Genomic DNA, 57,671 nt, shown 5'->3' with positions numbered 1-57,671 from the left:
CGTTCGTATGATCGGCCCGAACTGCCCGGGCGTTATCACCCCGGGCGAATGCAAAATCGGTATTCAGCCGGGTCACATTCACAAACCGGGTAAAGTGGGTATCGTTTCCCGTTCCGGTACACTGACCTATGAAGCGGTTAAACAGACCACGGATTACGGTTTCGGTCAGTCGACCTGTGTCGGTATCGGCGGCGACCCGATCCCTGGCTCTAACTTTATCGACATCCTCGAAATGTTCGAAAAAGATCCGCAGACCGAAGCGATCGTGATGATCGGTGAGATCGGCGGTAGCGCTGAAGAAGAAGCGGCTGCGTACATCAAAGAGCACGTTACCAAGCCAGTTGTGGGTTACATCGCTGGTGTGACTGCGCCGAAAGGCAAACGTATGGGCCACGCGGGTGCGATCATTGCCGGTGGTAAAGGGACTGCGGATGAGAAATTCGCTGCTCTGGAAGCCGCAGGCGTGAAAACCGTTCGCAGCCTGGCGGATATCGGTGAAGCACTGAAAACTGTTCTGAAATAAATATCTGTAATAAGAAATAGCCCTCGCCGCTTCCCTCTACAGGAATGGCGAAGGGCTGTCGGTTTCGACATGGTTGGCCATCGTATGATGGCCTTTTTTATTCAGGCGCTAATCTGAAAAGTTTGCCCACTGCTTTTTTTCCCCATCCTCTGCGCAATAATGCCCGGCGAAATATCTCCTCTCCGTTCTATAAAAGGATTTATACATGAAGAAAATTGTTCTGCCGGTTGCTCTGGCCCTGATGGGTATCAATGTGGGCGCTTATGCCGCCGATGTAAGCATCGATATTTTAAGTGCGACAGTGAAAGATAAACGCATTGAGGGGGCATCGGTGACGCTGCAACGCAATGGTGCGCAATCTGTTTCTGGTATCACAAATGCATCGGGCAGCGTTAGTCTGGGTTCTACATTTGCTGATTCTCAAGATGCTTTATTAATCGTCAAAAAAGAGGGTTATTCCAATCTGGTGGTCAAATGCCCGTGTGCTGGCATGACTTATGCACTCAGTCCCGTGATGACTAATCTTGATGGCATGCGTGTAGTATTGAGCTGGGGCGAAAAGCCTTTTGATCTTGATTCGCATTTGCTCTTCCCTGGCGGACATATCTATTTTGATAGTAAAGATGGGGCTGATGCCAATCTGGATGTTGATGATACTGACAGCTATGGACCAGAAACCATCACCATCAGCAAAAAGCATTTTGGCGAAAGTTACATCTATGCCGTGCAGGACTATAGCAATAAAGGATTACCCAACAGTAATTATCTCTCTGACAGTAAGGCAAAAGTGTTTGTCTATGTAGGGAGTTCCCTGGTTCGTAGTTATAGCGTTCCCGTTGGAGAACGAGGGAACATCTGGACCGTATTTAAACTCAATCCAAACGGCGAGTTTGAAGATATCAACTCTGTTACCAGCGCCAACTTTAACGATACCACATCAGGCGTCAGAGATTTAGCCACTGTGATAATGCCTGCGACGGGTTCTTCAACTCCGGCTTCGCCTGCGGTGCAAAACAGTGGAGATACTCAACTTGCAAGAAAATATAATCGTGAAGGAGAAGCTGTTTATAAAACCGGTCAACTTGAGCAAGCCATTCAACTCTTCCAGCAGGCCACAGAATTAGATGGCAATTACGGTCAGGCATTTAGTAACCTGGGGCTGGCTTATCAGAAAAATGGCAACATAGCGGAAGCGATTTGGGCAAATCGTAAAGCGATTTCGTTAGCGAGTGGGGCAAATGCGGCGACAACGCGCGCTAACTCCTACTATAACATTGCCAAAATATATGAAACGTCGGGCCAGAATGCCGATGCATTGCAGCATTATCAACTCGCTTATGCGGAAAAAAATAAGCCCTCTTATGAAGAGGCTATCGCACGGGTAAAAGCGAAAATGTAGCGGTTAGCAAACAGGAGGCTATGTGGTTTTAGCCTCCTTACCCCCAGGCCCGCCGGAATATAGTAATCTTCGTTTTTAACATTCAACGTCCAGATCCCGCTTGAGCGTAAAAACCAGCCTTTAGACATTTTATAAATGATGAAGGGCTGAAAAGTGGTTGATGCCACCTACTCACGATCGTTATCGCCAGCAAAGCTTTTATGCCATTGCACCAGACCCACCTTCAACCATTTTGGCGACCAATCAACCGCTACCGCCGCCAGGCCTGTTTGCCATTTTCCCGTGCCTAATTCCTCGTTTTCCGCACTGTTGGCTGTAATCAATGGCCCAATGCCCAATCAGATACCTCTATATCCGATTGGGTTTTGTTAATTGCGTTACCCCTTAAATGTTAACCACGGTCGAAATCTGACCGCTGACTGAATTAATCCGGCTTCTTGTTGGGCTTCGATAACCGGACCAATATCTTTATAAGCAGCAGGCGCTTCTTCAAGACGTCGTTCTTCACGCAATGTGACGCATTGCCACGGCAACGTTGACTCTTCAGTCGCGCGCGAGCGCATGGCCTGCCGACGCTGGCTGCGTCCAGCTCCGTGACTGCAAGACCACAGCCACTCCGGGTTGCCGCAACCTACCGCAAGCCACGAATAATCGCCCATTGAACCGGGGATTAATGCCAGATCGCCCGCGCGTGCCGGCGTTGAGGCCACCACTGCGCCAACGGGGACGCCATTGCCGGGGTGAAAATCTGGCGTCGCGCACGTCTGGCGTACATAACCTGGATGATCTGGTAGCTTCACTTCTGCAAAATCAAGCAGTTGTGTCACTGCTTTTTCTTCTAGCGGCAGTTCGTCCGGCAGCAGTACGCGGGCACTGGCACCTGATTGACGAGATAATGAAACAATATTGTTGGCGCGGGAAAGTTGGATCCCTTTGCGCAGAAAGGCTTTATCAAGCCTCGAAAGATGATGCATAACGCTGTCCTGAAATATAGACGTTAATCAACCCCCTGTATTGCGAGGGTAATTTTGTCTTTCCGGTCAGCAGCCAGCAAAAAGGAAAGAAAACGCGCGTAGTGTATTCAGCAATGACGATGAATACAAGATAAAAATGCCGAGTGCCAAAGAGGGTTGTTGTTATAAAGGAGGTGAATTATCGACACCGGATTGTAAAATATGAAAAATGATAATTCCCAGAATATATATTTTAAGAGTTGTTTTTACGCCTGTTCTTACGGCGGTAACTATCCATTGCTTGCCGTTTTTTAATTATCAAAGTGGGAGTAAAATAAATGAATTATTGATGATAATACAACATGTTTTTATGACAAATAATGAAGATCTTATTTTAAATATCATCGTGTTATGCGCACTGCGTGGTGTCGGGTTACCTGGTGTTATGCTAATGTCTGGTTGTTATTAACGCATTTCTCAGATAATTAAATTATAGACATCTTGCAATCTCATCATATTCATATGTTCAAATGAGAAAATATTTTGCCAACAATATCACTTTTTCCAAAAGTTAAATTAAGCATATTGAAATCGCATACAAAGCGTTGGCAGTTTTTTTTGAATTTACATTCAGGGTGAATATTCCAGAACAAATGAAATTCACCAAATGAATTGATAATGCGAAATTATAAACGGAGATTATATAAACCGTTTCTGTATTCCTTCGCTCATTTTTTTCTGGGCGATGACAGCATTTAATTTTATCCAGTAACAGGAGAAGATTCATGAGTAAGCCTTCAGACCCTCGTATTGATACCAGCCGCGTTATCCATGCGCCACAAGGAACTCAACTGCATTGTAAAAACTGGCAGATCGAAGCTGCCTATCGGATGTTGCAGAACAACCTTGATCCCGACGTAGCCGAAAATCCACAGCATCTGGTGGTATACGGTGGCATTGGCCGCGCGGCGCGTAACTGGGAATGTTTCGACCAGATCCTCGAATCACTAAAAAATCTCGAGCCTGATGAGTCGCTGTTGGTACAGTCCGGTAAACCCGTGGGCGTGTTTAAAACTCATACTGACGCGCCACGCGTGCTGATTGCCAACTCTAACCTGGTGCCGCAATGGGCCAACTGGGATCACTTCAATGAACTGGATCGCAAAGGTCTGTTCATGTACGGCCAGATGACCGCTGGCTCGTGGATCTACATTGGTAGTCAGGGCATTGTGCAGGGGACGTTCGAAACTTTTGTCGAAGCAGGTCGCCAGCACTACAACAATTCGCTAAGTGGAAAATGGATCCTGACCGCGGGGCTCGGTGGTATGGGCGGTGCACAACCGCTGGCGGCGACTCTGGCGGGGGCTTGTTCATTAAATATCGAGTGCCAGCAAAGTAGCATCGACTTCCGTCTGCGTACCCGTTATGTCGATAAACAAGCGAAAGATCTTGATGATGCACTGGCGCTGATTAAATACCACACCGAACGCAAAGAAGCCGTTTCTATCGCGCTGCTGGGCAATGCGGCGGAAATTGTTCCTGAATTGGTGAAACGTGCACGTCAGGGGGCGATCAAGCCGGATCTGGTGACCGACCAGACCTCCGCTCACGATCTGGTCTATGGTTACCTGCCAACGGGCTGGAGCGTAGAACAATGGCGTGCTGCACAGCAGGATCCACAACAGCACGCCAGACTGCAAAAAGAAGCGGCACAGAGTTGCGTGGCGCATGTTCAGGGGATGCTGGACTTCCAGGCGATGGGGATCCCGGTTGTCGATTATGGTAACAACATCCGCCAGGTGGCTTTCAACGAAGGTCTGCAAAATGCCTTCGATTTCCCGGGCTTCGTTCCTGCTTACATTCGTCCCATGTTTTGTGAAGGCAAAGGCCCGTTCCGTTGGGTGGCGCTGTCTGGTGACCCGGAAGATATCTATAAAACCGATGCCAAAATTAAAGAACTATTCCCCAATAACGTACTGACCCATCGCTGGCTGGATATGGCGCGTGAGCGTATCGCCTTCCAGGGGCTTCCATCACGTATTTGCTGGCTGGGGCTTGGTGAGCGTCACCTGGCGGGGCTGGCATTCAACGAAATGGTGCGCAACGGTGAACTAAAAGCACCGATTGTGATTGGTCGCGATCATCTTGATACCGGTTCTGTCGCCAGCCCGAACCGCGAAACTGAAAGCATGCTCGATGGCAGTGACGCGGTTTCTGACTGGCCGTTGCTCAATGGTCTGCTCAATACCGCAGGTGGAGCAACGTGGGTGTCTCTGCATCATGGCGGCGGCGTCGGGATGGGATATTCACAACACGCCGGGATGGTTATTGTTGCCGATGGTAGCGAAGAAGCCGAAAAACGTCTGGCGCGTGTGCTGGTGAATGACTGTGCTTCCGGGGTTATGCGTCACGCGGATGCGGGTTATGAAGCGGCAATTGAATGTGCCAAAAATTATGGTCTGAAATTGCCGATGATTCGCTAAATATTAACGCTGTTATTTAATATTTGCGCTAATACAGGCGGGAAGTCATCCGCCTGTATAACAATAATTATCAAAAATATTCATTACATCGTCGAAAGAAATATCTCTCGACCCTCTATTGCTGTTTCAAAAAATGACCTCTCATTTTGCAGGAGACTTTTTCATGGAATCAAGCAGCCCTATCCGCAGTAAAAAACCAGTATTAGAATCAAATACGATTAACGCCGTTCCTGAATCCGCTCGCCACGGCGCGCCCTCCAGCCAGTTTACTTTGTGGCTAAGTGCTAACTTACAAATTACCGCCGTGGTGGACGGCGCGTTAGCGATTATTTTTGGCTCTGAAGCCATGTCAGCAATTATTGGTTTATTAATCGGTAATATTATCGGCGGCGCGGTTATGGCATTGCACTCGTCACAGGGGGCAAAGCTGGGATTACCACAGATGATCTCCAGCCGTATCCGCTTTGGCGTCAAAGGAGCGGCGCTACCGTTACTGATGGTGATTATTATGTATCTCGGATTTGCCGCAACTGGAACGGTATTATCCGGTCAGGCGATTAACCGAATATTTGGTTTTGAGTCAGCATCGACCGGAATTATTATTTTCGGCATGCTTACCGCGATGATCGCATTGGTCGGTTATAAACTTATTCACGTCGTTGGCCGTGTTGCAGGGATATTAAGTATTCTGGGGTTTATTTACCTGGCCACTCAACTTAGCGGTCACTACGACGTGGCTGCGGCATTTGGTCAAAAGCCATTTAGCTTATCGGTGTTCTTATTAACGATTGCACTCTCAGCCGGATGGCAATTAACGTTTGCACCATACGCCTCTGATTATTCCCGCTATTTACCCTCTGATACACCAGCAAAATCAATCTTCTTTGCCACCTTTCTGGGAACCACGCTTGGCGCGCAATGTGCCATGACTTTTGGCGTTCTTGTTGCTGCTTGCGGTGCTAACTTCCTGAAAGATCAGGTTGGTTTTATGGGCGATTTAGCCGGACCAACGTTTGCCATTCTGATTTATACGGTAATTGTTTGCGGCAAACTGACGGTTAACTGTTTGAATGCCTACGGCGGCTTTATGTCGATTCTGGCGACCGTCAGCGCCTTTAACAATCGCAGCCAGGTTTCACAGCGTGTTCGTGCTGCCTACGTTGTAGGTTTCGTGCTGTTGTCGATGGTCGTCGCGCTGGCGGCAAGCGCAGACTTTTTGAATAATTTCAAAAACTTCGTTCTGCTGCTGTTGACGGTATTTGTGCCATGGAGCGCTATCAATCTCATCGACTACTACTTCATCTCACAAGGTAAAACCGATATTCCGGCACTTTATACCCCGGAGGGACGCTATGGCGCGTATAACAAAACTGCGTTGGTTTGCTACGGAATTGGTGTGCTGGTGCAGATCCCCTTCCTGAATCAAAAACTGTATCAGGGACCCATTTCTGTACTGATGGGCGGGGCGGATATTTCCTGGATTATCGGCTTGTTAATTACTGCCGTTATTTATTACCCGTGGGCAAAACGTACTACCAGCGTTCCTGCCCAGACTATTTATCCCGAGTCGTAATATGGAACCAATGCTGATATCTGCAATGGATAAGCCCTTGCAACCGTGGCGCAACGGCGGGGGTTTTACGCGACAACTGCATGCCTGGCCTGATGATGAAAACTGGCTGTTACGCATCAGTATGGCCAATGTCAGCCAGGACGGTCCTTTTTCGGCGTGGCCTGGCGTGGTACGTGGCCTCGCCATTCTCGATGGGGAAGGGGTGAGGCTGACGTTTGCCGATTCGATAATCAACCTGCAACGTCACGATCCCGCCTTAATTTTCCCTGGAGAAGCCAGGCCAGATTGCCAGCTGATGGGCGGTGCAGTTCGCGATCTCAATGTCATGGCGCGGGAAGGCGATACGGGGATGTTGCGGGTGCAAAGTGCCGTTGACTGGCTTCCGCCATCACTTGCGCAAGCGGGCCTGTTCACGCTGTGTGAAGGGGAGTGGGTAAGCGGCGAGAAAAGGGTGTTTGTCGCGGCAAATATGTTGTTATGGCTGGTTGCGACTGATGGCAAGCCCTGGCGTTTCGTACCACGGAAAAAAGTCTCCGTCGGTGAGCTGGCGGGCTGGTGGCTTTATTATCTACGAGGGGAAAAATCCTTATGAGTGCATTAACGCTCTGGCGAAATACCACGCTGGCGACGCTTTCCGCTAACGACTGGGGAGTGATTGAAAATGGTGCATTAATCAGCCGTGGCGACACTATTGTCTGGCTTGGCAAGGCCACGCAGATCCCTCGCGAACTGACGGCGGACATTACAGAGGAACACGACCTGCAGGGTAAGTTGCTGGCCCCCGGTCTGGTGGATTGCCATACGCATCTGGTCTATGGCGGCCAGCGGGCGAATGAGTTTGAGATGCGGCTGCAAGGCGTGGCTTATGAAGATATCGCCAGAGCGGGCGGCGGGATCTTATCTACCGTCAATGCCACGCGTGCGGCCAGCGAAACACAACTGTTTGAACTGGCGGCGCAGCGACTACAAAACTGGTTGCGTGAAGGCGTCAGTACGCTGGAAATAAAATCCGGTTATGGCTTGACGCTGGAAGATGAAGCGCGCTGTTTGCGCGTTATCCGTCGCTTACAGGAATCTACAGGATTACGTATTCAGTCTACGTTTCTTGGGGCGCACAGCTTGCCGCCAGAGTTTGCCGGGCGCAGTGATGATTACATTACGGCGCTTTGCGACTGGATGGGCGTGTTGCATGAACAGGGGCTGATTGATGCAGTTGACGCTTTTTGTGAAAACATCGCCTTTAGCCCAGACCAGGTACGGCGCGTCTTCAGTAAAGCGCAACAATATGGATTGCCTGTAAAACTGCATGCCGAACAGCTTTCTGACCAGCAAGGCGCTGCGCTGGCGGCGGCGTTTTCTGCACTCTCCTGCGATCATCTGGAATACCTGAGCGAGTCGGGGATCGCCGCCATGAAAATGGCTGGAACGGTGGCGGTACTGCTCCCCGGTGCTTATTACTTCCTGCGCGAAACCCATCTGCCGCCGATTGCCGCTTTGCGGGCAGCGGGCGTGCCGATTGCTATCTCCACGGACCATAACCCCGGAACGTCTCCCAATATGTCATTGCCATTGATGATCAATATGGCCTGTACGCTGTTTCGCATGACGCCGCTGGAAGCCGTTCAGGGCGTTACGTGTAATGCGGCAAAGGCACTTGGACTTATTGACCGGGGTGAACTTGCACCGGGATTACGGGCGGATATGGCGGTCTGGGATCTTAACCATCCACGTGAACTGGCTTACTGGTTTGGGCATCAGCCTTGCCAGGGGCTTATTGTCGGCGGAAAAAGGAGTTGGTAATGAAGCAAACATTATTGCCGTGGAGTGGGCGTGTTGACTCGCAGGAAATCGGCATCAGCACTCGCTGGCATCAGCATGTGCAACCGTTTAGTGAACAAAGCCACGGCGGTTGTACGCTGATTGGTTTTGCCGTTGATGACGGGGTGCAACGTAATGGTGGGCGAGCGGGTGCAGCAGGCGGACCGGGCGCGTTGCGCAGCATGTTGGGAAATATGCCGGTGCTCTGTGAAGGCGCTATTTTCGATATGGGCGATGTACAAAGCGAGGACCACGCGCTGGAGTCCGCACAAAATCGTCTGGCGGCCAACGTATCTACAGCCATTGCGCGCGGCAGTTTACCGGTGGTTCTGGGCGGTGGTCATGAAGTGGCGTGGGGAACGTTTCAGGGGATTATGCAGTCGCGTCCTGATATTCAGCGGTTACTGATTGTGAACCTTGACGCGCATTTTGATTTACGGATGGCGGAAAAAGCCAATTCAGGTACGCCGTTTCGTCAGATGCAAGAGTGGAATGCGCAGCATGGCAAACCGTTTAATTATCGCGTGCTGGGAATAAGTTGTTTTGCCAATACTCAGGCGTTATTTGATCGCGCTGATTGTCTCGGTGTGCGTTATTGGCTGGACGAATCTCTGCAATTTGAACGTGGTTTGCATGGGGTCGCTAATGCGCTCTCGGCAGATATTCAGGCGTGTGACGCCATTTATTTAACGATTTGTCTCGATGTTTTACCCGGTTATCAGGCGCCAGGTGTTTCTGCACCATCACCGTTAGGCGTGCCGTTAAATATTACTGAAGCCGTTGTGAATTTAATCGCCGGTAGCGAGAAGTTGATTGCGGCGGATATTGCCGAACTTAACCCGGACCTGGACCGCGATAATTTAACCGCGAAAGTTGCCGCTCGCCTGGTGACCAGTATTGTCCGGCGGGGGAAAACAGATAGAACAAATTAAAACGTTGTCGCAGTAACCCGTTGTTAAACTCATCATGATAAGGAAACACAATGAAAGGATTGATACGAAGAGTCACTGTCACCGTTGTGCTCTGGAGCGTTTGTTCCATCGCGATGGCGAAATCAACCATTACTCTGGATGGCGAACATCTTTCCATTGACCAGGCCTGGTCAATTGCGTTAGGTGATAACGACGTCAAAATCGCGCCGAAAGCGCTGGACAGAATGGAAAAAAGTTATGATCTGGTGATGACCGCCGCACATTCTGGAACACCCGTTTATGGTTTAACCGTAGGCGTGGGGCTAAATAAAGACCAGCCGATATTTGATGCCAAAGGAAATTTAACGCCTGAGGTGATTGACGCGTCGAAAAAATTTAATGCTGCCGCGCTGCGCGCACATTCTGCGGGCGTTGGTCCGATGTTACCGGATTATCTGGCACGCCTTTCAATGGTATTACGTTTAAATACCATGCTGCATGGGCAAACCGGCGCGCAGCCTTATATTGCCGAGTTGTATGCCGAATTTATTAATCGCGGCGTTACACCGTTAATTCCGGCGCGTGGAAGCATAGGCGCAGCGGATATTATGCTCGCTTCGCACGTTGGTCTGGTGATGATGGGGGAATGGAAAGCCCGAGTCAATGGCGTGCAAATGAGCGGTGGTGACGCGCTGGCGAAAGCGGGACTTAAGCCACTGGTGCCGCAGGGTAAAGATATGCTGGCGATTTTGTCGAACAACAGCGTCGGGACAGCCTACGCTATCGAAGCAGTTCGTTCGGCACGTCAGTTGCTGAATGTCAGCCCGGTGGTTTTCGCTATGAGTCTGGAAGCGTTGAATGGTAACGTCGCACCGGTACTGCCGCAGTCAATTGCCGTGCGTCCTTTCCCGCAGTTGGCTGACTCTGCAAAAGAGATTCGCGATGCGTTAAACGGTTCATATTTATGGCATAAAGATGACAAACGTGCATTGCAAGATCCGTTATCGTTCAGAACTACGGTATATACCATTGCTGAATCAGTACGCGCTTTGCATGATGCTGAAGAGGTCATAACCGTACAAATCAATAGTTCCGATGACAACCCAGCAACGGTGCTGAATGCTGACAAGGCGTATCAGGACTCCAGTCAGGTCGCGCAATATTTTGTTAAAGATGGCGCAGTCAGCGGTGGGATCTTCCCGACGGCGAATTTCGAATCGTTACCTGTTGCGCTTGCCACTCAGCGTCTGACCGTGGCGTTGGTACATGTTTCGCATAACAGTATGCGTCGCTCGCTGCACCTGGAAGATGAGCACTTTACCGGTTTAACGCGCTTCCTGTCGGCATCCGGTAATAAAGGTCACGGCTTCGGTTCGCTGCATATTCCGTTTGTCGCGCTGCATGCAGAAAACGTCGATCTCGCCAATCCTGTTTCTTTCGATATTCAACCGGTTGCCGGAGGTATAGAAGATACCGGCGCCAATAATGACCACGCGGCCAGAAGATTGAAACAGGTTGTCGATAATCTGAACGTGATTTATGGCATTGAACTGATGCATTCCGCACAGGCTCTCGATTTACGGTTGCAGGCCAATCCACAACTGGCATTAGGGAAATCCACCAAAGCAATGTTTACCGAATACAGAAAAGTCGTGCCGTTTGTCGACCAGGATCGGGTCTTTACCCCAGATATTGCAGCTTCGCAAAAATTCTTAGAAGGATATGCTATTAATCAAAAATAAAATTTTTGTTGATTGTTTATCATAATATCCATAGATATGATGATTGCTATCAATTTAATAATCTTCACTTAACTTGAATCATAATAATCCGAAGGGCGTTTTGCTTTTCGGATTATTATTATCTGATTGAGACAATTGTCACGCCGGGCTTGCTGGGTTATAAATATCGATCATGATTTTTATAAAATATCTATTGCTGCTTTGGTTGCCATTACTTAGTAATAAGTAATGGTTTTTTGATAGTTTAAACTATTTTTAAGGGACGGCATTATGAGAGGAAAAATACCCAAAACGGAACTGTTGGTAACTTTTGAGGTGGTCGCACGCCATGAAAGTTATACCAGAGCGGCAGAGGAGTTAGCGTTAACCCAAAGCGCAGTATTCAGGCAAGTTAGCGCACTGGAAGATTTTTTACATATATCATTATTTGCGCATTCTAAAAAAAGAATATTTCTTAATGATGCCGGAAAGCATTATCTGGGCATTGTTAAAGAAACATTGAATAAGCTTGAACGTGACACAAATACTATCATGACCTGGCAGCCTACGGTTCAGGTTATTGAGCTTGCTGTCAATCCTACTTTCAGCACGCACTGGTTGATCCCCAATTTACGTGAGTTCAATAAATTGTATCCCGATATTATTGTCAATATTCACTCATTAGCTAATAACGGGGATTTCCTTAATCGGGAATACGATGCCGTCATTATGCGCGAAAATTTTTGTGCGCCCTGGTCGGAGGTAGAATATCTCTTTGAGGAAGAGATCCTGCCGGTATGCAGCGGCAGTTTACTTTCACTTCCTGACCAAAAACTGTCTGTTGCAGAGCTATTAAGTGAGCTACCACTGCTGCATCAAAGCACCCGTATTACTGGTTGGGAAGAGTGGTTTGCATTGTCTGGCGTTAGTAGTCCGTTGGTGAATAACGGGCCACGTTTTGATTTACTTTCAATGCTGATTGCCGCCGTGCGATCTAATCTCGGTGTGGCGCTGTTGCCCCGGTTTGCAATTCAACACGATTTAGATAGCGGTGACATGGTGATCCCGTGTGATGTGCCTATTCGTACCGGCAATCGCTTTATTATGACGTGGCGGGAAGAGAAGGCTGATTATCCGCACTTGCAACTCTTTCGTGAGTGGTTGCTGGCAAAATCGGTCGTACCGGAGGAGATGTAAAACCTGCGCCTGGCGAGATGCCAGGCGCAGTCATTACCAGTCGATACCAGGCTGTGCCTGAATACCGTTATCAAAAGCATGCTTGACGGGGAGGATTTCGCTTACCGTATCCGCCATTTTTACTATCTCACTATGGCAGCCGCGCCCGGTGACAATGACGTTTTGCTGCGCCGGGCGATTTTGTAGCGAAGCGATCACTTCTTCGGTATCCAGATAATGGTAAGCCAGCATGTAGGTCAGCTCATCGAGCACCACTAAATCGTAACGGTCATCAGCCAGCATCCGCTTGCATTCAGACCAGACCTCTTTCGCCGCGTCGATATCCGCTTGCCGATTCTGTGTCTCCCAGGTAAAACCTGTTCCCATAATATGAAATTCAACGCCCAGTGGATGGAGAAGGTTATATTCGCCGTTGTCCCACTGTCCCTTGATGAACTGCGCAACGCCAACCGTTTTGCCATGACCTACGGCGCGCGTCACGGTACCAAAAGCGGCGGTGGATTTTCCTTTTCCGTTACCAGTGAAAACAATCAATATTCTTTTTTTCTCCGTCGCCGCCGCGATGCGTGTGTCGACATGTTCTTTCAGTTTCTGCTGGCGCTGAATATGCCGTTCAGTTGAAATCCGCGCTTCCATTCACTTTCCTTAATGCCCGGCGGGGCAATTGGCGCAACGGTGTTGCTGCTCAAACTGACTAAAGAAATTATTGCCTTTATCATCCACCAGAATGAACGCGGGCAAGTTTTCAACCTCCATCATCCACACTGCTTCCATGCCCAACTCCGGATACTCCAGGCAATGCAGGCTTTTGACATATTCTTGCGCCAGTAACGCCGCTGCACCGCCGATACTTCCCAGATTAAAGCCGCCATGTTTGTGACAGGCATCAGTAACCTGCTGGCTGCGGTTGCCTTTCGATAACATTACCAGACTGCCGCCAGCCGCCTGGAAGGCGTCGACATAACCGTCCATTCGACCGCCCGTGGTAGGTCCAAGAGAACCACAAGCCATATTTTCCGGTGTTTTCGCGGGGCCAGCGTAATAGACGATATGATTTTTCAGGTAATCCGGCATCGGTTCGCCGTTATCCAGTCGTTCTTTTATTTTGGCGTGGGCGATATCACGCGCCACTACGATGGGGCCGCTTAACGACACACGGGTGCCGATCGGTAATGTGGCGAGATCCTGCATTACCTCACGCAATGGACGATTTAGATCAATCTGTACGTTATGCGTGTGATTGTCTTCCCGCATTGATGCTGGAATATATTGCCCCGGATTATGTTCGAGTTTTTCCAGCCAGATGCCGTGCTTGTTAATTTTGGCTTTAATATTGCGGTCGGCGGAACAGGAGAGCGCCATAGCAATTGGGCAGGAACCGCCGTGACGCGGTAGACGAATAACACGAATATCATGAGCGAAATATTTACCACCAAACTGAGCACCAATGCCAAATTGTTGGCTGGCGTCGAGCAAGGTTTTTTCCAGTTCAATATCGCGGAAGGCTTGCCCCTGCTCGTTTCCGCTGGTGGGCAGATTATCGTAGTATTTTGTCGACGCTAGTTTGGCGACTTTTAACGCCTGATCGGCAGAAAGTCCCCCGACGACAAAGGCGATGTGGTAGGGCGGACAAGCGGCGGTGCCCAGCGATTTCATTTTTTCGATTAAAAACGTAGTCAGTTTTTCTGGTTGCAGGAGAGATTTAGTTTCCTGGTAAAGCGCAGCTTTATTGGCGGAGCCACCCCCTTTATTGACACACAGAAAATGGTACTCGTCGCCGGGGACGGCGCTGATATCAATCTGCGCCGGAAGATTGGTTTGTGTATTGACTTCGGTATACATATCCAGTGGCGCATTTTGTGAAAAGCGCAGATTATTTTCCTGGAAAGTGATGTAAATACCTTTGCTTAAGGCTTCGGCGTCATTACCTCCGGTCCAGATGTGTTGCCCTTTACTGGCGACAATGGTGGCGGTGCCGGTGTCCTGGCAGTTGGGTAATATCCCTTTTGCTGAGACTTCGGCATTGCGCAGTAGCTGCAAGGCCACATATCTGTCATTACTGCTGGCCTGCGGATCGTTCAGAATGCTGGCGACTTGTTGCAGGTGAACGGGACGTAAGAAAAAAGAGGCTTCATAAAATGCCTCCCGGGCAAGCAACGTTAATGCTTCCGGAGCGACTTTTATCACTTCTTCGCCGTCTATTTCCGTTACTGTAATATATTGATCGCTGATTAATTTATATTCCGTTGCGTCTTTATATTGTAAAAACGGTTCTTGCCAGATAAATGGTTTGGACATGATGTGTTCTCACATTGTGGTTATTTTTTACCGAATGATAAGGCAGGTCGTTTTTCCAGCAGAGATTCGGTATTGACTTAAGTATTTTTTGTTTAATTACGAGTGATGGTTGTATGGTTTTTAGGGGAACGTAGGCCACCAGTTATTCCAGCTGTGAAAATGCTGGCGTGCTTTGTAATCTATTTCATTGATACGTTTAGATAAATGTACCTGACATAATGGAATCTGTGCAGGTACATTTATGGGGTTGATAATCTAAACAGTATTAAATATCAAAATGAATGCTTAATAAAGGTGCGTGCTGCTGCGCACCATAAACATCATTATCGCCTACATTCCCAGAGATAATATCTCGTGGCATGACGATTTTTACTGCATTAGAAGGATCAAACCAGACAATACGATGAATAAAGTTAGGTTCAACATGATATAAGCGCGCAATCAGCTCTGGAGTTAATTGCCCTGATGATTTAACTCGCTCATAGTTTTCTTTCGTTTTAAATAAAATATCTAAAACCAGTTCGTAGGGTCCGGCATTTTTTGAACGAATGACTTGCGCCAGTGAGACAATTGACTGTTTCATGCCTGAACTCCTTCTGGTGTCACCTGTTCAATATGGAAATCAAACCGCAGTGCGTCGTTGGCTTCAATCAGGTGATAGATAGAAAACTCGTATACGGGTCCGCTCTGGATATCAGAAGGGGAGAACGGGAACGCCAGGTTGCCCGCAGTGGCGATGCGATTTTCATAACCGTAGTGCAGCATAGTGGAGCGCACCAGTGAACAAACACTGTTGGCGATTTCTTGCGTCGGCGCGACCACATCCAGGACGATCCCCAGTTCATGTCCGGCAGTTTCCATGGGCTCGTGGTCGCCCATGACACCATTTTTACCGTACAGGTGGAATGTCATTCGAATGCTGTCATCGGTCAGCGACAGGTTGCGCGTTACGCTGGCTTTGACATCTTCAATGATTTTGTCGATCCCGGCGATCATTATTGGGTCGCGAGTGCCTGCTATGGTCAGGCAGCGGAAGCCCACCTGCCGCGCACCTTCCAGTTTCAGGGCATATGGCGTTTCTTCATGCTTAGAACCGCTGACATAAACTTCACCGTCGTTCACGGCTTTGAAGGTGCAGCCTTTCAGATTCAGAACACCACCTGGTCCCGGCAGGAAGTACGGGTCCGATTTCTCATACAGCGTATGCGCGGCTGCGGATGTTTCGGTGAATTTACGCTGCGGATTGAACGTCTTCAGCGTGAAGCCATTATCGTCGATGATGCCCATCGCACAGTCAGAGCCGGAGCCTGGCGTCGCGGCAATTGCTGCACATTCGAGAATTTTCCCACAGTGCAGCGCCAGCCCTTCGTCAAAGCCTTGCATGATGGGTAGCGCTGCAAAGCAGGCCGGATCATAAGCCCGGCCGCCCAGCACCACCTGTGCGCCTTCTTTCAGCGCCCGCTGGAAGGGCTCGATGCCCATTTGCGCGACGATATAGGTACTTTCGTCAATCGCGTCGTGCGTTAACGGCGGGACAAAATCCAGCGCCATGATTTTGCCGTTATCCAGTGCCTGGTGAACGATGGCTTTGTCAACGTCCGCCGGGATCAGCGCCATCGAAAACGAAAGTTTTTCCTCTTGCGCAATCTCGTGAATAATTTGACGACACCACTCCAAATGCGGGGCTGCGCCAGAACCACCTGCCGTCCCGATCACCACTGGAATATTATTTTGCACGCCAGCGGTGATCATATAGCGCAGGTCGCGTTTAACTCCCGCGCGGTCGGTAAAAGGCTTACCCGCCCCCAGATAGTGCGGGCCAGGATCGGAAGAACCGGCATCAACGGCGATCAGATCGGGAGATTCCGCCATTGCTTTGCGGAAGCTCTCTTCAGGGAAGCCGTAACCGAGGATCGCAGTAGGTGATAAGACTTTAAAAGAACGAGCCATCTGTTAATCCTTAGCCAGCATCAGCGCGATAGTACGAGTCATTTCGTTGAACACGATGTCGAGGCCTTCGTCAAACCCCATCCCCGGTTTTACCAGCATCCGCATGGGACGCGCGGCAAGAGCTACGTGGACACAAGTTCGGGCGCTGACATCGGTTTCGTTACAGGTGCCACCCTGATAGGCTTCCATTCCGTGGCTGTTGCAGTACAGAACCGCATCGACGATGTTGTGAATACTGCCCAGATCAGGCGTTTTGATTTGCACCATGTGGCAACTGGCTGCATCAGTGAAATCAACGATATCCTGGTAGGTGTTACACCATTCGTCGGCGACAATTTTCACGCCGGAACCGAGGCGCGTCAGCTCTTTGGTGATGGCAGTCAACAGGCGAATTTGGTCAGGTTTGTTACCGGCATCGACCGGGCCTTCAATGTACAGCGGCAGACCTTGTGTTTCTTCTTCCAGGCTGGCGATGTATTGCGCGCAGCGAACGGGATCCATGTCGAAGATCAGACCGATGGTGCCGTATACATCGATGTGCAGCGTAGGGTGGTAGCGAGCGCTGGTACGTTTGCTCAGAATGCGATCTGACAGCCAGCGGATATATTCGCGCAGTTTTTCGCCCTTAAAGCCCAGCTTCTCTTCGACGTTATTAATCAGCGCATGGGGCAGTACGTCGATCCCTTTAAGGATCATCTTATCGACGGCGATATACCGATCGTCGCCGCTCTGACCAAATAAAGGAATGGATTTCGCCACGCGCGGTAACTGCCATTCATCGCAAACTACTTCAGTTTTCAGACGGCCCGTTGCCAGCGCGGTAGCGTCAAGTAGCGCCTGCGATAATCCATAGCGCACGGCGGTATGCAGCAAGTTGCCGTCAATACGCAGCTTGTCGAAAAAACGGGCGTTCGGCACAAACGCATCCACATCGCGGCCTTCCAGTAACGGTTTGATATGGTCATTAAGGAACGGAATAAAATGCTCGGCGAGGAACAGCGGATCGCGACCGCCTGCCCCGGAGTACTGTACCGCAGCACAGTCACCAACCGCGACCGCGCCATTTTCCAGAATCAACTGAACTGAAACGCATTCCCCAGCCTGACGTACTGCGCTAAAACCAGACGTAACCGGCTCCCCGGTATAAAAAAATCCGTCGTGGCCCGCTCCGTTTTTTATCGCCTGCTGGTCATCGAAATAGAATGAGGAGTAGCCAGCGGTGAACAGGGCCTGTTTTATTTTCATTATGGTCTTCCTATTAATTTACTGTGGGATACAGCATTGATGTCATCAACAACCATCTGGAATGTCGGTTGGCGTCCTTCAAAGCGTGCGCGTTCAGCAACGTAATCGTGGTGAAGGTCGAGAATGTCTTTTGGCAACGGAACGGCGCCGGCTTCCAGCACGCGTATCGCGCCAGTGTTGTCGCGAACCGGAAGAATTTTGCCCGCGTTGCAGGCGGCTGGCGCAAACGGCACATCCAGTACGCCCGCTTCAAATGCCAGCACCGTACCGCGCGCGATATCCCCATTCCCCAGTTCGAACACTTTATTCAGCACGGCGCGAACTTCACTCTTAATCAGCTCAACTTCCAGTTCCACCGCAGGACACGGTGGGAATTTCTGATCGCTAACCATATTGAGCATTTGGCGGGAGGCTTTCAGTCCCTGCACGTTGGCGGCAGCGGTAGGGATGCCCCAGGCTTCATGCGGACTCTTGGTGATGACTTTGGTCGCGCCCGACATTCCAGCAACCGCCGCGCCCCAGGAGATAATCGCGAACGCTTTTGACTCGTCTTCCGGAAAACCGCCCATCCACTGGTGGAACACCGTACTTAATTCGTACTCTGCATAGCCATGATTCTGGAAGTATTCGTGAGCGAGTTCCCGCAGAGACTGGATCGCCGCAATATCTTGCGTCAGGCTTCCGACCTGACCATAACCGACGGTGATAGATTTCACGCCCTGTTCCAGTGCCAGCAAGCCTTCGATTATCGCAATAGAGTGCGAGATAAACGGTGGAATCAAGGTACCTGTAAGCGGGCCAAACGGTTCACGGTTGATGCGAATTCCGTGCTCTTCATACAGCCCCATTAAACGGTCGCAGTACTGCCAGTCGCGGATCGATTTTTCCAGCGTTACGCGTTTGGCATACGGAATATTGTAGGAAATGCCGCCGCCTTCATAGCTGGTGAAGCCGCTGGCCATTGAGATTTCAGCCAGCAGCCGCGCATCTGGTGTGCCATGGCGGATCTGTAGCGGTTTTTGCAAGGTTTCGGTCAGACGACGGCATGCTGCGACGCCGTGGTTAACCACCGGTAAACCGTTCAGTTTAGAGGTTCCGGCTTCGATGGATTTTTTAATCCCTACCGCGGCTTCTTCGTAACGATTCAGACGGGTATAGGCATCGATGGTGCTCGGCAGCAAATCGCACTCATCTTGCAGTGTTTTCAGTAGTTCGATGTGCTCGTCCATCAACGCCACGCCTGCGCGCGGTTGGCTAAGCGTTTTACCTTCCAGGTCTGCTTTCAGTAGGGCAAGGGAGAAGCGTTTGTGATCAGGAATAGTTTGTTGATATTTAACGCCATCTTCGAAGTTTTCAACATCCTTGCCAGTTTCCCAGGTTTTCAGTACCTGTTGCCGCTCGGTCATGAATTCGTCATGGGTTAATTTCTTATTTCGAAGTTCCATTGATTGCTACCTTAATTGTTATAGGGTTAAGCATTGAATACTGGTACGCGCGGCGGCCTGAGGATCGACTCTGGCGACGTTTGCCAGCAGTGGAAATAGCCCCCGTGAATCGCGGTAATATTCAAATTCGGTCGGTAAGAGAATGCGTTTGCCGTCGTCGTTTAACTCGCGGTATTTCAACCAACGATGAATATCAAACTGGCTGGCGCGCGACAGCCATCCACCGGAACCAACGACTTTGCGCACGGTGGTCAGGTCGCGTCCCATCTGTAAATCGACATTGCCGACGCAGGTGCAGACCTCTTTTTTGGTGCCGGCATGGCGTTCAGTGGCGTAACCTACGCACAGTCCGGCCAGCACAGTATCGAAATATTTTTCTTCTGCGTTAGTGGGTAAATGGTCGGGATGTGCAACCAAATGACGGAGATAATGATAAAAAGCGTCCTGCTGCGTGGGGTGCTGAGAAAAGATCACATTAACTAAGTCTTTTGCGCTTTCACCAACCACCATTGCTGAGACGCGCATTCCCAGATCGCCTTCAACGGTCCGTTTTACGAAGGGTTCCGGTACGCCGTGTAAAACGGTGTCGGGTGAGAGATTATTGGCACAGGCAGAATACATATCGGTGGTTGCGCCGCCCATGTCGATCAGCATGAACTCTTTCCAACGGCTATCGACATTACTGATTGCCTTAACCAGTTCAAAAACTGTCCACGGCGTTGGCATTGGCTCTTCGCCCGTTTCATCAACAATGACATCCAGTCCTTTTCCTTTAACAATGCGTTTGAGGAAAATGTCGCAGATGGCCTGTCGCGCGGCGAAAGGGGAGGGATTTTCAAGGTCAGGCAGGACGTTATCGACGATGGTCAGATCTTTATGCCCGAGGATGTCCTGTATATTGTCCTGAATGTCCCTGTTTCCGGCATATATAATGGCGCAATCGAGTTTTGATTCCGCCAGCACACGGGCGTTATTTAGCCCGTAACTCTCTTCTCCGCCGTCGGTGCCGCCAGTGAATAAGAGGATATCGGGTGGTGACTCTTCCAGCGCCTGAATATCACGGCGGTTCAGCTTGTAGGAGTAATGCTGCGCTATTTTAGCGCCAGCAGAGTGAGCGGTTACTTTCGCGGATTCCAGGGTAATAGAAGGCACTAATCCCATTGCGGCAACCGCCAGTCCACCTTTGGCTGAAGAGGAGTACTTCAATGCGACTTCGCCGTTTTTTAACAGGGGGAGGGCGTTATCTACGTTTAACACCTGATTCAGGCTTGAGAAAAAACCATCGGCCAGATGATGCGTGGTGGTTGGGGTCAGAACGTGGTTAACCAGCGTTAACGCGTCCCCCTCCCGGGTAAAGAGGGCAGCTTTGGTCCACGTCGATCCAATATCGACAGAGACGATTTGCATCAGATGGCCTCTTCGAAAATACGTGTTTCAACACCATGACGCTGGTTGATATCGTTGGACATCAGCTGGCAGACATCTTCTAAGTCATGGCTGGGGGCGAAGACGCGGTCAAAACCCATCTCTTTGAATTTGATTTGCACGTTAGCGAAGTCATGTTTACCCACCACCAGGTTACCGCCTACATAGAGCAGAATGTCGCCCAGCCCACGTTCGATGCAGCGTTCACGCATACCCAGACAGTCGATATCACCATGCCCATAGATAGAGGAAACTACTATCGCGTCAGCGCCAGTTTCAATGGCAGCATCAATATATTCATCCTGGCTGACCATTACGCCCAGGTTTATGACTCTGAAGTCATGAGAAGTAAAAACGCGATCCAGAACTTTATTGCCAACTGCATGGCAGTCGGCACCAATAACGCCAAGCACTAGTGTTGCTTTCTTCATGGGTAATCCTTTGTAAGACAGAGAGTAAAATAAGTTACACACGTCGTATTTATGGCCGTTTCTGTGGCACATGATTAATAACACTGGAGTGTCTGTGTCCTGTCGTCTGGTTGCAATTGATCTATTTTCAAAATATCTTTCGAAAAATGCTTGTTTATGTGATTGCTTTAAATATGACGGTTATTTCAATGGGTTACGTATATGGTTGTTATTGATTTTAATTTTTCAAATTATATTGATTTAATGTATTGATATATTTGTGATCAACATCTGATTTGCATTTTTTAAGAGGGGACTGGTTATAAAAGTAGTTCATAAAGTTTGGTGCGCATTATTAATGCAATTTACTGCCGTCTTAACATGGAATTGTAACGGTAATGTTTAAAGTAACAAATGGTTAATAACTCATTTGGGGTTGTGCTATTCATTGGACCTAATTAATCACTTCTACTCAAATGATTATTCTTGAGCAGTGGAACGTATTACTTCGAGTGGGCTGGTGTTCAATAACGTCCAGATATAATACCGTTTCATTGTCTCGTCTTGCTGCTGGGTTAATAAAAATAATTTACATATACCAACACAGGATAAACTTAGTTATTGAATCTCATGTTGTTTGATGTTGGGGCACTGAGCCGTTCATTGAATATAAAAAGGGGAAAAATACTTATATCAGATGTAATTTAGCTTAAAAGCTCTCTTTCCCTTCTTCCTGAATTCTACAAATCCATCCTTCAATGTGATTATTAGCAAAGCAACAATAACATTCCGGGGTAAAGGTTGGTGCTCATAAAGACAACAATCAATTAACTTTGATAAAAATATGTTATGTAAAATGACAACAAATTGGCTAATCTAACCAATTAGTCTTATAAAAATTGGGTAAGGCGGTTCTGTTAAATAAAATACTGGTTTTTTATCTATGCATTTCCATGGTGGTAATTTTACTGTGCTATTTGGTTACAATAAATTAACAATAAAATTACCAATGATCTATAGATTATACATGGTTAACATATCTGGTTGATTTTGATATAAATCAATTTTTAATTCTTGAAAAAAATCTGCAAAACGCGATAAATTGTCGTAGATCAAATTGGTGGGATGGTGACAATTTCACTATAAATTGATCACTGTCGAAAAATGCAAATTTGCTCAATAAAAACCTGTTTATTGTAAGGATTTTGCGGCGTAATATAATTACGGGATCAATTTGGTTTATTCATTAACATATTTGTAACTTTTTTATCATTGTCTTTCCTCTTTTGATGAAATGGCAACGATAGGGGCGAGCAAATAATTTTGTATTGGGGCATGCGTGTGACCCTTTCTAACGGGGTTCACTCTCGGAGTCTTCATGCGATGAGCAAGGAGTCATGATGTTAGATATAGTCGAACTGTCGCGCTTACAGTTTGCCTTGACCGCGATGTACCACTTCCTTTTTGTGCCGCTGACGCTCGGTATGGCGTTCCTGCTGGCCATTATGGAAACGGTCTACGTCCTTTCCGGCAAACAGATTTATAAAGATATGACCAAGTTCTGGGGCAAGTTGTTTGGTATCAACTTTGCTCTGGGTGTGGCAACCGGTCTGACCATGGAGTTCCAGTTCGGGACTAACTGGTCCTACTATTCCCACTATGTAGGGGATATCTTCGGTGCGCCGCTGGCAATCGAAGGTCTGATGGCCTTCTTCCTCGAATCCACCTTTGTAGGTCTGTTCTTCTTCGGTTGGGATCGTCTGGGTAAAGTTCAGCATATGTGTGTCACCTGGCTGGTGGCGCTCGGTTCAAACCTGTCCGCACTGTGGATTCTGGTTGCGAACGGCTGGATGCAAAACCCAATCGCGTCCGATTTCAATTTCGAAACCATGCGTATGGAGATGGTGAGCTTCTCCGAACTGGTGCTTAACCCGGTTGCTCAGGTGAAATTCGTTCACACTGTAGCCTCTGGTTATGTGACTGGCGCGATGTTCATCCTCGGTATCAGCGCATGGTATATGCTGAAAGGCCGTGACTTCGCCTTCGCTAAACGCTCCTTTGCTATCGCTGCAAGCTTCGGTATGGCTGCCGTTCTGTCTGTTATTGTTCTGGGTGATGAATCCGGTTACGAAATGGGCGACGTGCAGAAAACCAAACTGGCTGCAATTGAAGCCGAGTGGGAAACTCAACCTGCGCCTGCTGCCTTTACTCTGTTCGGTATTCCTGATCAGGATGAGCAGACGAACAAATTTGCGATCCAGATCCCTTACGCGCTGGGCATCATTGCAACGCGTTCCGTGGATACGCCAGTGATCGGCCTGAAAGAGCTGATGGTTCAGCATGAAGAACGCATCCGTAACGGGATGAAAGCGTACTCTCTGCTCGAACAACTGCGTTCTGGTTCTACCGACCAGGCGGTTCGTGACCAGTTCAATAGCATGAAGAAAGACCTCGGTTACGGTCTGCTGCTGAAACGCTATACGCCGAACGTGGCTGATGCGACTGAAGCTCAGATTCAACAGGCAACCAAAGACTCCATTCCGCGTGTAGCGCCGCTGTACTTCGCGTTCCGTATTATGGTGGCGTGTGGCTTCCTGCTGCTGGCAATCATTGCGCTCTCCTTCTGGAGTGTCATCCGCAACCGCATTGGCGAGAAAAAATGGCTGCTGCGCGCCGCGCTGTACGGTATTCCGCTGCCGTGGATTGCTGTAGAAGCGGGCTGGTTCGTGGCTGAATATGGCCGCCAACCGTGGGCTATCGGTGAAGTGCTGCCGACAGCTGTGGCGAACTCGTCACTGACCGCAGGCGATCTCATCTTCTCGATGGTGCTGATTTGCGGCCTGTATACCCTGTTCCTGGTGGCAGAATTGTTCTTAATGTTCAAGTTTGCACGCCTCGGCCCAAGCAGCCTGAAAACCGGTCGCTATCACTTTGAGCAGTCCTCCACGACTACTCAGCCGGCACGCTAAGACAGGAGTCGTCAAATGATCGATTATGAAGTATTGCGTTTTATCTGGTGGCTGCTGGTTGGCATTCTGCTGATTGGTTTTGCAGTCACTGACGGTTTCGACATGGGGGTGGGCATGCTCACCCGTTTCCTCGGTCGTAACGACACCGAGCGTCGAATTATGATTAACTCCATCGCACCACACTGGGACGGTAACCAGGTTTGGCTTATCACCGCAGGCGGCGCACTGTTTGCTGCCTGGCCGATGGTCTATGCCGCTGCGTTCTCCGGCTTCTATGTGGCGATGATCCTTGTGCTGGCATCTCTGTTCTTCCGTCCGGTCGGTTTTGATTACCGCTCCAAGATTGAAGAAACCCGCTGGCGTAACATGTGGGACTGGGGCATCTTCATTGGTAGCTTCGTTCCGCCGCTAGTGATTGGTGTGGCGTTCGGTAACCTGTTGCAGGGCGTACCGTTTAACGTTGATGAATATCTGCGTCTGTACTACACCGGTAACTTCTTCCAGCTGCTTAACCCATTCGGCCTGCTGGCAGGTGTGGTAAGCGTAGGGATGATCATTACCCAGGGCGCAACCTATCTGCAGATGCGTACCGTGGGCGAACTGCACCTGCGTACCCGTGCAACGGCACAGGTAGCGGCACTGGTGACGCTGGTCTGCTTCGCACTGGCGGGTGTATGGGTGATGTACGGTATCGATGGTTATGTCGTGAAATCGACAATGGACCATTACGCTGCCTCTAACCCGCTGAATAAAGAAGTGGTTCGTGAAGCTGGCGCATGGTTGGTGAACTTCAACAACACGCCGATTCTGTGGGCTATTCCGGCGCTGGGTGTGGTTCTGCCGCTGCTGACCATCCTGACTGCACGTATGGATAAAGCCGCGTGGGCGTTTGTGTTCTCCTCCCTGACGCTGGCCTGCATCATCCTGACTGCCGGTATCGCGATGTTCCCGTTTGTGATGCCGTCCAGCACCATGATGAATGCAAGTCTGACAATGTGGGATGCAACTTCCAGCCAGCTGACGCTTAACGTCATGACCTGGGTTGCGGTGGTTCTGGTTCCGATCATTCTGCTCTACACCGCCTGGTGTTACTGGAAAATGTTCGGACGTATCACCAAAGAAGATATTGAACGTAACACCCACTCTCTGTACTAAGTAAGGAGCTAAAAATGTGGTATTTCGCATGGATTCTGGGAACGCTTCTTGCCTGTTCGTTTGGGGTAATCACCGCGCTGGCGCTTGAGCACGTCGAATCAGGTAAAGCCGGTCAAGAAGACAGCTGATGAGTAAGGTTATCGCAACTTTGTATGCGGTAATGGACAAGCGCCCCCTGCGGGCGCTTTCCTTCGTGATGGCGCTTCTGTTAGCAGGATGTATGTTTTGGGACCCATCACGTTTTGCCGCGAAGACCAGTGAACTGGAAATCTGGCATGGTTTATTGCTGATGTGGGCCGTCTGTGCTGGCGTAATTCACGGCGTGGGTTTTCGTCCGCAGAAGGTTCTCTGGCAAGGGATTTTTTGCCCACTGCTTGCCGATATCGTTCTCATTGTCGGGCTGATTTTCTTCTTCTTTTAAATCAGAATTCTCTTTAAAAATTTATGGACCTTCAACAGTCCATAAATTTTTACGCTCCCTTAACTTGCCCTCATTCCCAAACCTCAATCGCGCGCGTATAGTAGCAGCGTTTAAAAGTTCTAATTTTTGTTGCATTACTGGGATGTAAAGTGAATACAACGCTGTTTCGATGGCCGGTTCGCGTCTACTATGAAGATACCGATGCCGGTGGTGTGGTGTACCACGCCAGTTACATCGCTTTTTATGAAAGAGCACGCACAGAGATGCTGCGTCATCATCACTTCAGTCAACAGGCTCTGATGGCTGAACGCGTTGCCTTCGTGGTGCGTAAGATGACGGTGGAATATTACGCGCCTGCGCGGCTCGACGATATGCTCGAAATACAGACTGAAATAACATCAATGCGTGGCACCTCTTTGGTTTTCACGCAACGTATTGTCAACGCTGAGAATACTCTGCTGAATGAAGCCGAGGTTCTGATTGTTTGCGTTGACCCACTCAAAATGAAGCCTCGTGCGCTTCCCAAGTCTATTGTCGCGGAGTTTAAGCAGTGACTGACATGAATATCCTTGATTTGTTCCTGAAGGCGAGCCTTCTGGTTAAACTTATCATGTTGATTTTGATTGGTTTTTCAATCGCATCCTGGGCCATTATTATCCAGCGGACCCGTATTCTTAACGCCGCGGCTCGCGAAGCCGAAGCGTTTGAGGATAAATTCTGGTCTGGAATCGAACTTTCTCGCCTCTATCAGGAGAGCCAGGGAAAACGAGATAATCTCTCGGGGTCGGAACAAATCTTTTACAGTGGGTTCAAAGAGTTTGTGCGCCTGCATCGTGCTAACAGCCATGCACCGGAAGCCGTAGTGGAAGGCGCGTCGCGCGCGATGCGTATTTCCATGAACCGTGAGCTGGAAAATCTGGAAACGCACATTCCGTTTCTCGGTACGGTAGGTTCCATCAGCCCGTATATCGGTCTGTTCGGTACAGTCTGGGGGATCATGCACGCCTTTATCGCGCTCGGCGCGGTGAAACAGGCGACGCTGCAAATGGTTGCACCGGGTATCGCAGAAGCGTTGATCGCCACGGCTATCGGTCTGTTTGCCGCAATTCCTGCGGTTATGGCTTACAACCGTCTGAACCAGCGCGTCAACAAACTGGAGCTGAACTACGACAACTTTATGGAAGAGTTCACCGCCATTCTGCACCGCCAGGCGTTTACCGTTAGCGAGAGCAACAAGGGGTAAGCCATGGCCAGAGCGCGTGGACGAGGTCGTCGCGATCTCAAGTCCGAAATCAACATTGTACCGTTGCTGGACGTACTGCTGGTGCTGTTGCTGATCTTTATGGCGACAGCGCCCATCATCACCCAGAGCGTGGAGGTCGATCTGCCAGACGCTACTGAATCACAGGCGGTGAGCAGTAACGATAATCCGCCTGTGATTGTTGAAGTGTCTGGTATTGGTCAGTACACCGTGGTGGTTGAGAAAGATCGTCTGGAGCGTTTACCACCAGAGCAGGTGGTGGCGGAAGTTTCCAGCCGTTTCAAGGCCAACCCGAAAACGGTCTTTCTGATCGGTGGCGCAAAAGATGTGCCTTACGATGAAATAATTAAAGCGCTGAACTTGTTACACAGTGCGGGTGTGAAATCGGTTGGTTTAATGACGCAGCCTATTTAAGCATCTGCGTTTCCCTTGCTTTAAGAGAGCGGGTAACAGGCGAACAGTTTTTGGGAACCGAGAGTGTCAAAGGCAACCGAACAAAACGACAAGCTCAAACGGGCGATAATTATTTCAGCAGTGCTGCATGTCATCTTATTTGCAGCGCTGATCTGGGGTTCGTTCGATGAGAATATAGAAGCTTCAGCCGGAGGCGGCGGTGGTTCGTCCATCGATGCTGTAATGGTTGATTCAGGTGCGGTAGTTGAGCAGTACAAACGTATGCAAAGCCAGGAATCAAGCGCGAAGCGTTCTGAAGAGCAGCGCAAGATGAAGGAACAGCAGGCTGCTGAAGAACTGCGTGAGAAACAAGCGGCTGAACAGGAACGCCTGAAGCAGCTTGAGAAAGAACGGTTAGCTGCTCAGGAACAGAAGAAACAGGCTGAAGAAGCCGCTAAACAGGCCGAGTTAAAGCAGAAGCAAGCGGAAGAGGCAGCAGCGAAAGCGGCGGCAGATGCTAAAGCGAAGGCTGAAGCGGAAGCCAAAGCTGCCGAAGAAGCAGCGAAGAAAGCGGCTGCGGACGCGAAGAAAAAAGCAGAAGCAGAAGCCGCCAAAGCCGCAGCCGAAGCGCAGAAAAAAGCCGAGGCCGAAGCCGCCAAAGCTGCAGCGGCGCTGAAGAAGAAAGCGGAAGCGGCAGAAGCTGCTGCAGCTGAAGCAAGAAAGAAAGCGGCAACTGAAGCTGCTGAAAAAGCGAAGGCCGAAGCTGAGCAGAAAGCGGCTGCTGAAAAGGCGGCTGCAGATAAGAAAGCCGCCGCTGAAAAAGCTGCAGCCGACAAAAAAGCAGCAGAAAAAGCGGCTGCTGAAAAGGCAGCAGCTGATAAGAAAGCAGCGGCAGAAAAAGCCGCCGCAGACAAAAAAGCCGCAGCGGCAAAAGCAGCAGCAGAAAAAGCAGCAGCTGAAAAAGCGGCTGCAGCAAAAGCTGCCGCGGAGGCAGATGATATTTTCGGTGAGCTAAGCTCTGGTAAGAATGCACCGAAAACGGGGGGAGGGGCGAAAGGGAACAATGCTTCGCCTGCCGGGAGTGGTAATACTAAAAACAATGGCGCATCAGGCGCAGATATCAATAACTATGCTGGGCAGATTAAATCTGCTATCGAAAGTAAGTTCTATGATGCATCGTCCTATGCAGGTAAAACCTGTACGCTGCGCATAAAATTGGCACCGGATGGCATGTTACTGGATATCAAACCTGAAGGTGGCGATCCCGCTCTTTGTCAGGCTGCGTTGGCAGCAGCTAAACTTGCGAAGATCCCGAAACCACCAAGCCAGGCAGTATATGAAGTGTTCAAGAACGCACCATTGGACTTCAAACCGTAATCGCGATGTTGGTCGTCACGGCGGTCAACATCAGACATCGGTTGTCGCAGGGTTCTGGTAGTTTTGTGTATTTGAGTTTGTTAACATTCTGCTAAATTATCGTGGGCTATCTGTCCAGATAAGGGAGATATGATGAAGCAGGCATTACGAGTAGCATTTGGTTTTCTCATACTGTGGGCGTCAGTTCTGCATGCTGAAGTCCGCATTGTGATCGACAGTGGTGTAGATTCCGGTCGTCCTATTGGTGTCGTTCCATTCCAGTGGGCGGGTCCAGGTGCGGCACCTGAAGATATTGGCGGCATCGTTGCTGCTGACTTGCGTAACAGCGGTAAATTTAATCCGTTAGATCGCGCTCGTCTGCCTCAACAGCCAGGTAGCGCGCAGGAAGTTCAACCTGCTGCATGGTCTGCGCTGGGCATTGACGCTGTCGTTGTAGGTCAGGTCACTCCGAATCCGGACGGTTCTTACAATGTTGCTTATCAGCTGGTTGATACCGGCGGTGCACCGGGTACTGTGCTTGCTCAGAACTCATACAAAGTAAACAAACAATGGCTGCGTTACGCTGGCCATACCGCCAGTGATGAAGTGTTTGAAAAACTGACCGGCATTAAAGGTGCGTTCCGTACCCGTATTGCCTATGTTGTTCAGACCAATGGTGGCCAGTTCCCGTATGAGTTGCGCGTGTCTGACTATGATGGCTACAACCAGTTTGTGGTTCACCGTTCTCCGCAGCCGCTGATGTCTCCGGCGTGGTCACCGGACGGTTCTAAACTGGCATATGTTACCTTCGAAAGCGGTCGTTCTGCGCTGGTAATCCAGACGCTGGCTAACGGTGCAGTGCGTCAGGTTGCTTCCTTCCCGCGTCACAACGGTGCGCCTGCATTCTCGCCGGACGGCAGCAAACTGGCTTTTGCTCTGTCGAAAACTGGTAGCCTGAATCTGTACGTAATGGATTTAGCCTCTGGTCAAATCCGTCAGGTAACAGATGGTCGCAGCAACAACACCGAACCGACCTGGTTCCCGGACAGTCAAAACCTGGCCTTCACCTCTGACCAGGCCGGTCGTCCGCAGGTTTATAAAGTGAATATCAACGGCGGTGCGCCGCAACGTATTACCTGGGAAGGTTCGCAGAACCAGGATGCGGATGTCAGCAGCGACGGTAAATTTATGGTAATGGTTAGCTCCAATGGTGGGCAGCAGCACATTGCCAAACAAGATCTGGTAACGGGAGGCGTACAAGTTCTGTCCTCAACGTTCCTGGATGAAACGCCAAGTCTGGCACCTAACGGCACTATGGTAATCTACAGCTCTTCTCAGGGGATGGGATCCGTGCTGAATTTGGTTTCTACAGATGGGCGTTTCAAAGCGCGTCTTCCGGCAACTGATGGACAGGTCAAATTTCCTGCCTGGTCGCCGTATCTGTGATAATAATTAATTGAATAGTAAAGGAATCATTGAAATGCAACTGAACAAAGTGCTGAAAGGGCTGATGATTGCTCTGCCTGTTATGGCAATTGCGGCATGTTCTTCCAACAAGAACGCCAGCAATGACGGCAGCGAAGGCATGCTGGGTGCCGGCACTGGCATGGATGCGAACGGCGGAAATGGCAACATGTCTTCCGAAGAGCAGGCTCGTCTGCAAATGCAACAGCTGCAGCAGAACAACATCGTTTACTTCGACCTGGACAAATACGATATCCGTTCTGACTTCGCTCAAATGCTGGATGCGCACGCAAACTTCCTGCGTAGCAACCCGTCTTACAAAGTCACCGTAGAAGGTCACGCGGACGAACGTGGTACTCCGGAATACAACATCTCCCTGGGTGAACGTCGTGCGAACGCCGTTAAGATGTACCTGCAGGGTAAAGGCGTTTCTGCAGACCAGATCTCCATCGTTTCTTACGGTAAAGAAAAACCTGCAGTACTGGGTCATGACGAAGCGGCATACTCCAAAAACCGTCGTGCGGTACTGGTTTACTAAGAGAATTGCATGAGCAGTAACTTCAGACATCAACTATTGAGTCTGTCGTTACTGGTTGGTATAGCGGCCCCCTGGGCCGCTTTTGCTCAGGCACCAATCAGTAGTGTCGGCTCAGGCTCGGTCGAAGACCGCGTCACTCAACTTGAGCGTATTTCAAATGCTCACAGCCAGCTTTTGACCCAACTCCAGCAGCAACTCTCTGATAATCAGTCCGATATTGATTCCCTGCGTGGTCAAATTCAGGAAAATCAGTATCAACTGAATCAGGTCGTGGAGCGGCAGAAGCAGATCTTGTTGCAGATCGATAGCCTTAGCAGCGGTGGTGCAGCGGCACAATCAGCCGGCGGCGATCAAAGCGGAGCGGCGGCAACGACGCCAACAGCTGATGCAGGTACTGCGAATGCTGGTGCGCCGGTGAAAAGCGGCGATGCAAACACTGATTACAATGCAGCTATTGCGCTGGTACAGGATAAATCCCGCCAGGATGACGCGATGGTGGCATTTCAGAATTTCATCAAAAATTATCCTGATTCAACTTACCTGCCCAACGCTAATTATTGGCTGGGTCAGTTAAACTACAACAAGGGTAAGAAAGATGATGCGGCGTACTATTTTGCTTCGGTAGTGAAAAACTATCCGAAGTCACCGAAGGCTGCAGATGCGATGTTTAAAGTTGGCGTCATCATGCAGGACAAAGGTGACACCGCGAAAGCAAAAGCCGTGTACCAGCAGGTTATCAGTAAATACCCTGGTACTGATGGTGCTAAACAGGCGCAAAAACGTCTGAACGCCATGTAATGCATAACACGCGACCAGAAGTCGCATTATTTCTGGTCGTGTCGTGCGATTCATAAGCAGTTGAGTGATCTACATCGAAATTTTTGTTGCGCTCAAGTCTGAAATCAGTAATATATGCCGCCGTTGCCACGGGATATCAAACAAACCGAAAGCAACGAAAAAGTGGGTCGTTAGCTCAGTTGGTAGAGCAGTTGACTTTTAATCAATTGGTCGCAGGTTCGAATCCTGCACGACCCACCAATCGCTAAGGTGGAAGCGGTAGTAAAACGTGAAGGATAACGTTGCGTCAGCAACGGCCCGAAGGGCGAGACGAAGTCGAGTCATCCTGCACGACCCACCACTTTAAGTAGTATCCAGCGCAGTATCGGGTGATTAGCTCAGCTGGGAGAGCACCTCCCTTACAAGGAGGGGGTCGGCGGTTCGATCCCGTCATCACCCACCACCGGGTCGTTAGCTCAGTTGGTAGAGCAGTTGACTTTTAATCAATTGGTCGCAGGTTCGAATCCTGCACGACCCACCACTAATTGCGGTGGGTTTGGTGGAAGTAGTTTGTAGTATCCAGCGTAGTATCGGGTGATTAGCTCAGCTGGGAGAGCACCTCCCTTACAAGGAGGGGGTCGGCGGTTCGATCCCGTCATCACCCACCACTCGGGTCGTTAGCTCAGTTGGTAGAGCAGTTGACTTTTAATCAATTGGTCGCAGGTTCGAATCCTGCACGACCCACCAATTTTAACATCAAACTCAGATGTTAAGCGTGAAGGATAACGTTGCGCCAGCAACGGCCCGTAGGGCGAGCGAAGCGAGTAATCCTGCACGACCCACCAATCTTAAAGATTGGATTCGAGTAAAAATCTTTCAGGTAACACCCATATGGGTCGTTAGCTCAGTTGGTAGAGCAGTTGACTTTTAATCAATTGGTCGCAGGTTCGAATCCTGCACGACCCACCATCCTGAATGATTAAGCAGCATAATCCCGCAAGGGGTCGTTAGCTCAGTTGGTAGAGCAGTTGACTTTTAATCAATTGGTCGCAGGTTCGAATCCTGCACGACCCACCAATGTAAAAAAGCGCCCTAAAGGCGCTTTTTTGCTATCTACGATACTCAAAGATTCGAACCTGCAGCAGGTTCGAGTTGAGCGCAGCGAAACAACGGAGCCGCTTGCGGCGACGGCCCGAAGGGCGAGCGAAGCGAGTCATCCTGCACGACCCACCAATGTAAAAAAGCGCCCTAAAGGCGCTTTTTTGCTATCTGCGATACTCAAAGATTCGAACCTGCAGCAGGTTCGAGTTGAGCGCAGCGAAACAACGGAGCCGCTTGCGGCGACGGCCCGAAGGGCGAGCGAAGCGAGTCATCCTGCACGACCCACCAATGTAAAAAAGTGCCCTAAAGGCGCTTTTTTGCTATTCAGGCATCCCACAATTTCAAGTTGTAAACCTGATGACATAGTCAGAGCTTGCTGTGCAAGCAACTCTACGTCGGTGGAATTAGGCGTAAAATGACGCATCCTGCACATCAGGCGTAATACGTGTGACTTTTCCTCACCATTCGGCTATTTTGTTTAGCATATAAAACAATTGAGGCCGATTGCAGCGGGTTGAACGCTTCATGTCGGTATAAACGTTAAGCCTGTAAAACGAGATGACCAAATGAGCGTGATGTTTGATCCTGAAACGGCGATATATCCTTTTCCACCGAAGCCAACGCCGTTAAGCATTGATGAAAAAGCGTATTATCGCAAGAAAATCAAACGGCTGCTGAAAGAACGTAATGCGGTGATGGTCGCCCACTACTATACCGATCCCGAAATTCAACAGCTGGCTGAAGAAACCGATGGCTGTATCTCTGATTCTCTGGAAATGGCCCGCTTCGGTGCAAAGCATCCCGCTTCTACGCTGTTAGTCGCTGGGGTGAGATTTATGGGGGAAACCGCCAAAATTCTCAGCCCGGAAAAAACAATTCTGATGCCAACACTTCAGGCTGAATGTTCACTGGATCTCGGATGTCCGATTGAAGAATTCAACGCATTTTGCGATGCCCATCCCGATCGTACTGTCGTTGTCTACGCAAACACTTCTGCTGCGGTAAAAGCGCGTGCAGATTGGGTGGTAACTTCAAGCATTGCCGTCGAACTCATTGATCATCTGGATAGTTTGGGTGAAAAAATTATCTGGGCACCAGACAAACATCTGGGGCGTTACGTGCAAAAACAGACAGGCGCAGACATCTTATGCTGGCAAGGTGCCTGTATCGTTCATGACGAGTTTAAGACTCAGGCGTTAACCCGCTTACAAAAACAGTACCCTGATGCTGCCATACTGGTGCATCCGGAGTCACCACAAGCTATTGTCGATATGGCTGATGCTGTTGGTTCCACAAGTCAGTTGATTAACGCTGCAAAAACATTGCCACATCAGCAGCTGATTGTGGCGACTGACCGGGGCATTTTCTACAAAATGCAGCAGGCCGTGCCAGATAAAGAATTGCTGGAAGCGCCAACCGCAGGCGAGGGCGCTACCTGTCGAAGTTGCGCTCATTGTCCGTGGATGGCAATGAATGGCCTTCAGGCCATCGCAGAGGCGCTGGAACAGGGAGGAAGCAATCACGAGGTTCATGTTGACGAAAATCTGCGAGAGAGGGCGCTGGTGCCGCTCAACCGTATGCTGGATTTTGTGGCTACACTACGTGGATAACTGACAATAAGGCGTCACGCTACGCATTGGGGGAAAGATGGATTTTTTTAGCACACAGAGCATTCTGGTTCATATACCGATCGGTGCTGGCGGTTACGATCTCTCATGGATCGAAGCGGTGGGGACGATCGCTGGGTTACTGTGTATTGGCCTTGCCAGTCTGGAGAAGATCAGCAACTACTTTTTTGGCCTGATCAACGTTACCCTGTTTGGCATTATTTTCTTTCAGATTCAGCTGTATGCCAGCCTGCTGTTACAGGTGTTTTTCTTTGCTGCTAACATTTATGGCTGGTATGCCTGGTCGCGACAAACCAGTCAACATGAAGCTGAGTTAAAAATTCGCTGGTTGCCATTGCCGAAGGCGCTAAGCTGGTTGGCGGTTTGCGTGGTTTCGATTGGTCTGATGACGTTATTTATCAATCCGGTGTTTGCATTTTTGACCCGCGTGGCAGTCACGATTATGCAAGCATTGGGTTTGCAGGTAGTGATGCCAGAATTGCAACCGGACGCCTTCCCATTCTGGGACTCCTGCATGATGGTACTCTCCATCGTGGCAATGATCCTGATGACGCGTAAATACGTCGAAAACTGGTTATTGTGGGTCATCATTAACGTGATTAGCGTGGTGATTTTCGCCTTGCAGGGCGTCTATGCCATGTCGCTGGAGTATCTGATCCTGACCTTTATTGCCCTCAACGGCAGCCGGATGTGGATCAACAGCGCACGCGAAAGAGGTTCACGCGCGCTGTCCCATTAATGGTGATGATGTGAATGGCCAGACACCCCTTCATTCAGGTGGCAGTCTGGCCCATGACAAGGTTGATATTCCATCTGGATGGTGGCGTGCTCAATCTGATAGTGATCCATCAGATAGTGTTGGATCTGATCCAACAACGCGTCGTGATCGTGTGGCGGGATCACCTGCACATGCAGCGTCATCACTGGCTTTTCGCCCACCATCCACACATGTACATGGTGCACATTGCGGACTTCCGGGATTTCCCGGCACATGCGGCGTTTCATTTCAGCAATATCCAGCGAAACGGGCGCACCTTCAAGTAATTCATTCACGCTGTCTTTCAATAATCGCCACGCGCTGCGCAGAACCAGAAGCGACACGAGTATCGAGAGAATGGGGTCCGCAGGTGTCCAGCCGGTCCAGATAATTATCAACGCGGCGACGATAGCGCCAACGGAACCCAGCAGGTCCCCAAGCACATGCAGTGCCGCTGCTCGCACGTTGAGGTTTTTCTCTTCACTACCGTGATGAAGTAACCAGAAAGAAAGTATATTTGCCAGCAATCCCGCCACGGCAATCGCCATCATCATACCGCCTTCAACCGGACGCGGCGTGCGGAAACGTTCTATTGCCTCCCAGACAATCAAAATCGTAATCACCACCAGGGCGATGGCATTCACAAACGCCGCGAGCGTGGTCAATCTTAGCCAACCGAAAGTGTGGCGAATGGTGGGAGGACGACGTGAAAATTGCACTGCGAGTAGGGCGAAAAGCAGGGCGGCAGTATCGGTCAACATATGTCCGGCATCAGCCAGCAATGCCAGAGAACCGGAAAGAAAACCGCCAATGACTTCTACCAGCATAAACCCGGCAGTTACGCCGAAAGCATACAACAAGCGACGAGCATTATTATCTTCTGGTAGGTGTGGGGAAGTGTGTGAGTGTGAGTGCGCCATGACGAGTCATCCCTTAATTTATCTCACTTAACTTTATGACATCATACTTCTTTTAGAAGGGAAAAATTAAAAAGGAGAGCCTCCGCTCTCCCATTATCAGCCATATATCCTGGCTTACTGCGTAGTACCGTCGGTTTTGGTATCGACATCATTGTTGATGCCATCACCGGTTTGTACCTTTTTATTGATGTCCGGGCAGCGACCATCTTTGCACATGGTGTTTTTGTGCTCTTCATCTTTGGTCATGCCGCCATTATTCATGGATGAACCATTCGGGTGCAGCATCGTCCCGCCCGAGTTGGTATTAACCCCGTTATTGTCGACGTTATTTGGTGCGACATTTTCACGAGCGTCCGGGGCAACCTGGCCCGCATCTGCCGCGGCGTTTGCCTGGCCGTTATTGGTTTGCGCTCCGCTATCGGCAGCCAGAGCAGCGCCGCTGGCAAGGCTTAGAGTGGCAGTCAAAAATAGTGTGGCCAGTTTTGTCATTTTCATAGGATGCTCCTGTTATGGGCGTTATGTCGGATAACCTCTTCCAACAGTGCATTTGCAGGTGAATATAAGGCAATGGTTGAAGATTTCAGCCAGAAGAAGAGATCCAGCAGAGAATCTTGAAAAAATTAATAAACAAAGAAGTTACAGTTAGAAATTGTAGGAGAGATCTCGTTTTTCGCGACAATCTGGCGTATTTCTTACCGATTCCAGGATTATTCCGTCCATAGTGTAAAACCCCGTTTACACATTCTGACGGAAGATATAGATTGGAAGGATTGCATTCACCAAGATAAGTATGGCAACACTGGAACAGACATGAATTATCAGAACGACGATTTACGCATCAAAGAAATCAAAGAGTTACTTCCTCCTGTCGCACTGCTGGAAAAATTCCCCGCTACTGAAAATGCCGCGAATACGGTAGCCCATGCCCGAAAAGCGATCCATAAGATCCTGAAAGGTAATGATGATCGCCTGTTAGTGGTGATTGGTCCGTGCTCAATTCATGATCCTGTCGCGGCTAAAGAGTATGCCACTCGCTTGCTGGCGCTGCGTGAAGAGCTAAAAGACGACCTGGAAATCGTAATGCGCGTTTATTTTGAAAAGCCGCGCACCACGGTGGGCTGGAAAGGGCTGATTAACGATCCGCATATGGACAACAGCTTCCAGATCAACGACGGTTTGCGAATTGCCCGTAAATTGCTGCTCGATATTAACGACAGCGGTCTGCCAGCGGCGGGCGAATTTCTCGACATGATCACCCCTCAGTATCTCGCTGACCTGATGAGCTGGGGCGCAATTGGCGCACGTACCACCGAATCGCAGGTGCATCGCGAACTGGCGTCTGGTCTTTCTTGCCCGGTAGGTTTCAAAAATGGCACAGACGGTACGATTAAAGTGGCTATCGATGCCATTAATGCCGCCGGTGCGCCGCACTGCTTCCTTTCAGTGACCAAATGGGGTCATTCGGCGATTGTGAATACCAGCGGTAACGGCGATTGCCATATCATTCTGCGCGGCGGTAAAGAGCCTAATTACAGTGCAAAACACGTTGCTGAAGTGAAAGAAGGGCTGAACAAAGCAGGCCTGCCAGCACAGGTGATGATCGATTTCAGCCATGCTAACTCGTCCAAACAATTCAAAAAGCAGATGGATGTTTGTGCTGACGTTTGCCAGCAGATTGCCGGTGGCGAAAAGGCCATTATTGGCGTGATGGTGGAAAGTCATCTGGTAGAAGGCAATCAGAGTCTGGAGAGCGGGGAGCCGCTGGCTTATGGCAAGAGTATCACTGATGCCTGCATTGGCTGGGACGATACCGATGCTCTGTTACGTCAACTGGCAAATGCAGTAAAAGCGCGTCGTGGATAATTTATAGTCAAATCGCCATGACTGTATGTTTGTAGGTCTGATAAGACGCGCAGCGTCGCATCAGGCAATGTGCTCCATTGTTAGCAACGACAAACAAAAAAGCCGACTCGCTTGCAGTCGGCTTTCTCATTATTAAACAAATGACGTTTACTTCGCTTTACCCTGGTTAGCGACAGCAGCTGCTTTCGCCGCGATCTCGTCAGCATTACCCAGATAATAGCGTTTCAGCGGTTTGAAGTTCTCGTCGAACTCATACACCAGCGGCACGCCAGTCGGGATATTTAGCTCAAGAATCTCTTCTTCGCTCATGTTATCAAGATATTTCACCAGCGCACGCAACGAGTTACCATGAGCGGCGATGATTACGCGCTCACCGCTCTTCATACGCGGCAGAATGGTTTCATTCCAGTAAGGGATCACGCGGTCAATGGTCAGCGCCAGGCTTTCAGTCAGCGGCAGCTCTTTCTCGCTCAGTTTCGCGTAACGCGGATCGTGGCCCGGATAACGCTCATCATCTTTAGTCAGTTCCGGCGGAGTCACCGCAAAACCACGACGCCACTGTTTCACCTGCTCGTCGCCATACTTTTCAGCAGTTTCCGCTTTGTTCAGACCCTGCAACGCACCGTAGTGACGTTCGTTCAGTTTCCAGGATTTCTCAACGGGCAGCCATGCCTGATCCAGTTCGTCCAGCACGTTCCACAGGGTATGGATAGCGCGTTTCAGCACAGAGGTGTAAGCAAAGTCAAAGCTGTAACCTTCCTCTTTCAGCAGCTTACCTGCTGCTTTTGCTTCGCTTACGCCTTTCTCAGACAGATCCACGTCGTACCAACCGGTGAAACGGTTTTCTTTGTTCCACTGACTTTCGCCATGACGAACCAGAACCAGCTTAGTTACAGCCATATACTTACTCCTCAAATCATCTTTTAATGATAATAATTCTCATTATATTGCCGTGACGAAGCAACAGCAATGCTTACGCATAACCATAGCGAAAATAGTGTCGCAGTGTAAGGTTGTTGTGAATATTGAGTTGCAAATATGTCGGTATTTGCTGGTGATTTGAACAATACGAGGATAAAGCCCTCATGACGAGGGCTTAACATTACTCAGCAATAAACTGATATTCCGTCAGGCTGGAATACTCTTCGCCAGGACGCAAGAAGCAGTCCGGCTGCGGCCATTCAGGGTGGTTCGGGCTGTCCGGCAGAAACTCGCTTTCCAGCGCCAGCCCCTGCCAGTCGGCGTAAGGTTCAGTTCCTCTTGATGGCGTGCCGCCGAGGAAGTTGCCGGAGTAGAATTGCAGAGCCGGAGCGGTGGTGTAGACCTTCAGCTGCAATTTTTCATCTGCTGACCAGACATGCGCCGCCACTTTTTTGCCATCGCCTTTGGCCTGTAACAAGAACGCGTGATCGTAACCTTTCACTTTGCGCTGATCGTCGTCGGCAAGAAACTCACTGGCGATGATTTTGGCGCTGCGGAAATCAAAAGACGTTCCGGCGACAGATTTCAGGCCGTCGTGCGGAATGCCGCCTTCATCAACCGGCAGGTATTCGTCCGCCAGAATCTGCAACTTGTGATTGCGCACGTCAGACTGCTCGCCGTCAAGATTGAAATAGACGTGATTAGTCATATTCACCGGGCAAGGTTTATCAACTGTGGCGCGATAAGTAATAGAGATGCGGTTATCGTCGGTCAGACGATATTGCACCGTTGCGCCGAGATTACCCGGAAAGCCCTGGTCGCCATCATCTGAACTCAGGGCAAACAGCACCTGACGATCGTTCTGGTTCACAATCTGCCAGCGGCGTTTGTCGAACCCTTCCGGGCCGCCGTGCAGTTGGTTGACGCCCTGACTTGGCAACAGCGTCACGGTTTCACCGTCAAAGGTATAACGACTATTGGCGATACGGTTGGCATAACGACCAATAGAGGCCCCAAGAAATGCAGCCTGATCCTGGTAGCATTCCGGGCTGGCGCAGCCAAGCAGAGCCTCGCGGACGCTGCCATCGGAAAGCGGAATACGGGCGGAAAGTAAAGTCGCACCCCAGTCCATCAGCGTGACTACCATCCCTGCGTTGTTACGCAAAGTTAACAGTCGGTACGGCTGACCATCGGGTGCCAGTGCGGGAGTTTCGTTCAGCACTGTCCTGCTCCTTGTGATGGTTTACACACGTAAAAAGTCTCTTTAATACCTGTTTTTGCTTCATATTGTTCAGCGACAGCTTGCTGTACGGCAGGCACCAGCTCTTCCGGAATAAGCGCGACGATACAGCCGCCAAATCCGCCGCCGGTCATGCGTACGCCACCTTTGTCGCCAATCACAGCTTTTACGATTTCGACCAGAGTGTCAATTTGCGGCACGGTGATTTCGAAATCATCGCGCATAGAGGCATGAGACTCTGCCATCAACTCGCCCATACGTTTCAGGTCGCCTTTCTCCAGCGCGCTGGCAGCTTCAACGGTACGCGCGTTTTCGGTCAGGATATGACGCACGCGTTTCGCGACGATCGGGTCCAGTTCATGCGCAACAGCGTTGAACTCTTCAATGGTGACATCGCGCAGGGCTGGCTGCTGGAAGAAACGCGCACCGGTTTCGCACTGTTCACGACGGGTGTTGTATTCGCTGCCAACCAGGGTACGTTTGAAGTTACTGTTGATGATGACCACAGCTACGCCTTTCGGCATGGAAACTGCTTTGGTCCCCAGCGAGCGGCAGTCAATCAGCAAGGCATGATCTTTCTTGCCGAGTGCGGAAATGAGTTGATCCATGATCCCGCAGTTACAGCCAACAAACTGGTTTTCTGCTTCCTGACCGTTAAGCGCGATTTGTGCGCCGTCCAGCGGCAGATGATAAAGCTGCTGCAATACGGTTCCGACCGCGACTTCGAGTGAGGCGGAAGAACTTAACCCGGCACCCTGCGGCACGTTGCCGCTGATCACCATGTCCACACCGCCGAAGTTGTTGTTACGCAGTTGCAGATGTTTCACCACGCCACGAACGTAGTTCGCCCATTGATAGTTTTCATGCGCGACAATGGGCGCATCGAGGGAAAACTCGTCGAGCTGATTTTCATAATCGGCTGCCATTACGCGAACTTTACGGTCATCGCGTGGCGCACAGCTAATGACGGTTTGATAATCAATCGCGCAGGGCAGAACGAAACCGTCGTTGTAGTCGGTGTGTTCACCAATCAAATTCACGCGGCCAGGCGCCTGAATGGTGTGAGTGGCAGGGTAGCCAAATGCGTTGGCAAACAGAGATTGTGTTTTTTCTTTCAGACTCATTTCTTACACTCCGGATTCGCGAAAATGGATATCGCTGACTGCGCGCAAACGCTCTGCTGCCTGTTCTGCCGTCAGATCACGCTGGGTTTCTGCCAGCATTTCATAACCGACCATAAATTTACGTACGGTGGCGGAGCGCAGCAGAGGCGGATAAAAGTGCGCGTGCAGCTGCCAGTGTTGATTCTCTTCGCCATTAAACGGCGCACCGTGCCAGCCCATAGAGTAGGGGAAGGAGCACTGGAAGAGGTTGTCATAACGACTGGTCAGCTTTTTCAACGCCAGCGCAAGATCGCTGCGCTGGGCGTCGGTCAAATCGGTGATCCTCAAAACATGGGCTTTGGGCAGCAGTAGCGTTTCGAACGGCCAGGCAGCCCAGTAAGGCACTACGGCTAACCAGTGTTCGGTTTCGACAACGGTACGGCTACCGTCTGCCAGCTCGCGCTGGACATAATCCACCAGCATTGGCGATTTCTGCTCGGCAAAATATTCTTTTTGCAGGCGGTCTTCGCGCTCAGCTTCGTTAGGCAGGAAGCTATTTGCCCAAATCTGTCCGTGCGGATGCGGGTTAGAGCACCCCATCGCTGCACCTTTGTTTTCAAATACCTGCACCCACGGATAGGTTTTTCCCAGCTCTGCGGTTTGCTCCTGCCAGGTTTTGACGATTTCCGTCAATGCCGCAACGCTGAGTTCTGGCAGTGTTTTACTGTGATCAGGTGAAAAGCAGATCACCCGGCTGGTACCGCGCGCGCTCTGGCAACGCATCAACGGATCGTTGCTTTCTGGCGCGTCTGGCGTGTCAGACATCAAGGCCGCAAAGTCATTGGTAAAAACGTAAGTCCCGGTGTAATCGGGGTTTTTATCGCCTGTCACCCGCACATTACCTGCGCAGAGAAAGCAATCTGGATCGTGCGCAGGTAACACCTGTTTGGCTGGCGTTTCCTGCGCCCCCTGCCAGGGGCGCTTAGCGCGGTGCGGTGAAACCAGAATCCATTGCCCGGTGAGCGGGTTGTAGCGGCGATGTGGATGATCAACGGGATTAAATTGCGTCATGGTCGTTCCTTAATCGGGATATCCCTGTGGATGGCGTGACTGCCAGTGCCAGGTGTCCTGCGCCATTTCATCGAGTGTGCGCGTTACGCGCCAGTTCAGTTCACGGTCGGCTTTGCTGGCGTCCGCCCAGTAGGCTGGAAGGTCGCCCTCGCGACGCGGTGCAAAATGATAGTTAACCGGTTTGCCGCAGGCTTTGCTGAAGGCATTAACCACGTCCAGCACGCTGCTGCCTACGCCTGCGCCGAGGTTGTAGATGTGTACGCCAGGCTTGTTCGCCAGTTTTTCCATCGCCACGACGTGACCGTCCGCCAGATCCATTACGTGGATGTAATCGCGTACGCCAGTACCATCTTCGGTCGGATAATCGTTACCAAAAATAGCCAGCGAGTCGCGACGGCCTACAGCAACCTGGGCAATGTACGGCATCAGGTTATTCGGAATGCCTTGCGGATCTTCGCCCATATCGCCCGACGGATGCGCGCCAACCGGGTTGAAGTAGCGCAGCAGGGCAATGCTCCAGTCCGGCTGGGCTTTTTGCAGGTCGGTGAGGATCTGTTCCACCATCAGTTTGCTTTTGCCGTAAGGGCTTTGCGGTGTGCCGGTCGGGAAGCTTTCAACGTATGGAATTTTGGGCTGATCGCCATAGACGGTGGCGGAGGAGCTGAAGATAAAGTTTTTGACGTTAGCGGCGCGCATGGCGCTAATCAGACGCAGAGTACCGTTGACGTTGTTGTCGTAATATTCCAGCGGTTTTTGTACCGATTCGCCAACGGCTTTCAGCCCGGCGAAGTGGATCACGGTGTCGATAGCGTGATCGTGCAGGATCTCGGTCATCAACGCTTCGTTACGGATATCGCCTTCAACAAACGTTGGATGTTTGCCGCCTAAACGCTCGATAACAGGCAGTACGCTGCGCTTACTGTTACAGAGGTTATCAAGAATGATGACATCATGACCGTTTTGCAGTAATTGCACACAGGTATGACTTCCAATGTAACCGCTACCACCGGTAACCAGAACTCTCATAATTCGCTCCATTAGGCTTATGGTATGAAATAACCATAGCATAACAAAGATGCGAAAAGTGTGACATGGAATAAATTAGTGGAATCGTTTACACAAGAATTTAGCCGTTTTTTATGCGCGATTAATTGATTATAAAACAGAGGGTTTATGAATGATTGCGCTTTTTATCTGAAAAAAAGATGCGGTTTTATGCCTGGATGCGTCGAACCGTGGGCCGGATAAAGCGTTTACGCCGCATCCGGCACAGTCAGCATTACCGACTCAATTTATTTTTGTCAGCGCATAACGATAGAGGTCACCGTCTGGCACGAACTCCAGACGATGGGTAATACAGGCAGGCGCATCTTCCGCATGGTGCGAAACAAACAATAATTGCGTTTCACCTTCGCTAATTAGCACGTCAACAAAACGGCGGATAAGCTGGCGATTGAGCGGATCCAGTCCCTGTAGTGGTTCATCGAGAATAAGCAAAGTCGGATGTTTCACCAGTGCGCGGACGATCAGCGCCAGGCGTTGTTGCCCCCAGGAAAGACTATGGAAAGGAGCGTCAGCCGTACGTTTATCAATGCCGAGAATATCCAGCCACTGCTGCACCAGCTTTTGCTGACGATCCGAAACGGCCTGATAAATGCCAATCGAATCAAAATAGCCAGAAAGGATCACATTACGCACGGTAGTGCTGACCCGGTAATCCAGATGCAAACTACTGCTGACGTAACCGATATGCTTTTTAATATCCCAGATGGTTTCGCCGCTGCCGCGACGTCGGCCGAAAAGCGTCAAATCGTTGCTGTAACCTTGCGGATGATCGCCAGTAATCAGGCTTAATAATGTCGATTTTCCCGCGCCATTTGGCCCGATAATTTGCCAGTGTTCGCCAGGATTCACCTGCCAGCTAAGGTTATTAAGAATGGGGCGATCGTTATAAGAAACCACGCCGTTGTTCAGCACAATGCGCGGTTCGTTGGCGGGTAAGGCGTGACGTGCTGAAGGTTCATCCGGCTCCGGCAGTTGCACACCTTCAAGCTGTTCGCTATGCGCCAGTTGCGCGACGAGTGCTTGCTGGAGCAGTTCCTCTTTAGCGCCAGTTTCCGCTAACGTGCAATCCGCCAGCACACCAGCAAACTGGACAAATTCCGGGATCTCATCGAAGCGATTGAGCACCAGTACCAGAGTAATACCGGACTGATGTAACGAGGCGAGTAATTCTGCCAGCTGCTGACGTGAGGCAACGTCAAGACCATCGAACGGTTCATCAAGAATCAATAAGTCAGGCTTCGACATCAGCGCCTGACAGAGCAGGGTTTTACGCGTCTCGCCAGTGGAAAGATATTTAAAACGTCGGTCGAGCAGGGCGGTAATGCCGAACTGCTGCGCCAGTTGCGCACAACGCGGTGCATCCTTAACTTCATCCTGAATGATCTCAGCCGTGGTGCGCCCGGTGTCATCTTCGCCAGGGCCGAGCATATCGGTGTTATTCCGCTGCCATTCGTCACTGACGAGCTTTTGCAATTGCTCGAAGGAGAGACGAGTGATGTGGGAAAACTGGCTTTGCCGTTCACCTTTCAAAAGCGGAAGTTCACCGGCCAGCGCGCGGGCCAGCGCCGACTTCCCGCTGCCATTAGAACCGACAAACGCCCAACTATCGCCCGCGTTTAACGTTAGCTGAGGCAATTGCAGCGTTTTTGTGTCGCTAAGACGAAACGTGCCTTGCAAAATTTGCAACGATGACATTTTATATCCCATTTTGTGCAGCGATTACTGACAGGGATACGTGTTTCATAACAAATTGTCAACACGCTTAGCACAGCGTGGCGATAATCACGCTGTCGGCATTAAAGTAGGCCGTGACATTCTGTCCTTGCTGAAGAGAAGTCGCTTCATTTACCGGCACTGTGGCGCATAGTGTTTGCCCGTCGGGTAGCGCCATTAATACTTCGCACTGCTCTGCGCCGCGCTCTATATGGCGAATAATGCCCGGCAATTGGTTGTCGGCACTCTGGGCTACGGTGTCATCCTGGGTAATGTTCACCCACGGCGCTTTCAGCAGAATCAACACTTCTTTGCCTTCATCCAGCCCCAGACGCGCGCCACTTTGCGCGGTAATCGCGACTTTTAAGCGTGTTTTGCCGTCGGCCAGTAAGACATCAACATGCTGTTGAACGTCATCATGATCGCGGGCGGTGATGGTACCGAACCACTGGTTACGGGCGCTGGTTTGCAGTGAAAAACGTGAGATCGCGGCCAGCAGACTGTTCAGCGGCAGGGCGTCATCGTCACTTAACACATCAAAGGCTTTTTGCTGGATCTGGGCGAGAAGATCGTAAAGCTGAATCAGTCGTTGACCATAGCGGGTCAGCACAGCACCGCCACCGCCTTTTCCGCCCGTAGCTCGTTCAACCAGCGTATGCTCACTTAACTGATTCATTTCGTTAATGGCATCCCAGGCGCTTTTATAGCTGATACCGGCATCTTTCGCCCCCTGGCTGATGGAACCGGAAAGCGCGATGTGTTTTAGTAGCGAAATGCGGCGTGGGTCGGCAAAGAGCTTTTGTTGCAGCTTAAGAGTGAGAAGGATTTCGGCCTGCATAACAATGTCCTGGCAAAAGTCTTATTGTGACGGAAAATGAGCGCCACGCAAAGCTGACCGCACAAAAGGGGAGTGCTTTTCTGTGCTTAACGGTTAGAATAGTCACAGGACTACATCTGGAGTTGACCATGTTAGAGTTATTAAAAAGTCTGGTATTCGCCGTAATCATGGTACCTGTCGTGATGGCCATCATCCTGGGTCTGATTTACGGTCTTGGTGAAGTATTCAACATCTTTTCTGGTGTTGGTAAAAAAGACCAGCCCGGACAAAATCATTGATTCCATGAATGCCCGCTGAGTCGGGCATTTTCTTTTTCTCAACTTCCTGCTTTTCCTGCCGATATTTTTTCTATCTACCTCTCAAAGGTTAACAATAACTGCTGGGAAAATTCTGAACTTGCCGTTATATTGACGCCTACATAACGTTAAATAAAGGGGTTACAAATGGCTCGTAAATGGTTAAACCTGTTTGCCGGGGCGGCGCTCTCTTTCACTGTTGCTGGCAATGCGTTGGCGGATGAAGGGAAAATCACGGTTTTTGCCGCAGCATCACTGACCAACGCGATGCAGGATATCGCTACGCAGTATAAAAAAGAGAAAGGCGTAGACGTCGTTTCTTCTTTCGCCTCCTCTTCTACTCTGGCTCGTCAGATTGAAGCAGGTGCGCCTGCGGATCTGTTTATTTCTGCCGATCAGAAATGGATGGATTATGCAATTGATAAAAAAGGAATTGATACCGCCACGCGTCAAACCTTGCTCGGCAATAGCCTGGTCGTTGTAGCACCGAAAACCAGCGAGCAGAAAGAGTTCACCATCGACAGCAAAACTAACTGGACCTCTCTGCTGAATGGCGGCCGCCTGGCGGTTGGCGATCCGGAACATGTTCCGGCTGGCATTTATGCGAAAGAAGCTCTGCAAAAACTGGGCGCATGGGATACGCTCTCCCCGAAACTGGCTCCCGCAGAAGATGTTCGTGGGGCGCTGGCGCTGGTCGAACGTAATGAAGCGCCGCTGGGTATTGTCTACGGTTCTGACGCAGTTGCCAGCAAAGGGGTAAAAGTGGTCGCCACTTTCCCGGAAGGTTCGCATAAAAAAGTGGAATATCCGGTTGCCGTCGTGGAAGGGCATAACAACGCGACAGTGAAAGCATTTTACGATTATCTGAAGGGACCGCAGGCTGCGGAAATCTTTAAACGTTACGGATTTACAACTAAGTAATGATACTGACCGATCCAGAATGGCAGGCGGTTTTATTAAGCCTGAAAGTTTCTTCCCTGGCTGTGCTGTTTAGCCTGCCGTTTGGGATCTTTTTTGCCTGGTTACTGGTGCGTTGCACGTTTCCGGGCAAAGCTCTGCTCGACAGCGTACTGCATCTACCGCTGGTGTTACCGCCCGTGGTTGTCGGTTACTTGCTGTTAGTTTCTATGGGACGGCGCGGATTTATCGGCGAACGCCTGTATGACTGGTTTGGCATTACCTTCGCGTTTAGCTGGCGCGGCGCGGTTCTCGCTGCCGCCGTCATGTCTTTTCCGTTGATGGTGCGGGCGATTCGTCTGGCGCTGGAAGGGGTTGATGTCAAACTGGAACAGGCCGCAAGAACGCTGGGGGCTGGGCGCTGGCGTGTTTTCTTTACTATCACGTTACCGCTGACGTTGCCGGGAATTATCGTCGGTACAGTACTGGCATTTGCGCGTTCGCTCGGTGAATTTGGTGCAACCATCACCTTTGTTTCTAACATTCCAGGTGAAACGCGAACCATTCCTTCTGCCATGTATACCCTGATCCAGACCCCAGGCGGTGAAAGCGGCGCGGCGAGACTCTGCATTATTTCTATTGCGCTGGCGATGATCTCCCTGTTGATTTCAGAATGGCTGGCCAGAATCAGCCGTGAACGGGCGGGGCGCTAATCATGCTGGAACTGAATTTTTCCCAGACCTTGGGCAACCATTGCCTGACCATTAATGAAACGCTGCCCGCCAATGGCATCACTGCTATCTTTGGCGTCTCCGGTGCCGGAAAAACTTCGCTGATTAACGCCATTAGTGGACTGACGCGCCCGCAAAAAGGGCGGATTGTCCTCAATGGTCGGGTACTAAATGATGCCGAAAAAGGTATCTGCCTGACGCCGGAAAAGCGTCGCGTTGGCTATGTGTTTCAGGATGCACGGCTGTTCCCGCATTACAAAGTGCGTGGCAATCTGCGCTACGGCATGTCGAAAAGTATGGTCGATCAGTTCGATAAGCTGGTGGCGCTTTTAGGCATTGAACCGTTGCTTGACCGTTTACCGGGCAGCCTGTCCGGAGGCGAAAAACAGCGTGTGGCAATTGGTCGGGCATTGCTGACGGCTCCGGAATTATTATTGCTGGATGAACCACTGGCGTCGCTGGATCTTCCGCGCAAACGCGAGCTATTGCCTTATCTGCAACGGCTGACGCGGGAAATCAACATTCCGATGCTGTATGTCAGTCATTCGCTGGATGAAATCCTCCATCTGGCGGACAAAGTGATGGTACTGGAAAACGGCCAGGTGAAAGCTTTCGGGGCGCTGGAAGAAGTGTGGGGCAGTAGCGTGATGAATCCGTGGCTGCCGAAAGAGCAACAAAGCAGCATTCTGAAAGTAACGGTACTGGAACATCATCCGCGTTACGCAATGACCGCGCTGGCGTTGGGCGATCAACATTTATGGGTTAATAAGCTGGATGAACCGCTGCAAGCCGCGCTACGCATCCGCATCCAGGCTTCCGATGTTTCTCTGGTTTTACAACCGCCGCAACAAACCAGCATCCGCAATGTGCTGCGCGCAAAAGTCGTCAATAGCTATGACGATAACGGCCAGGTGGAAGTGGAACTGGAAGTCGGCGGTAAAACGCTGTGGGCGCGAATAAGCCCGTGGGCCAGGGATGAACTGGCGATCAAACCTGGCCTGTGGCTATACGCGCAAATTAAAAGTGTGTCGATAACCGCCTGATTAAATCAGGTGGCTATAAATAAACTGGGCGATGCTGTCGGTGGTATTGTCACCAATCACGATATTGGCGCGTGCTTTTACCGCGTCATCGGCATTGCCCATCGCTACACCCGTTCCGGCAGCCTCCAGCATACTGATATCATTGAAGTTATCGCCGAATGCGACTACGTTTTCCATCGACCAGCCTTGCGCCTCAACCCATTTCGTCAGGCGTTTGCCTTTACTGTTGCCGCCGCGTGCAATATCAACCTGATCGTGCCAGGACCATTCACACTCCAGACCCAACTCATGTTCAACATGCTTACCAAAATGCTGTAACTGCGGCAGGTCATCGTGCGTCAGAGCGAACTTCCACACGGCGTTAACTTGTTGCGCCGTTTCAGCCAGAGAAGCGACTTGTGTGAAAGTCGGGCGTTGTTCCGGCGGCAAAGTCTGCGCCCAGTTAGACGTGCGAATGACATGTCCGGTCGGATGCTCATAGACCATTGCGTCATCCACATACATCAGACCGTGAATGTGGTGTTCATTCAGCATCTCGATGAGTTGCAGGGCTTTGTTAACGGGCATTGGATCGGCTTCAAGCACCGTTTTTGCATGATAATCATACAAATAGGTGCCATTACAGCAAATAGCAGGTGTATCCAGCGCCAGCGCCTGATAAAAAGGATGAATAGCGACGTGATGGCGACCCGTGACGATAATCAATTGGTAACCTGCTTCGCGAGCGCGGGCAAGCGCTTCAATCGATGAGGGAAGCAGAGTCTTTTTCGGGGTCAATAAGGTGCCGTCTAAGTCGAGAGCAATCACGCGTGTGGTCATGGCGTTTTCCAGATTAAGGTTAAGAATTTTCGTCTGCACGAATGGTACACCTATACCACTATCGGACAAAATTCTGCGTTTTAATTCAGCATTCACCGCCAAAAGCGACTAATTTTAGCTGTTAAAGTCAGTTGCTAAATGCAAAGGAGCATTCATGAAGCAAACAGTTTATATCGCCAGCCCTGAGAGCCAGCAAATTCACGTCTGGAACCTGAATCATGAAGGCGTGCTGACGCTGACACAGGTTGTCGATGTGCCGGGGCAGGTGCAGCCGATGGTGGTCAGCCCGGATAAACGTTACCTCTACGTTGGCGTTCGTCCCGAATTTCGCGTTCTGGCGTATCGCATTGCACCAGATGATGGCGCACTGACATTTGCCGCAGAGTCTGCGCTGCCGGGTAGCCCGACGCATATTTCCACCGATCACCATGGGCAGTTTGTCTTTGTCGGCTCTTATAATGCGGGTAACGTGAGCGTAACGCGACTGGAAGATGGCCTGCCTGTGGGCGTTGTCGATGTGGTTGAGGGACTGGACGGCTGTCATTCCGCCAATATTTCACCAGATAACCGCACTCTGTGGGTTCCGGCATTAAAGCAGGATCGTATTTGCCTGTTTACGGTCAGCGATGACGGTCATCTGGTGGCGCAGGACCCCGCAGAAGTGACTACCGTTGAAGGGGCCGGTCCGCGTCATATGGTGTTCCATCCAAACGAACAATATGCATATTGCGTCAATGAGTTAAACAGCTCAGTGGATGTCTGGGAACTGAAAGATCCGCACGGCAATATCGAATGTGTCCAGACGCTGGATATGATGCCGGAAAACTTCTCCGACACCCGTTGGGCGGCTGATATTCATATCACCCCGGATGGTCGTCATTTATACGCCTGCGACCGTACCGCCAGTCTGATTACCGTTTTCAGCGTTTCGGAAGATGGCAGCGTGTTGAGTAAAGAAGGCTTCCAGCCAACGGAAACTCAGCCGCGCGGCTTTAATGTTGATCACAGCGGCAAGTATCTGATTGCCGCCGGGCAAAAATCGCACCATATCTCGGTATACGAAATTGTCGGCGAGCAGGGGCTGCTGCATGAAAAAGGCCGCTATGCGGTAGGGCAGGGGCCAATGTGGGTTGTGGTGAACGCACACTAACCGCTGATTTACCCGGCGCTGAATCTCCTGCGCCGGGAGTATTAGCCCATCTCCTGTAACGCGTGTCTCTGGCGTTCGACGATATTGGTCCACAAATTGTCTTTATCGTCAGTCCATAAATTAATCAGCAAGGCAAAAAAGCGTTCTGCTGCTGGAGAAAGTACGGCATCTTTACGGCGAATTATTCCCAATGTCCGACGTATAACGGGTTCCACCAATGGGATACCAATAATCGAAGAATAGGGCGCATGAGGCATTGCCAGGCCAGGAAGCGCCGAAATTCCCAGTCCCGCTTCCACCAATCCTAATGACGTCGAAAGATGACGCACTTCATAAAACCAGTCCAGTTTCCAGGGCTTGTCGGACAATTTTTGCTCAATTAGCAGTCGGTTGCCGCTGGAGGAACGCACGCCAATCATTTTGTAACCTACTAACTCCTGCCATTCCACCAGCTGCTTTTTGGCCAATGGATGGTCACGCCGACAGGCCAGCACGAACGGCTCATTGACCAGTGGGGTAAAGTCAATGGATGAATTTGTGACATTGTTCATGTTTATGCCAAAGTCAGATTCATTGCACAGCACCGATTCCATGCAATTATTCGTACCTTGTTCCAGAATCCGCACTTTAATATTGGGATACAGCTCATTAAATTTACCGATTGCCAGCGGTAAAAAATAAAATACGGCGGTCGGAATACACGCTAACGTCACCATACCACGATGATAAGCATTCATATCACGAATACTAAAAAGCGTTTCATCGAATTTTTTTATTAAATCCCGCGCCTCCGGGAGCAACCTTTTTCCTGCTTTTGTTAACGTAACCTTGCGAGTTGTACGCTCAAAAAGTTGAATATGTAAATCTTCTTCCATCTTTTTTATTCTTCGCGTTAATGCAGGTTGCGTAATATTGAGTAATTTAGCGGCATTGTTAAATGAACTGGACTCTGCCAGTATGACAAATGCCTTCATACCTGATAATTCATGCTTCATTATTACTCCGAAAAATGGAAGCGGTGCATTTTAGTGATTTACAGTTAAACAGTTTAACTGCAATTTAATCACTTAAATTAATGAAAAAATGTTATTAATCGTGGAGCTAAAGTCATTAGAGATGCTTTGCCCTTAATGTAACCATATCGCAATAAGTTATGTTTTTAAATTGAGGGCATTATTATGAAAAAAATACCCTGCGTGATGATGCGAGGTGGAACCTCGAGGGGCGCGTTCCTGTTAGCGGAACATTTACCCGAAGATCAAACGCAGCGCGATAAAATATTGATGGCAATTATGGGTTCCGGTAACGATCTGGAAATAGACGGTATCGGCGGCGGTAATCCGCTGACCAGTAAAGTCGCCATTATTAGCCGTTCCGACGATCCGCGTGCTGATGTCGATTATCTGTTTGCTCAGGTTATCGTCCATGAGCAGCGTGTTGATACGACACCAAACTGCGGCAATATGCTGTCTGGGGTTGGGGCATTCGCCATTGAAAATGGTTTGATTGCAGCGACATCACCGATCACCCGTGTGCGTATCCGCAACGTCAATACTGGTACGTTCATCGACGCTGATGTGCAAACGCCAAATGGTGTTGTCAAGTACGAGGGTAGCGCCAGAATTGATGGTGTGCCAGGGACTGCCGCACCGGTCGCTCTCACTTTCCTGAATGCAGCAGGAACAAAAACCGGAAAAGTCTTCCCGACTGATAAACAGATTGATTATTTTGACGATGTTCCAGTGACCTGTATTGATATGGCGATGCCAGTCGTCATTATTCCGGCTGAATATCTGGGCAAAACAGGCTATGAATTACCGGCGGAACTGGATGCCGATAAAGCATTATTAGCCCGCATTGAATCTATCCGTCTGCAAGCGGGTAAAGCAATGGGCTTAGGCGATGTTAGTAATATGGTTATCCCTAAACCTGTGCTTATTTCTCCAGCGCAGAAAGGCGGGGCAATTAATGTGCGTTATTTTATGCCGCATTCTTGCCATCGCGCACTGGCGATAACTGGCGCTATTGCCATTTCCAGTAGCTGTGCATTGGAAGGCACCGTCACCCGACAAATCGTCCCTTCTGTGGGGTACGGCAATATCAATATTGAACACCCCAGTGGTGCGCTTGACGTTCATTTAAGTAATGACGGTCAGGATGCCACAACGTTACGTGCATCTGTTATTCGGACGACCAGAAAAATATTTTCCGGTGAAGTTTATCTTCCCTGAAAAATTTCGTTGTCGTGATAAGGACAATCAATAAAGGACTTCTGTATGAGTCATACAGAAAGAACAGGATTTTAAATGAATAAGAAATCGTTATGGAAGCTAATTCTGATATTAGCGATCCCATGTATTATTGGCGTTATGCCAGCCCCGGCAGGATTAAGCGAACTGGCATGGGTACTTTTTGGTATTTACCTGGCGGCGATTGTGGGGCTGGTTATCAAGCCTTTCCCGGAACCTGTCGTACTGTTAATTGCCGTTGCTGCCTCGATGGTGGTGGTCGGTAACTTATCCGACGGTGCGTTTAAAACCACCGCCGTATTAAGCGGTTACTCTTCAGGTACCACCTGGTTGGTGTTCTCGGCGTTTACCTTAAGCGCCGCATTTGTGACCACCGGCTTAGGCAAACGTATTGCCTATTTGCTGATTGGTAAAATTGGTAGCACTACCCTGGGTCTGGGTTACGTTACGGTATTCCTCGATCTGGTACTGGCTCCGGCAACACCGTCTAACACCGCGCGTGCGGGCGGCATTGTGTTACCGATCATCAACAGCGTGGCGGTGGCTTTGGGGTCAGAACCTGAAAAAAGCCCGCGTCGTGTCGGACATTACTTGATGATGTCCATTTACATGGTCACCAAAACCACCAGCTATATGTTCTTTACCGCAATGGCGGGGAACATTCTGGCGCTGAAAATGATCAACGACATTCTGCACCTGCAAATTAGCTGGGGGGGATGGGCGCTGGCCGCCGGATTGCCGGGCATCATTATGCTGCTGGTTACTCCGCTGGTGATTTACACCATGTATCCGCCAGAAATTAAAAAGGTGGATAACAAAACCATCGCCAAAGCGGGCCTTGCTGAACTGGGGCCGATGAAAATCCGTGAAAAAATGCTGCTCGTTGTCTTTGTGCTGGCACTGCTGGGCTGGATTTTCAGTAAGAGCCTGGGTGTTGATGAATCTTCAGTGGCAATTGTTGTTATGGCGACCATGTTGTTGCTGGGCATTGTGACCTGGGAAGACGTGGTCAAAAATAAAGGCGGCTGGAATACCTTAATCTGGTACGGCGGTATTATCGGCTTAAGCTCATTATTATCGAAAGTGAAATTCTTCGAATGGTTAGCTGAAGTCTTTAAAAATAACCTGGCATTTGATGGTCACGGTAACGTTGCTTTCTTCGTTATTATTTTCCTTAGCATCATCGTGCGTTATTTCTTCGCTTCCGGTAGTGCCTATATCGTTGCCATGTTGCCGGTATTTGCCATGCTGGCGAACGTCTCCGGCGCACCGTTAATGTTAACCGCGCTGGCACTGTTGTTCTCCAACTCCTATGGCGGCATGGTTACTCACTATGGTGGCGCGGCTGGTCCGGTCATCTTTGGTGTGGGTTACAACGATATTAAATCCTGGTGGTTGGTCGGTGCGGTACTGACGATATTAACCTTCCTGGTGCATATCACCCTCGGCGTATGGTGGTGGAATATGCTGATCGGCTGGAACATGCTGTAAATATACTCGTCATACTTCAAGCTGCATGTGCTGCGTCTGCGTTCGTTCACCCCAGTCACTTACTTATGTAAGCTCCTGGGGATTCACACGCTTGTCGCCTTCCTGCAACTCGAATTATTTAGAGTATATCCCTTCATTATTTTTCTGCGCACTTCACGGTGCGCAGACATCTGGAGCATTTGATGATCAAGTTATCTGAAAAAGGCGTGTTTCTCGCCAGTAATAACGAAATAATTGCCGAAGAACATTTCACCGGCGAAATAAAAAAAGAAGAAGCAAAAAAAAGCACTATTGCCTGGTCAATACTCTCTTCTCATAATACGTCCGGAAATATGGATAAACTTAAAATTAAGTTTGATTCATTAGCCTCTCACGATATTACCTTTGTTGGTATTGTACAGACCGCTAAAGCGTCCGGTATGGAACGTTTCCCGCTGCCGTATGTGCTGACCAACTGCCATAACTCACTCTGTGCTGTGGGCGGCACCATTAACGGTGATGACCATATTTTTGGTTTATCGGCGGCCCAGCGTTATGGCGGTATTTTTGTGCCTCCGCATATTGCGGTCATCCATCAATATATGCGTGAAATGATGGCAGGCGGCGGCAAAATGATCCTCGGGTCAGACAGCCACACCCGTTACGGTGCATTAGGGACAATGGCAGTCGGTGAGGGCGGCGGCGAGCTGGTAAAACAACTGCTTAATGACACCTGGGATATCGACTATCCGGGCGTGGTTGCGGTGCATCTGACCGGAAAACCTGCGCCGTATGTGGGGCCGCAGGATGTGGCGCTGGCTATCATCGGTGCCGTGTTCAAAAACGGTTACGTCAAAAACAAAGTGATGGAATTCGTAGGTCCCGGTGTTGCTGCGCTCTCTACCGATTTCCGTAACAGCGTTGACGTGATGACCACTGAAACTACCTGTTTAAGTTCTGTCTGGCAAACCGATGAAGAAGTGCATAATTGGCTGGCGCTGCACGGTCGCGGCCAGGATTACTGCCAGCTTAATCCTCAGCCAATGGCGTACTACGATGGCTGCATCAGCGTTGATTTAAGTGCCATCAAACCGATGATTGCGCTGCCGTTCCACCCGAGCAACGTGTATGAAATCGACACGCTGAACCAGAATCTGACTGACATTCTGCGTGAGATTGAAATTGAGTCCGAACGCGTGGCGCACGGTAAAGCCAAACTCTCGCTGCTGGATAAAGTGGAAAATGGTCGCCTGAAAGTACAGCAGGGGATTATCGCTGGCTGTTCTGGCGGTAACTATGAAAACGTTATCGCCGCAGCAAATGCGCTGCGCGGTCAATCCTGTGGCAATGACACCTTCTCGCTGGCGGTTTACCCGTCATCACAGCCGGTGTTTATGGATCTCGCCAAAAAAGGTGTGGTAGCAGATTTGATTGGCGCAGGCGCAATCATCAGAACTGCGTTCTGCGGCCCATGCTTTGGCGCGGGCGATACGCCAATCAACAACGGTTTGAGTATTCGCCACACCACGCGTAACTTCCCGAACCGTGAAGGCTCTAAGCCAGCCAATGGGCAGATGTCAGCGGTAGCGTTGATGGACGCTCGTTCTATCGCTGCGACTGCGGCAAACGGTGGCTATTTAACCTCTGCCAGCGAACTCGATTGCTGGGACAACGTGCCGGAGTACGCCTTCGATGTAACGCCGTATAAAAACCGTGTTTATCAGGGCTTTGTGAAAGGGGCGACTCAGCAACCGCTGATTTACGGACCGAATATCAAAGACTGGCCGGAATTAGGCGCGCTGACTGACAATATCGTCCTCAAAGTGTGCTCGAAGATCCTCGACGAAGTGACCACCACCGACGAATTGATTCCTTCCGGAGAAACCTCTTCGTATCGTTCAAATCCAATTGGTCTGGCGGAGTTTACCCTGTCACGCCGTGATCCGGGTTATGTTGGCAGAAGTAAAGCCACTGCCGAGCTGGAAAATCAGCGTCTGGCGGGGAATGTCAGCGAACTGGCAGACGTTTTTGCGCGTATTAAGCAGATTGCTGGTCAGGAAAATATTGATCCGCTGCAAACTGAAATTGGCAGCATGGTCTATGCGGTCAAACCAGGCGATGGTTCTGCGCGTGAGCAGGCGGCGAGTTGCCAGCGTGTGATTGGCGGTCTGGCGAATATTGCCGAGGAGTACGCGACTAAACGCTACCGTTCTAACGTCATCAACTGGGGGATGTTACCGCTGCAAATGGCGGAAGCACCGAATTTTGACGTAGGTGATTACATTTACATCCCTGGCATTAAAGCTGCGCTGGATAATCCAGGTATGACGTTTAAAGGTTATGTGATCCATAAAGATGCGCCGGTAACGGAGATTACGCTCTATATGGAAAGTCTGACTGCTGAAGAGCGCGAGATTATCAAAGCGGGTAGTTTGATTAACTTCAATAAAAACCGTCAGATATAGCAGAGCAAGGGATACCAATGTTTTCATTGGTATCCCTCTCATACAGCAATTATATTTCTATCAATTAATTATTACCCATTCGATTAATGGTATGCGTCACATTATTTATCCACATTGTGGATGTGTTGGTGTTTTAATATAACCAATGATGATGAATATTGTAAATTGTTACTAAGAAATGATTTCTCTGTCGCAATAATATGTCTATCTTAAAGATGCTTTGGCGAGATATATGGCTCCATGGTTACAATTGTAGTAAGGGAGTTTGATGATATTTTTGTATCGTAATTTAAAGATGCAATATTCAAAATGATTGCTTATATATCTATTGTTACATAGCTATTGATAACAGGTGGTTTTATGAAGTGGGGTATGTATTTATTCTTTTTATCATTATTGCAGATTCTATTTCTGATAAAAATGAAGTCGTTATCTAAAGCGTGTAAAATTGAAAATAGCTATTTAGTTATGCAGCCGGTATCTTTACCTATAAAAATTTTCACCAGCAGTTTGTGTATAATGGCATTTTCATTTTTTATCGGTTTTATTCGCAATTGTCAAGTCGTAACTGAAAATAATATACACTTTTTAACAGGTATGGATAATCTGATGGCATGGTTGCTTGGAAGTGGATTAATGGTTGGCA

General features: G+C 49.9%; 53 protein-coding genes, 7 tRNA genes and 2 other RNA genes (2 of these 62 only partly in view). 41 read left to right on the top strand and 21 right to left on the bottom strand.

Annotation, left to right across the window (positions count from 1 at the left end; all coding sequences use genetic code 11):
• Positions 1-523 carry the 3' portion of a succinate--CoA ligase subunit alpha gene (gene sucD / locus D9738_RS06760; protein ID WP_000025458.1) on the top strand. It extends 347 nt beyond the left edge of the window, so the window shows 523 of its 870 coding nt (coding positions 348-870); its start codon lies beyond the left edge, outside the window; its stop codon occupies positions 521-523.
• Positions 524-764: 241 nt separating this feature from the next.
• Entirely contained in the window at positions 765-1,922 is a 1,158-nt protein-coding gene (locus D9738_RS06755) for a tetratricopeptide repeat protein (protein WP_171021409.1), read from the top strand.
• Positions 1,923-2,089: 167 nt separating this feature from the next.
• Here D9738_RS06755 and D9738_RS24900 read toward each other — a convergent pair whose 3' ends face one another.
• Together D9738_RS24900 and D9738_RS06745 are read right to left on the bottom strand one after the other, a co-directional pair.
• Complete coding sequence (locus D9738_RS24900) at positions 2,090-2,260, bottom strand: hypothetical protein (RefSeq protein ID WP_205712955.1); 171 nt, start codon at positions 2,258-2,260, stop codon at positions 2,090-2,092.
• Between the two features lie 39 nt (positions 2,261-2,299).
• Positions 2,300-2,896, bottom strand: coding sequence for an RtcB family protein (locus D9738_RS06745; RefSeq protein WP_130259809.1), 597 nt, complete (start codon positions 2,894-2,896; stop codon positions 2,300-2,302).
• A 764-nt stretch (positions 2,897-3,660) separates the two neighbouring features.
• Here D9738_RS06745 and hutU point away from each other — a divergent pair.
• The 7 genes from hutU (at position 3,661) to D9738_RS06710 (ending at position 12,578) form a co-directional block, all read left to right on the top strand.
• Positions 3,661-5,358: a urocanate hydratase gene (gene hutU / locus D9738_RS06740; RefSeq protein WP_130259808.1), complete on the top strand. Its 1,698-nt coding sequence runs from the start codon at positions 3,661-3,663 to the stop codon at positions 5,356-5,358.
• A 163-nt stretch (positions 5,359-5,521) separates the two neighbouring features.
• Entirely contained in the window at positions 5,522-6,931 is a 1,410-nt protein-coding gene (locus D9738_RS06735; RefSeq protein WP_130209878.1) for a cytosine permease, read from the top strand.
• Between the two features lie 25 nt (positions 6,932-6,956).
• The gene (locus D9738_RS06730; protein ID WP_240780550.1) at positions 6,957-7,523 is read left to right on the top strand and encodes a HutD family protein; all 567 of its coding nucleotides are present in this window, start codon (positions 6,957-6,959) and stop codon (positions 7,521-7,523) included.
• The gene (gene hutI, locus D9738_RS06725) at positions 7,520-8,731 is read left to right on the top strand and encodes an imidazolonepropionase (RefSeq protein WP_130259807.1); all 1,212 of its coding nucleotides are present in this window, start codon (positions 7,520-7,522) and stop codon (positions 8,729-8,731) included. The genes D9738_RS06730 and hutI overlap by 4 nt, the downstream gene beginning before the upstream one ends.
• Complete coding sequence (hutG, locus tag D9738_RS06720) at positions 8,731-9,681, top strand: formimidoylglutamase (protein WP_130259806.1); 951 nt, start codon at positions 8,731-8,733, stop codon at positions 9,679-9,681. Before hutI ends, hutG begins: the two co-directional genes overlap by 1 nt.
• 50 nt (positions 9,682-9,731) lie before the next feature.
• Positions 9,732-11,402: an aromatic amino acid ammonia-lyase gene (locus D9738_RS06715; RefSeq protein ID WP_130259805.1), complete on the top strand. Its 1,671-nt coding sequence runs from the start codon at positions 9,732-9,734 to the stop codon at positions 11,400-11,402.
• A 270-nt stretch (positions 11,403-11,672) separates the two neighbouring features.
• Complete coding sequence (locus D9738_RS06710; protein ID WP_130209888.1) at positions 11,673-12,578, top strand: LysR family transcriptional regulator; 906 nt, start codon at positions 11,673-11,675, stop codon at positions 12,576-12,578.
• A 33-nt stretch (positions 12,579-12,611) separates the two neighbouring features.
• On the opposite strand, the gene cobO is transcribed toward D9738_RS06710, so the two are convergent.
• From cobO to glmS, 8 genes are all read right to left on the bottom strand, one after another.
• Positions 12,612-13,214: a cob(I)yrinic acid a,c-diamide adenosyltransferase gene (gene cobO / locus D9738_RS06705; protein WP_130259804.1), complete on the bottom strand. Its 603-nt coding sequence runs from the start codon at positions 13,212-13,214 to the stop codon at positions 12,612-12,614.
• A gap of 9 nt (positions 13,215-13,223) precedes the next feature.
• Positions 13,224-14,876, bottom strand: coding sequence for a class I fumarate hydratase (locus D9738_RS06700; RefSeq protein ID WP_130259803.1), 1,653 nt, complete (start codon positions 14,874-14,876; stop codon positions 13,224-13,226).
• Between the two features lie 265 nt (positions 14,877-15,141).
• A complete protein-coding gene (locus D9738_RS06695; protein WP_130209894.1) occupies positions 15,142-15,459 on the bottom strand; it encodes a DUF4387 domain-containing protein in 318 nt (105 codons plus the stop codon).
• Complete coding sequence (locus D9738_RS06690) at positions 15,456-16,826, bottom strand: acyclic terpene utilization AtuA family protein (RefSeq protein WP_130259802.1); 1,371 nt, start codon at positions 16,824-16,826, stop codon at positions 15,456-15,458. Before D9738_RS06690 ends, D9738_RS06695 begins: the two co-directional genes overlap by 4 nt.
• 3 nt (positions 16,827-16,829) lie before the next feature.
• Positions 16,830-18,071, bottom strand: coding sequence for a methylaspartate ammonia-lyase (locus D9738_RS06685; protein WP_130259801.1), 1,242 nt, complete (start codon positions 18,069-18,071; stop codon positions 16,830-16,832).
• Positions 18,071-19,516, bottom strand: a complete 1,446-nt coding sequence (locus D9738_RS06680; protein WP_130209900.1) for a methylaspartate mutase subunit E — start codon at positions 19,514-19,516, stop codon at positions 18,071-18,073. Before D9738_RS06680 ends, D9738_RS06685 begins: the two co-directional genes overlap by 1 nt.
• A gap of 18 nt (positions 19,517-19,534) precedes the next feature.
• A complete protein-coding gene (gene glmL / locus D9738_RS06675; RefSeq protein WP_130259800.1) occupies positions 19,535-20,923 on the bottom strand; it encodes a methylaspartate mutase accessory protein GlmL in 1,389 nt (462 codons plus the stop codon).
• On the bottom strand, positions 20,923-21,372 hold the full coding sequence (gene glmS / locus D9738_RS06670; RefSeq protein WP_130209904.1) for a methylaspartate mutase subunit S: 450 nt from the start codon (positions 21,370-21,372) through the stop codon (positions 20,923-20,925). Before glmS ends, glmL begins: the two co-directional genes overlap by 1 nt.
• Before the next feature lie 1,379 nt (positions 21,373-22,751).
• Between glmS and cydA the strand changes: the two genes are divergently transcribed.
• The 22 genes from cydA (at position 22,752) to pnuC (ending at position 35,153) form a co-directional block, all read left to right on the top strand.
• Entirely contained in the window at positions 22,752-24,320 is a 1,569-nt protein-coding gene (cydA, locus tag D9738_RS06665) for a cytochrome ubiquinol oxidase subunit I (RefSeq protein ID WP_010331061.1), read from the top strand.
• Positions 24,321-24,335: 15 nt separating this feature from the next.
• Positions 24,336-25,475 (top strand): cytochrome d ubiquinol oxidase subunit II, encoded by a 1,140-nt coding sequence (gene cydB / locus D9738_RS06660; protein ID WP_000568264.1) that lies wholly within the window; start codon positions 24,336-24,338, stop codon positions 25,473-25,475.
• Positions 25,476-25,489: 14 nt separating this feature from the next.
• Positions 25,490-25,603 carry a cytochrome bd-I oxidase subunit CydX gene (gene cydX, locus D9738_RS06655; RefSeq protein WP_000270283.1) on the top strand — a complete coding sequence of 38 codons (114 nt, stop codon included), beginning with the start codon at positions 25,490-25,492 and terminating at the stop codon, positions 25,601-25,603.
• On the top strand, positions 25,603-25,896 hold the full coding sequence (gene ybgE, locus D9738_RS06650) for a cyd operon protein YbgE (RefSeq protein WP_063096546.1): 294 nt from the start codon (positions 25,603-25,605) through the stop codon (positions 25,894-25,896). Before cydX ends, ybgE begins: the two co-directional genes overlap by 1 nt.
• A 149-nt stretch (positions 25,897-26,045) precedes the next feature.
• Positions 26,046-26,450: a tol-pal system-associated acyl-CoA thioesterase gene (gene ybgC, locus D9738_RS06645; RefSeq protein ID WP_001098372.1), complete on the top strand. Its 405-nt coding sequence runs from the start codon at positions 26,046-26,048 to the stop codon at positions 26,448-26,450.
• Entirely contained in the window at positions 26,447-27,139 is a 693-nt protein-coding gene (gene tolQ, locus D9738_RS06640) for a Tol-Pal system protein TolQ (protein WP_000131310.1), read from the top strand. Before ybgC ends, tolQ begins: the two co-directional genes overlap by 4 nt.
• Positions 27,140-27,142: 3 nt before the next feature.
• Complete coding sequence (gene tolR, locus D9738_RS06635; protein ID WP_000090097.1) at positions 27,143-27,571, top strand: colicin uptake protein TolR; 429 nt, start codon at positions 27,143-27,145, stop codon at positions 27,569-27,571.
• A 63-nt stretch (positions 27,572-27,634) separates the two neighbouring features.
• Positions 27,635-28,927, top strand: a complete 1,293-nt coding sequence (gene tolA, locus D9738_RS06630) for a cell envelope integrity protein TolA (protein ID WP_130259799.1) — start codon at positions 27,635-27,637, stop codon at positions 28,925-28,927.
• Between the two features lie 132 nt (positions 28,928-29,059).
• Entirely contained in the window at positions 29,060-30,352 is a 1,293-nt protein-coding gene (gene tolB / locus D9738_RS06625) for a Tol-Pal system beta propeller repeat protein TolB (RefSeq protein ID WP_010352214.1), read from the top strand.
• A 34-nt stretch (positions 30,353-30,386) separates the two neighbouring features.
• Positions 30,387-30,908, top strand: a complete 522-nt coding sequence (gene pal, locus D9738_RS06620; RefSeq protein WP_001295306.1) for a peptidoglycan-associated lipoprotein Pal — start codon at positions 30,387-30,389, stop codon at positions 30,906-30,908.
• Between the two features lie 9 nt (positions 30,909-30,917).
• A complete protein-coding gene (gene cpoB, locus D9738_RS06615; protein ID WP_130209908.1) occupies positions 30,918-31,706 on the top strand; it encodes a cell division protein CpoB in 789 nt (262 codons plus the stop codon).
• Positions 31,707-31,870: 164 nt separating this feature from the next.
• Positions 31,871-31,946, top strand: a tRNA-Lys gene (locus D9738_RS06610).
• A gap of 126 nt (positions 31,947-32,072) precedes the next feature.
• A tRNA-Val gene (locus tag D9738_RS06605) sits at positions 32,073-32,148 on the top strand.
• A 2-nt stretch (positions 32,149-32,150) separates the two neighbouring features.
• Positions 32,151-32,226 (top strand) — tRNA-Lys (locus D9738_RS06600).
• A gap of 51 nt (positions 32,227-32,277) precedes the next feature.
• Positions 32,278-32,353: transfer RNA gene (locus tag D9738_RS06595), tRNA-Val, on the top strand.
• Positions 32,354-32,356: 3 nt separating this feature from the next.
• Positions 32,357-32,432: transfer RNA gene (locus D9738_RS06590), tRNA-Lys, on the top strand.
• 146 nt (positions 32,433-32,578) lie between these two features.
• A tRNA-Lys gene (locus D9738_RS06585) sits at positions 32,579-32,654 on the top strand.
• A 32-nt stretch (positions 32,655-32,686) separates the two neighbouring features.
• Positions 32,687-32,762 (top strand) — tRNA-Lys (locus tag D9738_RS06580).
• 30 nt (positions 32,763-32,792) lie between these two features.
• A non-coding RNA gene (locus D9738_RS06575) (RtT sRNA) lies at positions 32,793-32,918 on the top strand.
• Positions 32,919-32,948: 30 nt separating this feature from the next.
• Positions 32,949-33,074, top strand: a non-coding RNA gene (locus tag D9738_RS06570) — RtT sRNA.
• Positions 33,075-33,352: 278 nt separating this feature from the next.
• Positions 33,353-34,396 carry a quinolinate synthase NadA gene (nadA, locus tag D9738_RS06565; RefSeq protein WP_130259798.1) on the top strand — a complete coding sequence of 348 codons (1,044 nt, stop codon included), beginning with the start codon at positions 33,353-33,355 and terminating at the stop codon, positions 34,394-34,396.
• A gap of 37 nt (positions 34,397-34,433) precedes the next feature.
• On the top strand, positions 34,434-35,153 hold the full coding sequence (pnuC, locus tag D9738_RS06560) for a nicotinamide riboside transporter PnuC (protein WP_130259797.1): 720 nt from the start codon (positions 34,434-34,436) through the stop codon (positions 35,151-35,153).
• Here pnuC and zitB read toward each other — a convergent pair.
• Both zitB and D9738_RS06550 read right to left on the bottom strand, forming a co-directional pair.
• The gene (gene zitB, locus D9738_RS06555; protein WP_130259796.1) at positions 35,150-36,091 is read right to left on the bottom strand and encodes a CDF family zinc transporter ZitB; all 942 of its coding nucleotides are present in this window, start codon (positions 36,089-36,091) and stop codon (positions 35,150-35,152) included. The genes pnuC and zitB overlap by 4 nt on opposite strands.
• A gap of 114 nt (positions 36,092-36,205) precedes the next feature.
• Complete coding sequence (locus D9738_RS06550; protein WP_130209916.1) at positions 36,206-36,586, bottom strand: YbgS-like family protein; 381 nt, start codon at positions 36,584-36,586, stop codon at positions 36,206-36,208.
• 315 nt (positions 36,587-36,901) lie between these two features.
• Here D9738_RS06550 and aroG point away from each other — a divergent pair, with 315 nt between their 5' ends.
• Complete coding sequence (aroG, locus tag D9738_RS06545; protein ID WP_130209918.1) at positions 36,902-37,954, top strand: 3-deoxy-7-phosphoheptulonate synthase AroG; 1,053 nt, start codon at positions 36,902-36,904, stop codon at positions 37,952-37,954.
• 147 nt (positions 37,955-38,101) lie between these two features.
• On the opposite strand, the gene gpmA is transcribed toward aroG, so the two are convergent.
• From gpmA to modE, 7 genes are all read right to left on the bottom strand, one after another.
• Positions 38,102-38,854: a 2,3-diphosphoglycerate-dependent phosphoglycerate mutase gene (gpmA, locus tag D9738_RS06540; RefSeq protein ID WP_001295305.1), complete on the bottom strand. Its 753-nt coding sequence runs from the start codon at positions 38,852-38,854 to the stop codon at positions 38,102-38,104.
• A gap of 202 nt (positions 38,855-39,056) precedes the next feature.
• Complete coding sequence (gene galM, locus D9738_RS06535; RefSeq protein ID WP_059321515.1) at positions 39,057-40,097, bottom strand: galactose-1-epimerase; 1,041 nt, start codon at positions 40,095-40,097, stop codon at positions 39,057-39,059.
• The gene (gene galK / locus D9738_RS06530; protein WP_130259795.1) at positions 40,091-41,239 is read right to left on the bottom strand and encodes a galactokinase; all 1,149 of its coding nucleotides are present in this window, start codon (positions 41,237-41,239) and stop codon (positions 40,091-40,093) included. The genes galM and galK overlap by 7 nt, the downstream gene beginning before the upstream one ends.
• 3 nt (positions 41,240-41,242) lie before the next feature.
• On the bottom strand, positions 41,243-42,289 hold the full coding sequence (gene galT / locus D9738_RS06525; RefSeq protein ID WP_000191508.1) for a galactose-1-phosphate uridylyltransferase: 1,047 nt from the start codon (positions 42,287-42,289) through the stop codon (positions 41,243-41,245).
• 9 nt (positions 42,290-42,298) lie between these two features.
• Complete coding sequence (gene galE / locus D9738_RS06520; RefSeq protein WP_001265443.1) at positions 42,299-43,315, bottom strand: UDP-glucose 4-epimerase GalE; 1,017 nt, start codon at positions 43,313-43,315, stop codon at positions 42,299-42,301.
• Between the two features lie 261 nt (positions 43,316-43,576).
• A complete protein-coding gene (gene modF, locus D9738_RS06515; protein WP_130209926.1) occupies positions 43,577-45,049 on the bottom strand; it encodes a molybdate ABC transporter ATP-binding protein ModF in 1,473 nt (490 codons plus the stop codon).
• Positions 45,050-45,116: 67 nt separating this feature from the next.
• Positions 45,117-45,905 carry a molybdenum-dependent transcriptional regulator gene (gene modE / locus D9738_RS06510; protein ID WP_130209928.1) on the bottom strand — a complete coding sequence of 263 codons (789 nt, stop codon included), beginning with the start codon at positions 45,903-45,905 and terminating at the stop codon, positions 45,117-45,119.
• A gap of 128 nt (positions 45,906-46,033) precedes the next feature.
• On the opposite strand from modE, the gene acrZ reads away from it, so the two are divergent.
• The 4 genes from acrZ to modC all read left to right on the top strand — a co-directional run bounded on the left by acrZ (position 46,034) and on the right by modC (position 48,872).
• Positions 46,034-46,183 carry a multidrug efflux pump accessory protein AcrZ gene (gene acrZ / locus D9738_RS06505; RefSeq protein ID WP_000891515.1) on the top strand — a complete coding sequence of 50 codons (150 nt, stop codon included), beginning with the start codon at positions 46,034-46,036 and terminating at the stop codon, positions 46,181-46,183.
• Positions 46,184-46,348: 165 nt separating this feature from the next.
• A complete protein-coding gene (gene modA / locus D9738_RS06500; protein WP_130259794.1) occupies positions 46,349-47,122 on the top strand; it encodes a molybdate ABC transporter substrate-binding protein in 774 nt (257 codons plus the stop codon).
• Positions 47,122-47,811: a molybdate ABC transporter permease subunit gene (gene modB / locus D9738_RS06495; protein WP_000604034.1), complete on the top strand. Its 690-nt coding sequence runs from the start codon at positions 47,122-47,124 to the stop codon at positions 47,809-47,811. Before modA ends, modB begins: the two co-directional genes overlap by 1 nt.
• A 2-nt stretch (positions 47,812-47,813) precedes the next feature.
• Positions 47,814-48,872 carry a molybdenum ABC transporter ATP-binding protein ModC gene (modC, locus tag D9738_RS06490; protein ID WP_130209932.1) on the top strand — a complete coding sequence of 353 codons (1,059 nt, stop codon included), beginning with the start codon at positions 47,814-47,816 and terminating at the stop codon, positions 48,870-48,872.
• Here the strand turns inward: modC and ybhA are convergent, their stop codons facing one another.
• A complete protein-coding gene (gene ybhA / locus D9738_RS06485; protein ID WP_000213425.1) occupies positions 48,873-49,691 on the bottom strand; it encodes a bifunctional pyridoxal phosphate/fructose-1,6-bisphosphate phosphatase in 819 nt (272 codons plus the stop codon).
• Between the two features lie 154 nt (positions 49,692-49,845).
• On the opposite strand from ybhA, the gene pgl reads away from it, so the two are divergent.
• Positions 49,846-50,841 (top strand): 6-phosphogluconolactonase, encoded by a 996-nt coding sequence (gene pgl / locus D9738_RS06480; RefSeq protein WP_130209934.1) that lies wholly within the window; start codon positions 49,846-49,848, stop codon positions 50,839-50,841.
• Positions 50,842-50,882: 41 nt separating this feature from the next.
• Here the strand turns inward: pgl and D9738_RS06475 are convergent, their stop codons facing one another.
• On the bottom strand, positions 50,883-51,836 hold the full coding sequence (locus tag D9738_RS06475; RefSeq protein WP_130259793.1) for a LysR family transcriptional regulator: 954 nt from the start codon (positions 51,834-51,836) through the stop codon (positions 50,883-50,885).
• Between the two features lie 183 nt (positions 51,837-52,019).
• Between D9738_RS06475 and D9738_RS06470 the strand changes: the two genes are divergently transcribed.
• The 4 genes from D9738_RS06470 to D9738_RS06455 all read left to right on the top strand — a co-directional run.
• Positions 52,020-53,072 (top strand): 4-oxalomesaconate tautomerase, encoded by a 1,053-nt coding sequence (locus D9738_RS06470; RefSeq protein WP_130259792.1) that lies wholly within the window; start codon positions 52,020-52,022, stop codon positions 53,070-53,072.
• A 75-nt stretch (positions 53,073-53,147) separates the two neighbouring features.
• A complete protein-coding gene (locus D9738_RS06465; RefSeq protein WP_130259791.1) occupies positions 53,148-54,581 on the top strand; it encodes an anion permease in 1,434 nt (477 codons plus the stop codon).
• A 182-nt stretch (positions 54,582-54,763) separates the two neighbouring features.
• Complete coding sequence (locus tag D9738_RS06460) at positions 54,764-57,025, top strand: hydratase (protein ID WP_130259790.1); 2,262 nt, start codon at positions 54,764-54,766, stop codon at positions 57,023-57,025.
• A gap of 360 nt (positions 57,026-57,385) precedes the next feature.
• A protein-coding gene (locus D9738_RS06455) for a hypothetical protein (protein ID WP_130259789.1) crosses the window boundary here: on the top strand, positions 57,386-57,671 show its 5' portion. 65 nt of this gene lie beyond the right edge of the window; only the first 286 of its 351 coding nucleotides appear in the window; it begins with the start codon at positions 57,386-57,388; its stop codon lies beyond the right edge, outside the window.

Source organism: Escherichia sp. E10V5 (genome assembly GCF_004212315.1).
Classification (GTDB): domain Bacteria; phylum Pseudomonadota; class Gammaproteobacteria; order Enterobacterales; family Enterobacteriaceae; genus Escherichia.
This window is presented reverse-complemented; position numbering and strand designations above follow the sequence as displayed.

What these genes read in the sequence shown, in the direction of transcription:
- D9738_RS06755 (WP_171021409.1), top strand. Translation starts at nt 765, where the DNA reads ATGGGTATCAATGTGGGCGCTTATGCCGCCGATGTAAGCATCGATATT.
- D9738_RS06745 (WP_130259809.1), bottom strand. Translation starts at nt 2,896, where the DNA reads ATGCATCATCTTTCGAGGCTTGATAAAGCCTTTCTGCGCAAAGGGATC.
- hutU (WP_130259808.1), top strand. Translation starts at nt 3,661, where the DNA reads ATGAGTAAGCCTTCAGACCCTCGTATTGATACCAGCCGCGTTATCCAT.
- D9738_RS06735 (WP_130209878.1), top strand. Translation starts at nt 5,522, where the DNA reads ATGGAATCAAGCAGCCCTATCCGCAGTAAAAAACCAGTATTAGAATCA.
- D9738_RS06730 (WP_240780550.1), top strand. Translation starts at nt 6,957, where the DNA reads ATGGATAAGCCCTTGCAACCGTGGCGCAACGGCGGGGGTTTTACGCGA.
- hutI (WP_130259807.1), top strand. Translation starts at nt 7,520, where the DNA reads ATGAGTGCATTAACGCTCTGGCGAAATACCACGCTGGCGACGCTTTCC.
- hutG (WP_130259806.1), top strand. Translation starts at nt 8,731, where the DNA reads ATGAAGCAAACATTATTGCCGTGGAGTGGGCGTGTTGACTCGCAGGAA.
- D9738_RS06715 (WP_130259805.1), top strand. Translation starts at nt 9,732, where the DNA reads ATGAAAGGATTGATACGAAGAGTCACTGTCACCGTTGTGCTCTGGAGC.
- D9738_RS06710 (WP_130209888.1), top strand. Translation starts at nt 11,673, where the DNA reads ATGAGAGGAAAAATACCCAAAACGGAACTGTTGGTAACTTTTGAGGTG.
- cobO (WP_130259804.1), bottom strand. Translation starts at nt 13,214, where the DNA reads ATGGAAGCGCGGATTTCAACTGAACGGCATATTCAGCGCCAGCAGAAA.
- D9738_RS06700 (WP_130259803.1), bottom strand. Translation starts at nt 14,876, where the DNA reads ATGTCCAAACCATTTATCTGGCAAGAACCGTTTTTACAATATAAAGAC.
- D9738_RS06695 (WP_130209894.1), bottom strand. Translation starts at nt 15,459, where the DNA reads ATGAAACAGTCAATTGTCTCACTGGCGCAAGTCATTCGTTCAAAAAAT.
- D9738_RS06690 (WP_130259802.1), bottom strand. Translation starts at nt 16,826, where the DNA reads ATGGCTCGTTCTTTTAAAGTCTTATCACCTACTGCGATCCTCGGTTAC.
- D9738_RS06685 (WP_130259801.1), bottom strand. Translation starts at nt 18,071, where the DNA reads ATGAAAATAAAACAGGCCCTGTTCACCGCTGGCTACTCCTCATTCTAT.
- D9738_RS06680 (WP_130209900.1), bottom strand. Translation starts at nt 19,516, where the DNA reads ATGGAACTTCGAAATAAGAAATTAACCCATGACGAATTCATGACCGAG.
- glmL (WP_130259800.1), bottom strand. Translation starts at nt 20,923, where the DNA reads ATGCAAATCGTCTCTGTCGATATTGGATCGACGTGGACCAAAGCTGCC.
- glmS (WP_130209904.1), bottom strand. Translation starts at nt 21,372, where the DNA reads ATGAAGAAAGCAACACTAGTGCTTGGCGTTATTGGTGCCGACTGCCAT.
- cydA (WP_010331061.1), top strand. Translation starts at nt 22,752, where the DNA reads ATGTTAGATATAGTCGAACTGTCGCGCTTACAGTTTGCCTTGACCGCG.
- cydB (WP_000568264.1), top strand. Translation starts at nt 24,336, where the DNA reads ATGATCGATTATGAAGTATTGCGTTTTATCTGGTGGCTGCTGGTTGGC.
- cydX (WP_000270283.1), top strand. Translation starts at nt 25,490, where the DNA reads ATGTGGTATTTCGCATGGATTCTGGGAACGCTTCTTGCCTGTTCGTTT.
- ybgE (WP_063096546.1), top strand. Translation starts at nt 25,603, where the DNA reads ATGAGTAAGGTTATCGCAACTTTGTATGCGGTAATGGACAAGCGCCCC.
- tolR (WP_000090097.1), top strand. Translation starts at nt 27,143, where the DNA reads ATGGCCAGAGCGCGTGGACGAGGTCGTCGCGATCTCAAGTCCGAAATC.
- tolB (WP_010352214.1), top strand. Translation starts at nt 29,060, where the DNA reads ATGAAGCAGGCATTACGAGTAGCATTTGGTTTTCTCATACTGTGGGCG.
- pal (WP_001295306.1), top strand. Translation starts at nt 30,387, where the DNA reads ATGCAACTGAACAAAGTGCTGAAAGGGCTGATGATTGCTCTGCCTGTT.
- cpoB (WP_130209908.1), top strand. Translation starts at nt 30,918, where the DNA reads ATGAGCAGTAACTTCAGACATCAACTATTGAGTCTGTCGTTACTGGTT.
- nadA (WP_130259798.1), top strand. Translation starts at nt 33,353, where the DNA reads ATGAGCGTGATGTTTGATCCTGAAACGGCGATATATCCTTTTCCACCG.
- pnuC (WP_130259797.1), top strand. Translation starts at nt 34,434, where the DNA reads ATGGATTTTTTTAGCACACAGAGCATTCTGGTTCATATACCGATCGGT.
- zitB (WP_130259796.1), bottom strand. Translation starts at nt 36,091, where the DNA reads ATGGCGCACTCACACTCACACACTTCCCCACACCTACCAGAAGATAAT.
- D9738_RS06550 (WP_130209916.1), bottom strand. Translation starts at nt 36,586, where the DNA reads ATGAAAATGACAAAACTGGCCACACTATTTTTGACTGCCACTCTAAGC.
- aroG (WP_130209918.1), top strand. Translation starts at nt 36,902, where the DNA reads ATGAATTATCAGAACGACGATTTACGCATCAAAGAAATCAAAGAGTTA.
- gpmA (WP_001295305.1), bottom strand. Translation starts at nt 38,854, where the DNA reads ATGGCTGTAACTAAGCTGGTTCTGGTTCGTCATGGCGAAAGTCAGTGG.
- galK (WP_130259795.1), bottom strand. Translation starts at nt 41,239, where the DNA reads ATGAGTCTGAAAGAAAAAACACAATCTCTGTTTGCCAACGCATTTGGC.
- galT (WP_000191508.1), bottom strand. Translation starts at nt 42,289, where the DNA reads ATGACGCAATTTAATCCCGTTGATCATCCACATCGCCGCTACAACCCG.
- galE (WP_001265443.1), bottom strand. Translation starts at nt 43,315, where the DNA reads ATGAGAGTTCTGGTTACCGGTGGTAGCGGTTACATTGGAAGTCATACC.
- modF (WP_130209926.1), bottom strand. Translation starts at nt 45,049, where the DNA reads ATGTCATCGTTGCAAATTTTGCAAGGCACGTTTCGTCTTAGCGACACA.
- modE (WP_130209928.1), bottom strand. Translation starts at nt 45,905, where the DNA reads ATGCAGGCCGAAATCCTTCTCACTCTTAAGCTGCAACAAAAGCTCTTT.
- acrZ (WP_000891515.1), top strand. Translation starts at nt 46,034, where the DNA reads ATGTTAGAGTTATTAAAAAGTCTGGTATTCGCCGTAATCATGGTACCT.
- modA (WP_130259794.1), top strand. Translation starts at nt 46,349, where the DNA reads ATGGCTCGTAAATGGTTAAACCTGTTTGCCGGGGCGGCGCTCTCTTTC.
- modB (WP_000604034.1), top strand. Translation starts at nt 47,122, where the DNA reads ATGATACTGACCGATCCAGAATGGCAGGCGGTTTTATTAAGCCTGAAA.
- modC (WP_130209932.1), top strand. Translation starts at nt 47,814, where the DNA reads ATGCTGGAACTGAATTTTTCCCAGACCTTGGGCAACCATTGCCTGACC.
- ybhA (WP_000213425.1), bottom strand. Translation starts at nt 49,691, where the DNA reads ATGACCACACGCGTGATTGCTCTCGACTTAGACGGCACCTTATTGACC.
- pgl (WP_130209934.1), top strand. Translation starts at nt 49,846, where the DNA reads ATGAAGCAAACAGTTTATATCGCCAGCCCTGAGAGCCAGCAAATTCAC.
- D9738_RS06475 (WP_130259793.1), bottom strand. Translation starts at nt 51,836, where the DNA reads ATGAAGCATGAATTATCAGGTATGAAGGCATTTGTCATACTGGCAGAG.
- D9738_RS06470 (WP_130259792.1), top strand. Translation starts at nt 52,020, where the DNA reads ATGAAAAAAATACCCTGCGTGATGATGCGAGGTGGAACCTCGAGGGGC.
- D9738_RS06465 (WP_130259791.1), top strand. Translation starts at nt 53,148, where the DNA reads ATGAATAAGAAATCGTTATGGAAGCTAATTCTGATATTAGCGATCCCA.
- D9738_RS06460 (WP_130259790.1), top strand. Translation starts at nt 54,764, where the DNA reads ATGATCAAGTTATCTGAAAAAGGCGTGTTTCTCGCCAGTAATAACGAA.